This is a genomic window from Pseudomonas sp. VA159-2 (genome assembly GCF_024126635.1).
Taxonomy (GTDB): Bacteria; Pseudomonadota; Gammaproteobacteria; order Pseudomonadales; family Pseudomonadaceae; genus Aquipseudomonas; species Aquipseudomonas muyukensis.
Genome location: NZ_JAMYBV010000004.1, coordinates 229244 through 270424 on the forward strand (window position 1 = coordinate 229244; position 41181 = coordinate 270424).

A 41181-nucleotide genomic window follows, 5' to 3' on the forward strand; every position below is an offset into this window, starting at 1 on the left:
GGCCAGGCGCTCTTCCAGCCGGGCCGGCTCGAAACGCGCCAGCAAGTGCTTGAGCGCCGCCTCGACCCCGGCCATCACCGCCAGCTGGTGGGCGCGCAGGTCGTCGAAACTGTCGCGTACCGCCTGGTCCGGCGCCATGAATGCCTGGCTGGCGTGGCGCAACAGCAACAGCAGCGCCTCGTCGGCATTGGGGGCGAACTTCAGCGGGTTGTTCTGCACCGGGGCGATGCTGGTCTGCTGCATGCGGAACTCGCCCTTGAGGCTGCTGCGCGCGCGCAGCACATCGATCAGGCCCTCGACCATCAAGCGGTAACTGCGGCCGATGGTTTCCATCTGCGCAGCGGCATCGGCGGCGTCGATGCGCAGGTGCTCGATGCCGGCACCGCGCAGGAAGGCCTGGAGCAAGGCATCGCCAGCGGTAGCCTGGGCCGCTGCCACAGGGGCCGGCGCCACCGCCGCGAGCGGGGCCGCGACGGGCGCGGGCACGGCGTGCGGCTCTGGCGTCGGGGGCGGCGGCGTGGCCGGTGCTAGCTGGGGTACTGGTGCAGGGGTGTCGTCGAACAGCGCCCAGTCGGCGGGAATCACCCCTGGGGCAGCCGGCGCGGCGGCAGGCGGCGCGGGCGGCGGCGCCACAGGCGTTGGTGGGCGAAAATCGTGCTGCTGGGCCGGCACATGGTCCGGCTGGCTCACCGGCGCCACGCTGGCCGGGCCAAGAAAATCGAACAGGTCCGGCAGGGTATCGTGGCTCGACGCCCCTTGCAGGAAGGCCGCTGGCGCGCCGCCGATAGGTGCGCTGGGCGCCGCCACCTGGTTGGCCATCAGCGCCTCGAAGCTGTGGACCTCGGGCTGCCCGCCCAAGGGAATGGCCAGGCCGGCATCGATGCGCGCCTGGATTTCGTAATCGCCAATTCGAATAACTTCGCCGTCCATCAACGGTTCGCTGTTACCCCGGCGCAGGCGAATACCGGCGTGTACCAACTCCACGCCGTTGGTGCTGTTGTCGGTCAGGTAGTAACGGCCATCCTTGAACTGGATGACGCAATGTTTCGAAGATACAAGGCGCTCGGGATCGGGCAATACCCAATCATTATCCGTGGCTCTTCCCACCGTAATGGCACCGGTTTCCAGCAACTTCTCCGGACATTGCCCGGGGGTGATCTTGTGGTAACTGGTGATGGTCAGGCAAAGTGCCATCATGCCTCCTTGCATATATATGAAACACTTATCCATCCATTTGAGTGGATGCACAAGCCCGACCCAGCACACCGGCCAACCCCCTGTGAACACTGGGGTAACGCCGAGAAGCCTCATTCCGGAAGGTCGTATTAAACCCTATCGACAAGGCATTTTGATGGCACCTGACCAATGGACACGAAGGCTTGCCAACTGGTTCACAGTCGCCCCCTCGCGGCGCGTAGCTTACCTTGACAGCAATTTGGAAATAAACCATAAATGCGCAACTTGAGAGTGCCAAAGTGATATCACACTGATATCAACTTCGCATTCTTTGACAAGTTTGTGCGCCAGTTCACAGTTGCAACTTGGTGTATACCAAGCCCGTGCCAAGGGCCGATATGGAGATCGAATTCTGGTGAACTCGCCGCTGCTGCTCGCCGCTGTTTCCGCAGACTTCCCCTGTGGCGACGATCTCGAATACGACGCTGATTTCCTGCAACTGGAACGCGATGCCCAGGGCCGCCCCGAGCGCGTGATGGGCGACGCCGTGCAGCCGGCCGAACCGCCACAGTGGCGCGCCATCGAACAGTCCTGCAGCACCCTGTTGCAACGCAGCAAGGACCTGCGCATCACCCATTTCCTGGTCCAGGCCAACCTGGCCCTGCATGGCCTGCCGGGCCTGGCCGCCAGCCTCGAGCTGATTCGCGACCTGCTGGGCGAATACTGGCTGTACCTGCACCCGCAACTGGACGCCGCCGACGACAACGACCCCACCGTGCGGGTCAACGCCTTGGCCGGCCTCACCTGCGACACCAATATCGCCCTGCTGCGCGACGCCGTGCTGGTGCGCTCGCGTGCCTTCGGCCCGGTGACCCTGCGCGCCGCCCTGCATGCCGCCGGCGTGCAGCACTTCGCCAGCGAGCAGCTGAGCGCCGAGGAGCTGGGCGCCGCCCTGCGCGACGCCGACCCCGAGCAACTTGCGCAATGCCGCCAGGCCCTGCAACTGGCCCGCGAAGCGCTGGACAGCATCGAAAGCCGGGTCAACGACCAGGTCGGTTCGGCCAGCGGCGTCGACCTGTCCGCCCTGCGCCAGCCACTGCGCCAGGTCCAGCAGGTGCTGGCCGACTACAGCCCGGAAGGTGCCGCGGCCGCGCTGGAGGCCAGCGACGACGAGACGGCGCCGAGCCCCCACCACGACCCACAGCCCACGGCCAGCGCCCCTGCCGCGCGCCCCGGCGAAGTGAACAGCCGCGACGACGTGCTGCAGAGCCTGGACCGCCTGCTCCAGTACTACGCCCGCCACGAGCCCTCGAGCCCGCTGCCGGTGCTGCTGCGCCGGGCGAAGAACCTGGTCAACGCCGACTTCGCGACCATCGTCCGCGACCTGATCCCCGACGGGATGTCGCAATTCGAGAACCTGCGCGGCCCGGAACACGACTGACCTCGTCCCGGCCGCCTAAACACCGACGCCCGCAACAAGCAGAGCCGCCCTACCGGCGACCAGGAGGAACAACGTGGCGAAAGACAGCTCCCAGAAATTCATCGCGCGCAACCGTGCGCCGCGGGTACAGATCGAGTACGACGTCGAGCTGTACGGCGCCGAGAAGAAGGTCCAGCTGCCCTTCGTCATGGGCGTGCTCTCCGACCTCGCCGGCAAGCCCGCCGAGCCGCTGCCGGCAGTGGCCGAGCGCAAGTTCCTGGAAGTCGACGTCGACAACTTCGACTCGCGCCTGAAGGCCATGAAGCCACGCGTGGCGTTCAACGTGCCCAACGAGCTGACCGGTGAAGGCAACCTGAGCCTGGACATCACCTTCGAGAGCATGGACGACTTCAGCCCCGCCGCCGTGGCGCGCAAGGTCGACGCCTTGAACCAGCTGCTCGAGGCGCGTACCCAGCTGGCCAACCTGCTGACCTACATGGACGGCAAGACCGGCGCCGAGGACATCATCCTCAAGGCCATCAAGGACCCGGCCCTGCTCCAGGCCCTGGCCAGCGCGCCGAAACCCGCCGACACCGAGCCGAAGGCCTGAGGAGACCGACCATGAACGATCCGTTGCGCGACAGCCAGGCCCCACAGGCGGCCACCCAGGACCCGAGCGAGTTCGCAAGCCTCTTGCTGCAGGAGTTCAAGCCCAAGACCGAGCGGGCCAAGGAAGCCGTGGAGAGCGCCGTGCGCACCCTGGCCGAGCAGGCCCTGGCGCAGACCAACCTGGTGTCCAACGATGCCATCGGCTCGATCGAGCAGATCATCGCCGCCATCGACGCCAAGCTCACCGCCCAGGTCAACCAGATCATCCACCACGATGACTTCCAGCAGCTGGAAAGCGCCTGGCGTGGCCTGCACTACCTGGTCAACAACACCGAGAGCGACGAGCAGCTGAAGATTCGCGTGCTCAACATCTCCAAGACCGACCTGCACAAGACCCTGAAGAAGTTCAAGGGCACCGCCTGGGACCAGAGCCCGGTGTTCAAGAAGCTCTACGAAGAGGAATACGGCCAATTCGGCGGCGAGCCTTACGGCTGCCTGGTGGGCGATTACTACTTCGACCAGTCGCCACCGGATGTCGAGCTGCTGGGCGAGGTGTCCAAGGTCTGCGCCGCGATGCACGCGCCGTTCATTTCCGCCGCCTCGCCGACGGTGATGGGCATGGGCTCGTGGCAAGAGCTGTCCAACCCGCGCGACCTGACCAAGATCTTCACCACCCCGGAATACGCCGGCTGGCGCTCGCTGCGCGAATCGGAAGACTCGCGCTACATCGGCCTGACCATGCCGCGTTTCCTGGCACGCCTGCCCTACGGCGCCAAGACCGACCCGGTCGAGGCCTTCGCCTTCGAGGAAGACACCGACGGCGCCGACAGCAGCAAGTACACCTGGGCCAACGCCGCCTACGCCATGGCGGTGAACATCAACCGCTCGTTCAAGCACTACGGCTGGTGCTCGCGCATCCGCGGCGTGGAATCGGGCGGTGAAGTGCAGGGCCTGCCGGCACACACCTTCCCCACCGACGACGGTGGCGTGGACATGAAGTGCCCGACCGAGATCGCCATTTCCGACCGCCGCGAGGCGGAGCTGGCGAAAAACGGTTTCATGCCGTTGCTGCACAAGAAGAACACCGACTTCGCCGCCTTCATCGGCGCGCAGTCGCTGCAGAAGCCGGCCGAGTACGACGACCCGGACGCCACCGCCAACGCCAACCTGGCCGCGCGCCTGCCGTACCTGTTCGCCACCTGCCGCTTCGCCCATTACCTGAAGTGCATCGTTCGCGACAAGATCGGCTCGTTCAAGGAAAAGGACGAGATGCAGCGCTGGCTGCAGGACTGGATCCTCAACTACGTCGACGGCGACCCGGCGCACTCCACCGAGACCACCAAGGCCCAGCACCCGCTGGCGGCCGCCGAAGTGGTGGTCGAGGACGTCGAAGGCAACCCGGGTTACTACAACTCGCGCTTCTACCTGCGCCCGCACTACCAGCTCGAAGGGCTGACCGTGTCGCTGCGCCTGGTGTCGAAGCTGCCTTCGGCCAAGGGGGCCTGACAGCCCAGGGGCCGCTTTGCGGCCCTTTCGCGACACAAGGCCGCTCCTACACAGAGGGCCTGTGTCATGTGCTGAGTGAGAGACCGACGCAGCTTCTGTAGAGCGGCCTTGCGTCGCGAAAGGGCTGCGCAGCAGCCCCAACTGCACCAAACCGCCAACCTGACGCGAAATCCCGAGGACATCATGGCTGTAGATATTTTCATCAAGATCGGCGACATCAAGGGCGAGTCCCACGACAAGGCCCACAAGGACGAAATCGACGTGCTCAACTGGAGCTGGGGCATGTCGCAGTCCGGCAACATGCACCTGGGCAGCGGTGGCGGTTCGGGCAAGGTCAACATCCAGGACCTGTCGATCACCAAGTACATCGACAAGTCCAGCCCCAACCTGATGGCCCACTGCTCCAGCGGCAAGCACATCGACAAGGTCAAGCTGACCGTGCGCAAGGCCGGCGGTGAAAGCCAGGTCGAGTACCTGATCATCAACCTCGAAGAGGTGATCATCAGCTCGCTGAGCACCGGTGGCTCGGGCAGCGACGACCGCCTGACCGAGAACGTGACCCTGAACTTCGCCAAGGTCACCGTCGACTACCAGCCGCAGAAAGCCGACGGCACCAAGGAAGGCGGCCCGATCAAGTACGGCTGGAACATCCGCTCCAACGTCAAGATCTGATCGACCGCGCGCGCGCCGGCCCGCCCGGCGCGCACGCCCCTCCCACGCCTCACCCGCTCACGGTGAACCTCATGGCCAAGCCTTCTTTCATCAACCTGTGGAATGCCTACCCAAAGGTCTCTTCGCCTTGCGACGGCCCGTGGGACAACCAGTGCGCCATCCGCATGAGCATCGCGCTCAATGGCGAGATGGGCCTGAAGGTCAACAAGTCGACCTACACCGAACCCAAGTGCGCCCATGGCCATGCCCGTGGCGCCGAATCCCTGGCCAACTGGCTGGAGCGCCAGCTCGGCCGCCCGCAGCGCATCGGCGGCAGCGCCCAGGAGCGCGAGACGCTCAAGGCCAAGACCGGGATCATCTTCTACAAGGACTGCTTCGCCCGGGCCGGGCAAAGCCAGGAAAACCGCACGGGCGACCATATCGACCTGTGGAACCGCGGCCTGACCAAGGGCTTCTCCGACCAGAACTACCAGTCCAAGCAGGTCTGGTTCTGGGAGCTGACATGACCCGCGCGGCCCTGGCAGGTGCCCTGCTGCTGGCCCTGAGCGCCTGCGCCGATGCCGAGCTGCTGACCGCGGCCACCCTCGGCGGCCAGCCCGTGACCCTCGCCGAGCGTGCCGGCCAGTGCGTGCTCAGCCGTGGCGAGCAAAGCCTGGCGCTGGACATGCAGTGGCCGTGCAGCCTCAGCCCGGACCGCGCCGGCCAGGCCCGGGTCGAGCAGTTCAACGGCGTGCCGATCGTGCTGGTCACCCACGTGCAGCCGCACCCGACGCTCAAGGGCGAATGCCTGAAGACCTCGCGCGCCGTGCGCCTGACCCAGGCCGGCCTGGAGGCATCGACAGCGGCGCCGAGCGCCTCGTGCGACACCGGTTTCGAAGACCAGAAGCTGTTCACGGGGATGTTCCAGTGGTAGCCGAGATCGCCACCCGCGACCGCCTGCAGCCCTCGCTGCTGGACCGTCTGACCGACGACGACCCGGGCAACCCGCAGGAAGCCCCCGACAAACGCGTGCTCAGCCTGCACCAGCTCAAGGCCTCGGTACTGCGCGACCTGGCCTGGCTGCTCAACACCACCTCATTGCTCGACAGCGTCGATACCCTGAACTCCCAGGCCGGTGCCTCGGTGGTCAACTACGGCCTGCCGGCCCTGGCCGGCAACAGCGCCTCGAACATCGACCTGAGCGCCCTGGAGCGCATCATCCACCAGGCCATCGCCACCTACGAGCCACGCATCATCGCCCACACCCTCAAGGTGCGCGCCCAGGCCGCCCCCGGCGAGATGAACGCCAACGCCCTGAGCTTCGAGATCGAAGGCGACCTGTGGGCCCAGCCGGCGGCGCTGCCGCTACTGCTGCAGACCGACGTCGACCTGGAGTCCGGCCATGTCCGCGTGGCGCCCGCCGAGCGCCGGAGGCGTGCATGAACCCGCGCCTGCTCGAGCTGTACAACCAGGAACTGCAGCACATCCGCGAAGGTGCCGCCGAGTTCGCCAAGGAATACCCGAAGATCGCCGGGCGCCTGACGCTGTCGGGGATCGAGTGCGCCGACCCTTACGTCGAGCGCCTGCTCGAAGGCTTCGCCTACCTCACCGCGCGGGTGCAGCTGAAACTCGACGCCGAGTACCCGACCTTCACCCACAACCTGCTGGAAATCGCCTACCCGCACTACCTGGCGCCGACCCCGTCGATGACCGTGGTGCAGTTGCAGACCGACCCCGACGAGGGCTCGCTGGCTGCCGGTTTCCGCCTGCCGCGCGACAGCGTGCTGCGCGCCAACCTGGGGCGCAACTCGCAGACCCCCTGTGAGTTTCGCAGCACCCAGGACGTCACCCTGTGGCCCTTGCAGGTGGCCCGCGCCGAGTACTTCGGCAACCCCGGCGCCGTGCTCGGGCGCCTGGCCGCCAGCGTGCCCAAGGCCCGCGCCGGCCTGCGCCTGAGCCTGCGCAGCGGCGCCGAGATTCCGTTCGCCAGCCTGCCCTTGAGCCATCTGCCGCTGTACCTCAACGGCGCCGACGAAACCCCGTTCCGCCTCTACGAGCAACTGCTCGGCAGCGCCTGCGCGGTGTTCGTGCGCCAGCCCGGCGCCGACTGGATCGAGCGCATCCCGGTCGAGCACGCCTTGCAGGCCTGCGGCTTCGACGACCGCGAGGCGGCGCTGCCGGTGGTGCCCCAGGCGTTCCAGGGCTATCGCCTGTTGCAGGAGTATTTCGCCCTGCCGCAACGCTTCCTGTTCGTCGATTTCGCCGGCCTGGAGCGGGCGGTGCAACGCTGCAACGGCCAGGAACTGGAAATCATCGTGCTGTTCGAGCGTTTCGAGCAGAGCCTGCAGAGCAGCGTCGGCGCCGGCCAGTTCGTGCCGTTCTGCACCCCGGCGATCAACCTGTTCCCGCGCCGGGTCGACCGCATCCACCTGAGCGAGCGGGTGCACGAGCACCACGTGATCGCCGACCGTACCCGGCCTACCGATTTCGAGATTCACTCGTTGCAACGGGTCAGCGGCCACGGCACGGGCCCCGACCAGGAGTTCCTGCCGTTCTATGCCGTGCGCGACCCGTCGCGCTATGGCCGCGACCAGGCCTACTACATCGTCCGCCGCGAGCCACGGGTGCTGTCCAGCGAACAGCGGCGCAATGGCACGCGCTCCAGCTACATGGGCAGCGAGACCTTCGTCAGCCTGGTCGACGGCCAGCAGGCGCCCTACCGCCATGACCTGCGCCAGCTGGGCATCAGTGCCCTGTGCAGCAACCGCGACCTGCCGCTGTTCATGAACGTCGGCGACGGGCGCAGCGACTTCAGCCTGGCCGACAGCGCCCCGGTCGCCGCCGTGCGTTGCCTGGCCGGCCCCAGCCGGCCCAAGGCCAGCCATGCCCACGATAACCGTGCCTGGCGCCTGATCAGCCAGTTGTCGCTGAACTACCTGTCGCTGGCCGAACAGGGCCAGGGCGCCGCCGCCCTGCGCGAACTGCTGCGCCTGTACGGCGACCCGCAGGACAGCGCCCTGCTCCTGCAGATCGACGGCCTGCGCGAGGTCAGCAGCAAGCCCTGCACCCGGCGCCTGCCAATGCCCGGGCCGATCGTCTTCGGCCGTGGCCTGGAGATCACCCTGACCTTCGACGAGAACGCCTTCCGCGGCACCGGCGTGTTCCTGCTGGGCGCGGTGTTCGAGCGCTTCCTGACCCGCTACGTGTCGATCAACAGCTTCACCGAAACCGTGCTGCGCACCAGCGAACGAGGCGAGATCATGCGCTGGAACGCCAAGCCCGGACGCAGGCCGACCCTGTGAACACGCTACAGGCGATGCAAGCCGAGCCCTGGGCGTACGACTTCTTCCAGGCGCTGCGCCGCCTCGAGGCGGAAAACCCGGAGCTGCCACGCTTCGGCCACTCGCAGCGCCTGGCCGACGAGCCGGTGCGCCTGGGCCAACGCCTGGACTGCGGTTTCGCCCCGGCGACCCTGGCCTCGGTCACCGCCGTGGACGATCAGCCGGCGCGCCTGGAGCAGTTCTTCTTCGGCCTCGGCGGCCCCAACGGCCCGCTGCCGCTGCACCTGACCGAGTACATGCGCGAGCGCCAGCGCAACCATGCCGACCCCACCAGCAAGCGCTTTCTCGATATCTTCCACCACCGCCTGCTGAGCCTGTTCTACCGCGCCTGGGCCGAGGCCCGGCCGACGGTCAGCCACGACCGTCCGGGCGACGACTACTGGGCCGCGCGCCTGGCCGCCTTGAGCGGCCGTGGCCAGCCGGAGCTGCACGGCCAGGGGCCGCTGGCCGACACCGCCAAGCTGCACTGGTCCGGTCACCTGGCCGCGCAGACCCGCTACCCCGATGGCCTGTGCAGCATCCTGGCAGGCTACTTCGGCGTGCCGGTAAAGCTCGAGGAGTACGTCGGCCAGTGGCTCGAGCTGCCCGAGCGCAGCCAGCTCGGCGTGCGCGCCAACCGCCTGGGCGTGGACCTGTGCCTGGGCCGCTACGTCTGGGACCGCCAGCACAAGTTCCGCCTGTGCCTCGGCCCGCTGAGCCTCGACCAGTACCACGCCCTGCTGCCCGGCGGGCAGGCGTTCGTCGAGCTGGCGGCGTGGGTCGCCGAGTACCTGGGCCAGGAACTGGACTGGGACCTCAACCTCATCCTTGCGCAGGACCAAGTGCCCGCGCTGCAACTCAACGCTGGCCAACGCCTGGGGTTCGATACCTGGCTCGGCCGGCCATCGCACGATGCAGGCGACCTGAAGCTGGCCCGGTACTACGCCGACCAGCCGGTCGCCGCCCCCCTCACAAGGAGTCAGGACCATGGGTGAAATCAGCCGCGCCGCGCTGTTCGGCAAACTCAACAGCGTCGCCTACAAGGCCATCGAGGCGGCCACGGTGTTCTGCAAGCTGCGGGGCAACCCCTATGTCGAGCTGGTGCACTGGCTGCACCAGCTGCTGCAGCTGCAGGACAGCGACCTGCACCGCATCATCCGCCAGTTCAACGTCGAGCCGGCGCGCCTGGCCCGCGACCTGACCGACGCCCTGGACCGCCTGCCGCGCGGCTCGACCTCGATCACCGACCTGTCCTCGCAAGTGGAAGAAGCCGTCGAGCGCGGCTGGGTGTACGGCAGCCTGATGTTCGGCGAAAGCCAGGTACGCACCGGCTACCTGCTGGTCGGCATCCTCAAGACGCCGAGCCTGCGCAATGCGCTGCTGGGGCTGTCCGGCGAGTTCGCCAAGCTGAAGATCGAGGCCCTGAGCGAACGCTTCGACGAGTACGTGGGCGACTCGCCGGAGAACGACCTGGCGGCCAGCGACGGCTTCAGCGCTGCCGCGCCGGGCGAGGCCAGCGGCGCCGTGGCCCCGGCGGCGATGGGCAAGCAGGAGGCGCTCAAGCGCTTCACCGTCGACCTCACCGAGCAGGCCCGCAGCGGCAAGCTCGACCCCATCGTCGGCCGTGACGAGGAGATCCGCCAACTGGTCGACATCCTCATGCGCCGCCGCCAGAACAACCCGATCCTCACCGGCGAGGCCGGCGTCGGCAAGACCGCGGTGGTCGAAGGTTTCGCCCTGCGCATCGTCGCCGGCGACGTGCCACCGGCGCTCAAGGACGTCGAGCTGCGCAGCCTGGACGTCGGCCTGTTGCAGGCCGGCGCCAGCATGAAGGGCGAGTTCGAACAACGCCTGCGCCAGGTGATCGAGGACGTGCAGGCCTCGCCCAAGCCGATCATCCTGTTCATCGACGAGGCCCATACCCTGGTCGGCGCCGGGGGCGCCGCCGGCACCGGTGACGCCGCCAACCTGCTCAAGCCGGCCCTGGCCCGTGGCAGCCTGCGCACGGTGGCCGCGACCACCTGGGCCGAGTACAAGAAGCACATCGAGAAGGACCCGGCCCTGACCCGCCGCTTCCAGGTGGTGCAGGTGGACGAGCCGAGCGAAGCCAAGGCGCTGCTGATGATGCGCGGCGTGGCCTCGACCATGGAGAAACACCACCAGGTGCAGATCCTCGACGAGGCGCTGGAAGCCGCGGTGAAACTGTCGCACCGCTACATCCCGGCGCGCCAGCTGCCGGACAAGTCGGTGAGCCTGCTCGACACCGCCTGCGCCCGCGTGGCCATCAGCCTGCACGCGGTGCCGGCCGAGGTGGACGACAGCCGTCGGCGCATCGAGGCGCTGGACGTCGAATTGCAGATCATTGCCCGCGAGGCGGCCATCGGCGTCGACACCGCGCAGCGCCAGGCCCAGGCCGAGCGCCTGCTGGCCGAGGAGCGCGAGCGCCTGACAGCCCTGGAAAGCCGCTGGGCCGAAGAGAAAGGCCTGGTCGACCAATTGCTGGCCACCCGCGCGCAACTGCGCGAGCAGGTCGGCGTGGTCGACCAGGAAGTGCAGGTGCAAGGCAGCCATGAACTGCGCGAGAAACTCATCGACCTGCAACAACGCCTGAGCCAGCTGCAAGGCGAGAGCCCGCTGATCCTGCCGACCGTGGACTACCAGGCGGTGGCCTCGGTGGTCGCCGACTGGACCGGCATCCCGGTGGGGCGCATGGCGCGCAACGAGATCGAGACCGTGCTCAACCTCGACAGCCACCTGGCCAAGCGCATCATCGGCCAGGACCACGCGCTGAAGATGATCGCCAAGCGCATCCAGACCTCCCGCGCAGGCCTGGACAACCCGAACAAGCCGATCGGCGTGTTCATGCTCGCCGGCACCTCCGGGGTGGGCAAGACCGAGACCGCCCTGGCCCTGGCCGAGGCCATGTACGGCGGTGAGCAGAACCTGATCACCATCAACATGAGCGAGTTCCAGGAAGCCCACACCGTCTCCACCCTCAAGGGCGCTCCGCCCGGCTACGTCGGTTACGGCGAAGGCGGCGTGCTGACCGAGGCCGTGCGCCGCCGGCCGTACAGCGTGGTGCTGCTGGACGAGGTGGAAAAAGCCCACCCCGACGTGCACGAGATCTTCTTCCAGGTGTTCGACAAGGGCGTGATGGAAGACGGCGAGGGGCGCCAGATCGATTTTCGCAACACCCTGATCCTGCTCACCACCAATGCCGGCACCGAGCTGATCGCCAACACCTGCAAGGACCCGCAGGCGCGGCCCGACCCAGAGTCGGTGGCCAGCTCGCTGCGCCAGCCGCTGCTGGAGATTTTCCCGCCCGCCTTGCTTGGCCGCCTGGTGACCATCCCCTACTACCCGCTCAGCGACGCCATGCTCAAGGCCATCACCCGCCTGCAACTGGAGCGCATCCGCAAGCGCGTGGAAGGCACCCACAAGGTCGGCTTCGCCTACGATGACGGCGTGGTCGAGCTGATCGTCTCGCGCTGCACCGAGACCGAGAGCGGTGGCCGCATGATCGACGCTATCCTGACCAATGGCCTGCTGCCGGACATGAGCCGCGAGTTCCTGACCCGCCTGCTCGAGGGCAAGCCGCTGGCCAGCGTCAGCATCAGCCGTCGTGACAACGACTTGCACTATGACTTCGGCGCCGCCGACTGACAGGACCGATCATGCTGTTCAAGCAGTTCACGCGCCTGGCGCAGATCAACAGCCCCCTGGGGCCGGACAAGCTGATCCTTGCCGAAATGGGCGGCAGCGAGGAACTCGGCCGCCTGTTCGACTTCGAGCTGCAGCTGACCAGCGACGACCCGGCCATCGACCTCAACCAGTTGCTGGGCAAGCCGATGAGCCTGAGCGTGCAGCAGAGCGTCGGCAGCTCGCGCTACTTCCACGGCATCGTCGCCCGCTGCAGCCAGTCGGTGGACCAGGGCCAGTTCGCCGCCTACCGAGTCACCCTGCGCCCGTGGCTGTGGCTGCTGACCCGCACCAGCGACTGCCGGATCTTCCAGCACCAGAGCGCGCCACAGATCATCAAGCAGGTGTTCCGCGACCTGGGCTTCTCGGACTTCGAGGACGCCCTGAGCCGCAACTACCGCGAGCGCGAATACTGCGTGCAGTACCGCGAGACCAGCTTCGACTTCGTCAGCCGGCTGATGGAGGAAGAAGGCATCTACTACTTCTTCCGCCATGAGCAGGAGCGCCACGTGCTGGTGCTCGCCGACGCCTATGGCGCGCACCAGAAAGTGCCCGGCTACGAGACCGTGCCCTACTACCCGCCGGACGGCCAGCACCGCGAGCGCGACCATATCAACGACTGGCACCTGGCCCAGGAGGTCCAGCCCGGCTCGCTGGAGCTCAACGACTACGACTTCCAGCGCCCCAGCGCGCGCATCGACGTGCGTTCGGCGATGCCGCGCCCGCACCAGGCCGGCGACTACCCGTTGTACGACTACCCCGGCGCCTACGAGCAGACCCAGGACGGCGAGCACTACGCCCGCACCCGCCTGGAGTCGCTGCAGAGCCTGCACGAGCGCGTCGAGCTGCGCGGCAACGCCCGCGGCCTGGGCAGTGGCCACCTGTTCAGCCTGAGCAACTTCAGCCGCCAGGACCAGAACCGCGAGTACCTGATCGTCGCCGCCCGCTACTACGTGCACCAGGAGCGCCTGGAGAGCGGCGGCGGCAGCGGTGCGGCGCAGTTCGAGAGCAACCTCAGCTGCATCGACGCCCAGCAAAGCTACCGCCCGGTGGGCAGCACCCTGCGGCCGATCGTCAAGGGCCCGCAGACGGCCGTGGTGGTCGGCCCTTCTGGCGAGGAGATCTGGACCGACCAGTACGGCCGGGTCAAGGTGCACTTCCACTGGGATCGCCACGACCAGTCCAACGAGAACAGCTCGTGCTGGATCCGCGTGTCGCAAGCCACGGCGGGCAAGAACTGGGGCTCGATCCAGGTACCGCGCATCGGCCAGGAGGTGATCGTCAGTTTTCTCGAAGGCGACCCCGACCGGCCGATCATCACCGGGCGGGTCTACAACGCCGAGCAGACGGTGCCCTACGACCTGCCCGGCAGCGCCACGCAAAGCGGCATGAAGAGCCGCTCGAGCAAGGGCGGCAGCCCGGCCAACTTCAATGAAATCCGCATGGAGGACAAGAAGGGCGCCGAGCAGTTGTACGTGCATGCCGAACGCAACATGGACACGGTGGTGGAGCAGAACCAGACGTTGTCGGTAGGCATCAGCCGGGTCAAGACCGTGGGCATGATCGAGACCGTGACCATCGGCCAGGACCGCCTGCGCTCGGTGCGCCAGCGCGACATCCTGCTGGTCGGTGGCGACAAGCGCGACAGCGTGCACGGCAACTACGTGATGGATGCCGGCGACCAGATCCGCCTGGTCTGTGGCGACAGCGTGATCGAGCTGAAGTCGGACGGCACCATCAATATCAGCTGCACCCAGTTCAATATCCATGCAACGGCGGACGGGATCATCAACACCGATGGCAAGCTCGACCTGAACCTGGGCGGCGGCCCGCAGGCCAAGGCCTCGGGCCAGGGCGACAAGGGCGAGATCGACGGACGAGTGAAGCAGGTGTTCAAGCAGTAGCGGCGAGGGCCTCGTCGCGGAACAAGTCCGCTCCCACGCGCCGCGATGGGGCCAGAACCGACAAGCCTCGCTTGCAGGTAACAGTGTTTTACCAATCACCCAGGTTTTCCACCGCGCGGCTTTGCCTATCCTAGGCCGGTCACCCCGTCTGCGATGGACCCATGAAAGCCGCCTTCCTCAGCCGTTACGCCTGCCTGGCCCTGTGCCTGCTGTTCACCCTCGCCAGCCTGCCCTTGCTCGCCCAGCACAGCTGGCTTTGGCCCGTCACCCTGGCCTGCGCCCTGCTCAGCCTGGTCGGCCTCAACGACCTGCGCCAAGCCCAGCACGCCGTGCGCCGCAACTATCCGATCCTGGGCAACATCCGCTACCTGATCGAAACCATCCGCCCGGAGATCCGCCAGTACCTGATCGAGGGCGACGACGACAAGCTGCCGTTCTCCCGCGCCCAGCGCTCGCTGGTCTATGCCCGGGCCAAGAACGAAAGCGCCGAGAAAGCCTTCGGCACGCTCAACGACGCCTACAAGCCCGGCTTCGAGTTCATCAGCCATTCGATGCTGCCGGTGCAGATGCCCGACCCGGCGTCGTTTCGCATCCGCATCGGCGGGCCGCAGTGCAGCCAGCCGTACTCGGCGTCGATCTTCAATATCTCGGCAATGAGCTTCGGCGCCCTCAGCGCCAACGCCATCGCCGCGCTGAACAAGGGCGCGCACCTTGGACGTTTCGCCCACGACACCGGCGAAGGCAGCATCAGCCCCTATCACCGCGAGCACGGCGGCGACCTGATCTGGGAAATCGGCAGTGGCTACTTCGGCTGCCGCACCGAGGATGGTCGCTTCGACCCCGAGCGCTTCGCCAACCAGGCCCGCGACGCTCAGGTGAAGATGATCGAGATCAAGCTCAGCCAGGGCGCCAAGCCGGGCCATGGCGGCATCCTGCCGGGGCACAAGGTCAGTGCCGAGATTGCCGCGACCCGCGGTGTACGTGAAGGCGAGGACTGTATCTCGCCAGCGGCGCACAGCGCCTTCCGCACGCCGTTGGAGTTGCTGCAGTTCGTCGCCCGCTTGCGTGAGCTGTCTGGCGGCAAACCGGTGGGTTTCAAGTTCTGCCTGGGCCACCCGTGGGAGTTCATGGGCATCGCCAAGGCCATGCTGGCCACCGGCATCACCCCGGACTTCATCGTCGTCGATGGCAAGGAAGGCGGCACCGGCGCGGCGCCCCGGGAGTTCTCCGACAACATCGGAGTGCCGCTGCGCGAGGGCTTGATGTTCGTGCACAACACCCTGGTCGGGTTGAACCTGCGCGAGCGCGTGCGCATTGGCGCGGCGGGCAAGCTGGTCAGCGCCTTCGACATCGCCAGCGTGCTGGCCATCGGCGCCGACTGGGTCAACTCGGCGCGCGGTTTCATGTTCGCCATAGGCTGTATCCAGTCGCAAAGCTGCCACACCAACAAGTGCCCGACCGGGGTGGCCACCCAAGACCCGCTGCGCCAGCGCGCGCTGGTAGTGCCGGAAAAGGCCGAGCGGGTCGCCAGCTTCCACCGCAATACCCTGCATGCCCTGGCCGAGATGCTCGCCGCCGCGGGCCTGGACCACCCCGCCGAACTCAAGCCCAAGCACCTGGCGCGGCGCATCAGCCCCAGCGAGATCAGCCTGTTCTCGCAGTTGCACACCTTCCTCAAACCGGGGGAATTGCTCAGCGGCGCGATCGACAGCGAGTTCTACGCGCGGATGTGGCGGATGGCACGCAGCGACAGCTTTGCGCCAGAGACGGGCGAAGTGGCGCAGGCAGCGCTCGCCCCGCGCCGCAAAGAAACAGCCCCGGCATAGGCCGGGGCTGCGGGTGACGCGGGATCAGGATCAGAAGATGCTGATCGGGTACTCGACGAATACGCGGACTTCGTTGCCGTCGTCCATGTAGAAGTCGGCGACGTTGCGCGAGGTACGCAGGAAGGAGCTACGCAGCTTGACCGACAGGTCCTTGGCTGGGCCTTCCTGTACGACGTAACGCAGCTGGTTGAAGATTTCGCGCTCTTTACCTTCACCATTGCCGTGGGTGTTGATGTTATCACCACGCACGTAGGCGACCTTGTAGGTCAGCCCTGGCACGCCGAAGGCGCCGAAGTCCAGGCCGTAGCCAATCTGCCAGGAGCGCTCGTCTTCTGCGTTGAAGTCGGACCAGTAGGAGTTGGCCAGGTAGATGGTCGAGCCACCGTCGCCGAAACCACCATCACGCTGGTAACCGCCGTAGTTGTAACCGGTATCGCCAGTGCTGCGCTGGTGTGCGATGGTCACCGAATGAGGACCGTACGCATAGGTAGCCGCCAGGCTCCAGATGGTGTTGTCCTGGTCACCCTCACGCATGCCCCATTTTTCGATGAACTTCTTGTCGAGCTTGGACTTGTAGCCATTGAAGTCCAAGGTCAGGGACTGGTCCGCCGCGATCGGGTAGACGTAGTTCATGCCCAGGTAGTGCTTCTTCATCACGTCTTCGTTGTCGGCGGTATACAGCGACGCGGTGAAGTTGTCGGTGAACTTGTAGCTACCGCCCAATACGTTGATTGCCTTCAGACGACCGCTGTCATGGCCTTGGGCGCTCTTCTGCACTTCGCTGGTGAAGCGACCGGCATTCAGCTCCAGGCCCTTGATCTCTTTGGAGGTGATCGAAGTACCGCTGAAGCTTTCTGGCAGCAGACGCGAATCGTCGTATTGCAGTACCGGCAGGGTCGGCATCTGGTCACCGTACTTGAGCACGGTGTTGGAGACACGGAACTTGACCGCCGCGCCAGCGCGAGACAGGTCATTGGCCGCGTCGCTACGCTTGCGCTCATTGACGGTGTTTTCGCGCTTGAAGAAATCGATGCCACCGCCGCCGTTGCGGCCCTTGCCGCCATCCAGGCGCACGGCGTAAAGCGCGAAGGCGTCAACGCCTACACCTACGGTGCCTTGGGTGAAGCCGGAGGAGAAGTTGCCAATGAAGGCCTGGCCCCACTGAGACTGGTCGTTGCTGTCGTGCTTCTTGTCACGATTGATGAATGCATTGCGCAGCAGGACGTTGGCGTGGCTGTCTTCGATGAAGCCCTTGCTTTCGGCCTGCTCATTGGCCTGTGCCTGGGTCGCGGCGATCATCGCCAGGGCGACCAGGCTGATCCTGGTTTTCAACATGTTTGTTTTCCTTATTAAGTATTCAAAAACGCTCTGCATTAGAACGCCAGGAACCAACGCCCCTTCGTAGGTTCGACGCTATGCGGATCCAAGCCGGAAGGCCCGTCGATGGTCTGCAACGGGCCTTGCAGCCGCATGGCCAAGTCATGGCCAGCAGGCGTAGACGCCGAATCCTAGCCTTGCCTGCTTATACATGTCAAAAAATCGTGAAATGCAGGTTGATATAACCAAAAACCAGGTCGGCGCTGGTGCATTTCCATGCATATCTGCCGTGGGTCAGCGCAAATTTGTCTCTTTTGTGCAAAGCCGGCGACAAACGCACAACTGTCATATGGATCGCGCGACGTTGACCCCTTCGCTGGCAAGGCCGGCGCCTACAAAAAGCATGCATCACGGCGTAGGAGCCGGACTTGCAGGCGAATAGGCGAATTCGCAAAAGCCACCCGAACGAATGTTACAAACTGATACATATGTAAAGACAAGCCTTTACGAATAGGCGAGCAATAGCAAATAGCAAGCATTACCATTCGCGCCCAATTTCTCACTAGCCAACCCGGACGCCCGTAATGCTTGCCCCTTGCCGCCTTTCGCCCCTGACCCTGGGCCTGTCGCTGCTGTGCAGCGCCGGCCTGGCCACCGCCGCCACCACGACCCTGCCGGAAACCGCGGTCACCGCCGACAGCACCCGCGAGGAAGACAACCCACGCGTGCGCGAAGTGACCACCGCGACCCGTACCTCGACCCCGGCACGCTACGTGCCCCAGGCCATCGACTCGGTGAAGACGCGCAACGTGCTGGACTACGGCAGCAGCAACCTGGGCAAGGCGCTCGAGGGCATCCCCAACGTCAGCAGCAGCGCCGACACCCGCTTCGACAGCCTGCGCATCCGCGGCTTCGACGCCAGCAACGACTTCTACCTGGACGGCGTGCGCGACGACAGCCAGTACACCCGTGATCTGCACAACATCGAACGGGTCGAGGTACTCAAGGGCCCGGCGGCGGTGCTGTATGGCCGTGGCAGCCAGGGCGGCATCGTCAACCGGGTGAGCAAGGCGCCGGAACACGGCCGCCGCTCGACCGTCGAGGCCCAGGGCGGCAGCCAGGACCTGCGCAGCCTGTACGCCGACCTCAGCGCCGACCCCAGCGACACCCTGAGCCTGCGCCTGAACCTGGGCAACGAGGACAAGAACAGCTTCCGTGACGGCATCGACGGCAACCACCGCCAGTTGTTCGCGCCGTCCATGAGCTGGCAGCTGAACCCCGACCTGAACTGGCTGGTGCAATACGAGTACAGCCGCTACAACCGCACCCCGGACCGTGGCATCCCAGGCAACCCGTTGACCGGGCGCCCGGCCGACGTCAGCCGCAAGACCACCTACGGCGACACCCAGCGCGACTACATCGACGACCGCGCGCAATCGCTGCGCTCGCGCCTGAACTACGACCTCAACGACCAGTGGCAGCTGCGCCACACCTTCAGCCTGTTCAAGCTGGAGAGCGATTTCGACAATACCTACCTCACCGGCTACACCCCGTCGACCGGCATGGTCGGGCGCCAGCGCTGGTTGCAGGACCTGAGCACGCGCAATGTGTACAACACCGTCGAACTCGAAGGCCATGTGCAGACCTACGGCCTGGAGCACACGTTGCTGGTGGGCCTGGAAGTGGGCGAGCAACGTCGCCACTCACGCCTCGACCAGGGTGTCGGTGTGCCCGGCGTGCCGATCGGTGGCTCCAGCGCGGCCAATCGGCACAACGGGGCGATGAAGCTGTTCAGCAACAACGTCACCGACGTCGACAGCACTGGCCTGTACCTGCAAGACCAGATCCGCCTGAACGATGAATGGCAAGTGCTGCTGGGCGGGCGTTTCGACCGCTTCGAGGTGCAGACCACCAACAAGATGCGCGGCATTGCCGAGACCCAAAAGGACAACAGTTTCAGCCCGCGCGTGGGGGTGGTCTACACGCCGTGGCGCGAGCACTCCTTCTATGCCTCCTGGAGCAAGAGCTATTCCCCGGTCGGTGGCGGCCTGATCGGCATCACCCCCGGCGCTGCCGGCAATGCCAACCAGACCGACCCGGAGCTCACCCGCCAGAAGGAAATCGGGATCAAGAGCGAGTGGTTCGACGAGCGCCTGAGCACCACCCTCGCCGCCTACGAGCTGGAGCTGTACAACCGCCGTACCCGCGACCCGCAGAACCCCGAAATCATTCTGCTGAGTGGCCTGCAACGTTCGCGCGGCATCGAGCTGACCGCCACCGGCAATGTGGTTGGCAACTGGTACGTACGAGGCGGTATCGGCCTGCAGGATGCCACCATCGTCAAGGACAACAGCGGTCAGGAAGGCAACCGCATCAACGACGTGGCCAAGCGTAACGCCAGCCTGTTCGTGACTTGGAAACCGGAGCTGGGTTGGTATGCCGAGACCGGCCTGACCCTGGTCGGCGACCGCTACGCCGACAACGCCAACACCATCGTGCTGCCCGGCTATGGTCGCTGGGATGCCCTGGCGGGCTACCGCACCCATGACTGGGATGTGCGCGCGGCGCTGAGCAATATCACCGACAAGACCTACTACAGCTCGGCCACCAGTGGCTCGCAGATCCAGTTCGGCGACCCGCGCAGCCTGGTGGTCACGGGCAGCTACACCTTCTGACCCGCCCAACCGAACCTGTAGGAGCGGCCTTGCGTCGCGATGGGGCGCGCAGCGGCCCCAGGTTCCAGCTACGCCGCATCGATCGCCGGGGCCGCTTCGCGGCCCTTTCGCGACACAAGGCCGCTCCTACAGTGCACTCATCCGCGGCTCGCGTATACCTTCCGACCCGCCCAACCGAACCTGTAGGAGCGGCCTTGCGTCGCGATGGGGCGCGCAGCGGCCCCAGGTTTCAGCTACGCCGCGTCGATCGCCGGGGCCGCTTCGCGGCCCTTTCGCGACACAAGGCCGCTCCTACAGTGCACTCATCCGCGGCTCGCGGGTGGTCACAGGGACGCGGGCCTCAGCCGACCAACGAAAACGCCACCGCTTGCGCGGTGGCGTTTTTTATTGCAACGGGATCCTTCCCGGTCAGTGCCAGACCGCCAGCAGAGCTTCGAGCTCGGCGTCGCTGATCAAGCCTTGAGGGTATCGCCCGTCCAGCAGGCGTCGTGGGTCGGTCGTCCTGACCCGATTGCTTCCATGGTGTTTCAACCACTGCGCCAACATCCTGAGCGACTGATGATTCACTGCCAGTGGGCGCAAAGCCGACTCACTCGCTGCATTCATTTCAACACGCACTCCCTGGGGCCGTGAGCGGCTAACTTAACTAAGGTTTGTTACAAAAAGGTGCGGCTCTCCTCTCCCTGAAACACACGAAAAAGCCAATACAAAAGCTATGCCATTAACCCCGGCCAGCGTGCATCACCCACAAAAAAGCCCGTCGACGGACGGGCTCTTTGCCACCAGGCAGATCAGCGCTTGAACGGTGCCGGTTGCTGCTGGGTGAGGCAGTGGATATTGCCGCCGCCCAGCAGCAATTCGCGCCCTGGGATCATCACCACTTCGTGGTCCGGGAACACCTTGGCCAGGATCGCTCTGGCCTGGGCATCGGCCGGGTCGTCGAAGCTCGGGGCGATGATGCCGCCGTTGACGATCAGGAAGTTCACATAGGAACCGGCCAGGCGCACCGACGGGTCACGCGCCTGGCTGCCGAGCACCTGGTCGACGCCGGCGCATTCTTCGGCCGTGGCGAACAGCGGGCCGGGGATCGGCATCTTGTGCACCACGAATTCCCGGCCCTTGGCATCGCGGCTGTTTTTCAACACCTCGTAGGCGGCGTGGCACCGTGCATAGTTGGGGTCCTGGGGATCATCGGTCCAGGCCAGTAACACTTCGCCGGGGCTTACGTAACAGCAGAAGTTGTCGACGTGGCCGTCGGTCTCGTCGTTGTACAGGCCGTCCGGCAGCCAGACGATGGTCTGCACCGACAGGTGCTCGCGCAGGATCTCCTCGATCTGCTCGCGGTTAAGGTGCGGGTTGCGATTGCGGTTGAGCAGGCACTCCTCGGTGGTGATCAGGGTGCCTTCGCCGTCGACATGGATCGAACCGCCCTCGAGCACGAAACCTTCGGTGTGGTAGCGCTGCACGCGCTCCATCTCCATGACCTTGGCCGCCAGCTCTTCATCGCGGTTCCACGGTGCATACAGGCCGCCGTCGAAGCCACCCCAGGCGTTGAAGCCCCAGTCCACGCCGCGCACTTCACCCTGGTCGTTGATCACGAAGGTCGGGCCGGTGTCGCGCACCCAGGCGTCATCGTTGCTGATCTCGACCACACGGATGTTGGGCAGCTCGAGCTGGCGCCGGGCGTTCTCGTACTGGCCGGCGGAAACCGCCACGGTCACCGGCTCGAAGCGGGCGATAGCCTTGGCCAGGGTGACATGCGCGGCCTGCGCAGGCTTGCCGCCCAGGCGCCAGTTGTCCGGGCGCTCTGGCCAGACCATCCACACCTGGGTCTGCGGTGCCCACTCGGCGGGCATGTGGAAACCATCGGCACGGGGGGTCGAGTTGAGGGTCTTCATGGGTAACCTCTGCGAAGGCCCGGGGCCAGGGGCGCCAGGTCGGTGAGCGGATAAGGTGCAGGCCCGCCAGTATAGGTGGCAGGCTATTGGTCCGATATTACAACCGATAAATATCGACTTTAAAGCGCTTTGTGTAAAATATTTCGCCACGATAACGCCTTCATGACCGATAACAATCGATCATGAAGGCTGGCAAAAGGTCAAAGCCCTTCGGCGAGGATCCGCTCCACACTATCGACGAAGTAGTCCACGCTGGCCCGCGTGGTGCACATCGGTGGCTTGATCTTGAGAATGTTCAGGTAGTCGCCGGTCGGCTGCATGAAGATCCCCAGATCGCGCAGGCGATCGCACAAGCGCATGGTTTCCTCGGTGGCAGGCTCCAGGGTCTGGCGGTCACGCACCAGTTCCAGCCCCAGGTAGAACCCCGAGCCATGGGCCGCGCCGGCCAGCGGATAGTTATCGACCAATGCCTGCAGCCGCGCCTTGAAATGGCGCCCCACTTCCCGGGCGTTGTCCCACAGGCCTTCGTCACGCATCACATCGAGCACCGCGATACCGATACGGCAACTGACCGGGCTGCCGCCGGCGGACGAGAAGAAATAGCCCTCGGCCTCCAGTGCCTCGGCGATCTCCCGACGGGTGATCACCGCGCCCAGTGGCTGGCCGTTGCCCATGCCCTTGGCCATGGTGATGATGTCGGGCACCACGCCTTGCTCCTCGAAGCCCCAGAAGTACTCGCCCAGGCGTCCGTAACCGACCTGCACCTCGTCGGCGATGCACACGCCGCCGCGCTGGCGTACCTGGGCATAGGCCTGGCGCAGGTAGCCCGGCGGCAGCGAGATGCCCCCGGCGTTGCCGTAGACCGGCTCGCAGATGATGCCGGCCAACTGGCGTCCGCGGGCATCGAGGTCGGCAAGCTTGGCCTCGACATCGCGCAGGTAGTCGGGGCCGCTGTCGGCTCCGCGGAAGCGGCCACGGAAGGTGTTTGGCGCCTCCACCGGGTGCACCCAGTCCGGGCGGGTCTCCAGGGCCTGTGGGTTGTCGGCGATGGAGGTGGAAATCGCATCGGTGGCCACCGACCAGCCATGGTAGGCCTCCAGCACGCTGAGCAGGTCGCGCCCGCCGCTGTAGGCCCAGGCCAGGCGGATCGCCAGGTCGTTGGCCTCGGTGCCGCTGTTGACCAGGAACACCCGGTCGAAGCCCGGTGGCGCCAGCGCCAGCAGGCGCTCGGCAAACTCGGCGATGGCCGCGTAGTGAAACCGCGAGTTGGTGTTGAGCAGCGACCACTGCCGGGCCGATTCGGCGACCATGCGCGGATGGCCGTGGCCCAGCACCGCGACGTTGTTGAGCATGTCCAGGTACGAGCGGCCCTGCATGTCGATCAGGTAGTTGCGCCAACCGCGCTCGATGTGCGGCGGCTGGGCGTAATAATGCTTCTGCGAGCGGGCAAAGCTGGCATCGCGACGGGCCAGCAGGGCCTGGGGGTCGGCCAAGGGTTCGGCGTCGCACGCAAAGCCCAGCAGCACCCGTGGCGACGGGCATAGCGCCAGCCAGGCGGCGGCACGCGATGGCGTGGCGAAGAACGGCGGCTGCAGATCCGCCACCCGGCACAGCTGCACACTGAGCAAACCACAGGTGGCGCCTAGCGCCTGGCCCTTCGCCAACGCCTGGCCATCGGCCGGCGCCTGCTCCAGGCCATTGAGCCACAGGCTCCAGTGCGCCGTGCGCAGGCAGCCACGGCCTTCGCCGCTGCGCTGCCAGGTTCCGGCCTCGGGGGCCTGCAAGGCGGTGCCGGGCGGCAGGTTGAGCTCAACCCCCAGGGCACAGGTGGCCGGCTCCTCGGGCCGGTCGATATGGGTTTGCGACAACCGGTACTGGCCGTGCAGGCTACAGGCCGGGCCGGGCTGGGCCGCGAGCAGGCGCTGGTCGAAGCCAGGTTGCTCCCAGTTGCCGGCCTCGCAATGCGCGCTGAGCACGCCGAGGTCGACCTGGGTTACCGCGTGCCCGGCCAGGCTCGGCAGCAACCGGGCACAACCGGTGAAATCCACGGCATCTGGGCCACGCCCTGCCGCCTGCAATATCGCCGCCTCCATCAACTCGGCAGGCACCGCGCAGGCGGTATCGAGGATTTCCCACTCGTGGTCGATGTTGTCGCGGATGTACTGGTTGCCGGGGTCGATCGCCAATTGCTGCTCGCTGCTCAGCACCAGTACCGCGGCGCGGTTCAGGACCAGCGGCCACAATGCCCGCAGTTCGGCGTCCTGTAGCGGGTTGAGCGCCTGGTAGGCGCTGACCGCCGGGAGGATGCGCAGCGGATCGCCTTCGGCGTGGTGCAACAAGGCCGCGCAGGTCACCGACAGCTCGGCAACGCGCCAGGTGCGCAGCAGATCGCCGAAATCGATGACACCTCGCACCTGCCACTGGCGCTGCTCATCACGAAGCCAGACCACGTTGTCATCGGTGATGTCCAGGTGCACGGCCTGGATCGGCAGCTTATCGATCAACGGCTGCAAACGTTCACCGGCCTCACGTGCAACCTGCTCGATCCGGATACGGCGCTGGCCATCCCGCACCGCCGACAGCAAATGGCCGATCAACGCCTGGGCATGGCGCGGATCCCATTGCAGCGTGCGCTCAAGGCCCGGGTGGTCGAAGCCGGCCAACGCCAGGTCGACCTTGGCGCACAGCGCGCCCAGCTCGGCGATCACCCGCGCCGGCAAGTGCTTCAAACGCGTCAGCGGCTCGCCGTCGAGGTACTCCAGCAGCCGCACCCGCAATGCCTGCCCCTCGATGTCCAGCGCCAGCAGCCCCTCGCCATTGCTGGCCGGGCGCACGGCCGGGACCGGCAAGCCCTGCCCGCGCAGATACTCCAGCGCGGCATGCTGGGCCTCCAGCTCCACCTGGGCGTAGCTGCCATGGCAGGCCTTGAGCACGAAACGCGCTTGCCCGCAGTCGACCCGCAGGTTCAGGTCCTGCTGGCTGCCCAGGGCCCGCAGGCTGCCCTGCAGATCGTAGTGCGCCCGCAACAAGGCATGGGCCTGGGCCTCGCCAAGCAGGGGGGCCGGTAGGCTGGAGCGCTGGAGCAGGGTAGAGAGGGACATGCAGGAAGCCTCGTTTTTTTCCTGTATATCGCCATCAGTCAGGCCGCTTGGCAAGCTGCCAGCGCACAATCAGCGCGTCACTCGCGCGGCACGGCCCAATACCTGGCTTGCCCTGGCAACGCCATGGACAGGCGCAAGGCCCCATGGCATCAACACGAAGCGCTGATCGACTGCCTGAAGTAGCGCATAATTGCGCCAGACTTTTTCTGGCGCGACGACCGCGATGATTCCAAGACCCACGCCTCCACGCCGCCCCCGCTGGCGCAGCCTGGCCTTGCTGGCGCTGTGCCTGGCGCCGCTGCTGTGGCCGCTGCACCACCTGGCGCAGCGATACTACCAGGACGAACTGGCCTCGCAGAACCGCCAGACCCTCGACCTCTACGTGGCCAACCTGCTCGGCACCCTGCACCGCTACGAGACCCTGCCGCAGATCCTCGGCGACCTGCCGGCGCTGCGTGGCGTGCTGGCCGACCCGTTGCGCCTGGAATCGGTGACCAACGCCAACCGCCTGCTCAAGGACATCGCCCACCAAACCGGCGCCGAGGTGATGTACCTGATGGACGTCAGCGGCAATACCCTGGCGGCCTCCAACTGGGACAAGCAGGACAGCTTCGTCGGCCGCAACTTCTCGTTCCGCCCGTACTTCATCGAAGCCATGGAAGGCCGCCTGGGGCGCTTCTTCGGCCAGGGCACCACCTCGGCCAAGCGCGGCTACTTCTTCGCCGCCGCCGTGCACGACCGTGAGCGGGTCATCGGCGTGCTGGTGGTCAAGGTCGACCTCGACCACACCGAAACCCTGTGGGGCCGCACCCCGGAGCAATTGCTGCTGACCGACCAGAACGGCGTGGTGGTGCTCACCTCGCGCCCGGACTGGCGCTTTCGCGCCACCCGCGCGCTGAGCGATGCCGAGCGCCAGGCGATCATCGCCATCCAGCCCTACCCGACCCAGGCCCCGCAACCGCTGAGCCTGAACCCTGACGCCTGGCTGATCCAGACCCGCAACATCCAGGAGACCGGCTGGCAGGTGAGCATCCTCGCCCCGCGCCAGCTGGTGGACCGCTCGGTGCAGACCGTCATGGCCATCGGCGCCGGCGCGCTGCTGGTGACCATGCTGCTGGCCGGCCTGGTGATGCAGCGCCGACGCCACTACATCGACCGCATCGACTTCGAAGCCCGCGCCCGCCAGGAGCTGGAAAACCGCGTGATCGAACGCACCGCCGACCTGGAGGGCCTCAACACCCGGCTCAAGAGCGCCGTGCTGGAGCGGGAGAATGCCCAGCAGGAGCTGGTGCGCGCCCAGGACGAACTGGTCCAGGCCGGCAAGCTGTCGGTGCTGGGCACCATGTCGGCGAGCATCAGCCACGAGCTCAACCAGCCGCTGGCGGCGATCCGCAGCTACGCCGAGAACGCCGAGATTCTCCTCGACCACCAACGCACCGACGATGTGCGCGGCAACCTCAAGCTGATTGGCGAACTGACCGGGCGCATGGCCTCGATCATCACCCACCTGCGCGCCTTCGCCCGCCGCGACCAGCACGCCCCGGAAAGCGTGGCCCTGCAACCGGCACTGGACGACGCCCTGGCACTGCTGGCCAAGCGGCGCCGGGCCATGGCCGTGGAGCTGGTGCGCGACCTGCCCGAGGCCACCCTGTGGGTGCAGGCCGGCGAAACGCGGCTGCGCCAGGTACTGGGCAACCTGCTGGCCAATGCCCTCGACGCCCTTACCGAAAAAGCCAACCCGCGCAAGCTGTGGCTGAGTGCCGAACGCCAGGATGACTGCGTCTACCTGTACATTCGCGACAATGGGCCAGGTTTCAGTCGCCAGGCCCTGGAGCATGCCAAGGAGCCGTTCTTCACCACCAAGACCCGCACCCAGGGCCTGGGGTTGGGGCTGGCCATCTGCGAAAGCCTGATGCACGCGCTGGGCGGCGAGCTGCTGCTGGGCAACCACCCGGAAGGCGGCGCCCTGCTGACCCTGCGCATGCGCGTGGCCAAGCCCGGCGCCAACCTGCAATCCTCGGAGGACACCTCGGCATGACCGAGACACTGATCGACAGCCGCGCCCAGGTGATCCTGGTCGACGATGACCCCCACCTGCGCCAGGCACTGAGCCAGACCCTCGACCTGGCCGGGCTCAAGGTAGTGGCGCTGGCCGATGCCCAGGGCCTGGCCGCGCGCATCGAGCAGGACTGGCCGGGGGTGGTGGTCAGCGATATCCGCATGCCCGGTATCGATGGCCTGCAACTGCTCGAGCAACTGCATGGCCGCGACAACGAACTGCCGGTGCTGCTGATCACCGGCCACGGCGATGTGCCGCTGGCGGTGCAGGCGATGCGCGCCGGGGCCTATGATTTTCTTGAGAAACCCTTCGCCAGCGACGCTCTGCTCGACAGCGTCCGCCGGGCCCTGGCCCTGCGCCGCCTGGTGCTGGACAACCGCAGCCTGCGCCTGGCCCTGAGCGACCGCCAGCAACTGGCCACGCGCCTGGTCGGCCAGTCGCCGGGCATGCAGCGCCTGCGCGAGCAGATCGGCGCCCTGGCCGCCACCCGTGCCGATGTGCTGATTCTCGGCGAGACCGGCGCCGGCAAGGAGGTGGTGGCCCGCGCCCTGCACGACCTGTCGAGCCGCCGGGACGGGCCGTTCGTGGCGATCAACGCCGGCGCCCTGGCCGAGTCGGTGGTCGAGAGCGAGCTGTTCGGCCATGAGCCGGGGGCGTTCACCGGCGCGCAGAAGCGCCGCATCGGCAAGTTCGAGTTCGCCAACGGCGGCACGCTGTTCCTCGACGAGATCGAGAGCATGAGCCTCGACGTGCAGGTCAAGCTGCTGCGCCTGTTGCAGGAGCGGGTGGTCGAGCGCCTCGGCGGCAACCAGCTGATCCCGCTGGATATCCGCATCATCGCCGCGACCAAGGAAGACCTGCGCCAGGCCGCCGACCAGGGGCGCTTCCGCGCCGACCTGTACTACCGCCTGAACGTTGCGCCATTGCGCATCCCGGCGCTGCGCGAACGCGGCGACGACATCCTGGTGCTGTTCCAGCACTTCGCCGACGCCGCCAGCACGCGCCACGGCCTGCCAGCACACAGCCTGCAACCGGCGCAACGCGCGCTGTTGCTGCGCCACGACTGGCCGGGCAACGTGCGCGAACTGCAGAACGCCGCCGAGCGCTTCGCCCTGGGGCTGGAGCTGGCCCTCGACGGCCAGCTGCCGAGCGCCACCGCTGGCACTGCGCTGCCCATGCCCAGCGGCAACCTCAGCGAGCAGGTCGAGCAGTTCGAACGCGCGCTGATCGCCGCTGAGCTGAACCAGCCGCACAACTCCATGCGCAGCCTCGCCGAAGCCCTCGGCATACCGCGCAAGACCTTGCACGACAAGCTGCGCAAGCATGGCCTGAGCTTCGAAGGCGGCAGCGGCGGGCACGACGACCAGGAGGACAACCGTCAATGAGTAGCGATAGCCAGTACCTGCAAGCCGTGCTGCACGGCGATATCCCACTGACCCGCGAGATGGGCATGCAGGTGCTCGACTGGCACGGCCACTGCCTGCGCCTGCAACTGCCGCTGGCGCCCAACGTCAACCACAAGAGCACCATGTTCGGCGGCAGCCTGTATTGCGCCGCGGTGCTGGTGGGGTGGGGCTGGCTGCACCTGCGCTTGCGCGAACTGGGCATCGATGACGGGCATATCGTCATCCAGGAGGGGCAGATCAGTTATCCGCTGCCGGTCACCGGTACGGCGGTGGCACAGTGCCCGGCGCCGGACCAGAAGACCTGGGAGCGGTTCCTGACCATGTACCAGCGTCGCGGGCGGGCGCGGCTGACGCTGGAGACAGTGGTGAGCAACGAGGGGTACGACGAGCCTGCCGTGAAATTCACTGGCCAGTACGTTTTGCATCGCTGAAGGCTTGGGGGCGCTTCGCACCCCTTTCCGACCGGTCCGACGCCTCGGCAAGGCCGCTCCTACAGGGAAACGTGACCCCCTGTAGGAGCGGCCTTGTGTCGCGATGGGCTGCAAAGCAGCCCCGGCTATCTCAAGCTCGGATCGCGTCTGCCAGCTCGACCAACGCCTGCCGCCAGCCGGCAGCCTTGGGCAACGCCAGGAAAAACGGATTGAGCAACGACTCCCGCGCCGGATACCGGAACGACGATCCATCCAGCCCGATCACCTCGCCCCCGGCCCCTTCCAGCACGCCCTGGGCAGCCGCCGTATCCCACTGCGAAGTCGGCGCCAACCGCGGATAACAGTCGGCACTGCCTTCGGCCAGCAGGCAGAACTTCAGCGAACTGCCGATATTGGCCAACTCCAGCTCACCCACCGCACCACTCAATCCGGCCAGCAGGGTCTCCTGCTGCGCGCTGGTATGCCGGCGGCTGGCGACGACGGTAAACTTCGTCCCCTGCGCCGGCGCGTTGCGTACCTGGATCGGCTGCGCGGCGCCATCACGCTCCACACGCCAAGCCCCCAGGGCGCGGCCGCCGTAGTAACAGCGGCCATTGGTCGGCATGGCCACCACGCCAAACACCACTTCGCCGCGCTCGATCAGCGCGATGTTGACGGTGAATTCCTCGCTGCCGGCGATGAACTCCTTGGTACCGTCCAGCGGATCGACCAGCCACCAGCGTTGCCAGCTTTCACGGGTCGCCAGCGGGATGTCGCAGTCTTCTTCGGACAGCACAGGGATCTCGGGCGCCAACGCCAGCAGTCCATCGGCAATCACCCGGTGCGCCGCCAGGTCGGCGGCGGTCACCGGCGAGTCGTCGGCCTTGTTGCTCACCGCCACGTCGGCGCGCCAGAACGGCAGGATCGCCTCGCCCGCGCGCAAGGCAAGTTGCACCACGCCCTGCATCAATTGCCGGTCGCTCATACGCTCAGCGCCCCACGCTGGATCAGCAGGTCACGGGCCAGGTACAGCGCGGCCAGCGCCCGGCCCTCGGTGAACTGCGGGTGCATGGCCAGGGCCGACAGTTCGCGCAGGTTGACCTTGTCGACCCGCATCGGCTCGGGCTCGTCGCCCTCCAGGCGCTCTTCGTACAGGTCGGTGGCCAGCACCACCTGGATCTTCTGGCTCATGTAGCCGGGCGACAGCGACAGTTCGGTCAGGTGCTCCAGCTGGCGCGCGCCAAACCCGGCCTCTTCCTTGAGCTCGCGGTCGGCGGCGGCCAGCACGTCTTCGCCCGGCTCGATCAGGCCCTTGGGCAGGGACAGCTCGTATTCGTCGGTGCCGCCGCAGTACTCCTCGACCAGTACCGCATGCTCGGCGTCGAGCATGGCCACGACCATCACCGCGCCGTAGCCATTGCCACGCCCGACCAGGCGCTCGTAGGTGCGCTCGGCGCCGTTGGCGAAGCGCAACTGCACGGCTTCGACACGGAACAGGCGGCTGCTGGCGACAATCTCGCGATTGAGGACGGTGGGTTTCTGGCGCATGGGGCGGCTCCTTGGCGTGAACGGGTTACTATACCGTGGCTTGCCGACTGATCGAGAGTTTCCCATGCCCGTTCTTCCCTGGTCTGCCATCGATACCGTCCTGCTGGACATGGACGGCACCCTGCTCGACCTGCACTACGACAACCGCTTCTGGCTGGAGCACCTGCCCCAGCGCTATGCCGAGCTGCATGGCGTGAGCCGGGCCATGGCCGAAATGGAGCTGCAACCGCTGTTCGAGCGCCACGCCGGCACGCTCAACTGGTACTGCCTGGATTTCTGGAGCCGCGAGCTGCGCCTGCCGATTCGCGCACTCAAGCAGGAGATCGCCGAGTTGATCGCGCTCAAGCCCGACGCCGACACCTTCTTGGCCGCCGTTCGTCAGGCAGGCAAGCGCGTGGTGATGATCACCAATGCGCACCGCGACTCGCTGTCGCTGAAACTGGAGCGGGTGGAGTTGGCGCCGTATTTCGAACGGCTGATCAGCTCCCATGACTACGGCTACCCAAAGGAGAGCCCGCAGTTCTGGGACGCGTTGCAGGCGGACATCGGCTTCGACCCGGCGCGCAGCCTGTTCATCGACGACACCCTGGCGATCCTGCGCAGTGCCCGGCAGTTTGGCGTCGGGCATCTGCTGGCGGTGCGCCAGCCGGATAGCCGGGCGGAACCTCGTGACACCCAGGAGTTTGCGGCGCTGGAGAATTATCGGGATTTGTTGACGGGGCTGTAGGCCCTATCGCGGGGCAGGCCCGCGCCCACGAGTGCCTCGGCGTGGGAGCGGGCTTGCCCCGCGCTGACGTCAGTCGGGAATACGCAATACCTGCCCCGGATAGATCTTATTTGGGTCCTTCAGCATGGGCTTGTTCGCCTCGAAGATCTTGTTGTACTTGTTGGCGTCGCCATAGACCCGCTTGGAAATCGCACTGAGGGTGTCGCCCTTCTCGACCTCGACGAACCGCGCCGCCTGAGCCACCGGCCCGGTAACGGTGATCTGGTCGTCCACCGAGGCCACGCCGGCGATGTTGCCCGCGGCCAGGATGATTTTCTCCTTCTCTTCCTGGCTGCTCACCTCCCCCTTGAGGATCACCTTGTCGCCCTCTACAGTGGCGGAGATGTTCGGGTTGCCCAGGCCAACGTCCTGGACGTGCTTCTTCAACTGCTCCTCGGCCTTGGCATTACCTGGTGTCAGCAGGTCGATCAACTTCTCGCCGGCTTCCTTCACGAAACTGAACAGGCTCATGTGGCGCTCCTTGATGATGAATCCATGGAAGCAGCAGTCTAGGCCAGGATCGCCCAACCCGCCGCCCTGCGGCTGATCGACGCGCTCTATCACGGGATAGACGCTAGCGATTAGACGCCCTCGGCCCAGAGGCCTAGGCTGGTGGGGTCAAACTGCCAGCCGGTATTCACCCCGATGAACAGCAAGCCACCGGTCTGCGCGGCGTCCACGCCCCTCGCCCTGCCCGCCGCCAGCAACACCTACGACTACGCCCAACTGTCCGACGCGAGTCGCGACAGCACCCCGCTGGCCGAGGAAGTCGCCCTGGCCATCGTCTACAACGGCCTCAACCAGGCGGTGATGCTGGTCAGCCCCACCGACCTGGAAGACTTCGCCGTGGGCTTCAGCGTCGGCAGCGGCATCGTCGCCAGCACCGATGAAATCTACGACGTGAAGCTCTCCGGCAGCGGCTCGGCGTTGTACGCCGACCTGGAGATCTCCAGCCGCGCGTTCTGGAACCTCAAGGACCAGCGTCGCCAGCTGGCCGGCACCAGCGGCTGCGGCCTGTGCGGTGTCGAAGCCCTGGAGCAGGCGCTGCCCGAACTCAACGTGCTGCCCGGGGCGCCGCTGCCGCCAGCACACTGGCTCAAGGACCTGCGCCAGCGCATCGATGCCTTCCAGCCCCTCGGCCAGCATTGCGGCGCGGTGCACGCGGCGCTGTTCATGGACCGCGACGGCCAGCTGCTGCTGGGCCGCGAGGACATCGGCCGGCACAACGCCCTGGACAAGCTGATCGGCGCCCTGCTGCGCCAGCGCATCGACAGCGAAGGTGGGCTGGCCATCGTCACCAGCCGCTGCAGCCTGGAGCTGATCCAGAAAGTCCTGCGCGCCGGCATCCAGACCCTGGTCAGCCTCTCGGCCCCCACCGGCCTTGCCCTGCAATGGGCGCGCAAGCACAACCTCAACCTCATCCACCTGCCCAAACACAGCGCACCGCGGGTCTTCAGCCCAGCGGCGGAGTAGCAACAGCCGTGACCTCGTACGAAAAACTGCCCGACAACGCCCCCGCCGCCTCCCCCCGCTACCAACCCTACCCCGGCCCCGCCGGCGGCTGGGGCGCACTGCGCAGCGTGGCCAAGGCCTGGGTCGGCAGCGACAATGCCCTGAAGAACATCCGCGCCCTGCTCAAGACCAACCAGAACGGCGGCTTCGACTGCCCCGGCTGCGCCTGGGGCGACTCGCCCGAGAGCGGCATGGTCAAGTTCTGCGAAAACGGCGCCAAGGCGGTCAACTGGGAAGCCACCAAGCGCCGCGTCGACGCGGCGTTCTTCGCCCGCTACAGCGTCAGCGCGCTGCTCACGCAGAGCGACTACTGGCTCGAGTACCAGGGCCGGCTGACCGAGCCGATGGTCTACGACCCGCTCAGCGACCGCTACCAGCCGATCGAATGGGACGCGGCCTTCGCCCTGATCGCCCGTCACCTGAACGACCTGACCAGCCCCGACCAGGCCGAGTTCTACACCTCGGGCCGGGCCAGCAACGAGGCGGCCTACCTCTACCAGCTGTTCGTGCGCGCCTACGGCACCAACAACTTCCCGGACTGCTCGAACATGTGCCACGAGGCCAGCGGCGTGGCCTTGGGCCAGAGCGTCGGCGTGGGCAAGGGCACCGTCACCTACGATGACTTCGAACACGCCGATGCGATCTTCGTCTGGGGCCAGAACCCCGGCACCAACCACCCGCGCATGCTCGACCCGCTGCGCGACGCGGTGAAGCGCGGCGCCCAGGTGGTCTGCGTCAACCCGCTCAAGGAACGCGGCCTGGAGCGCTTCCAGCACCCGCAGAACCCGCTGGAGATGCTGACCAACAGCGACCGCCCGACCAACACGGCCTTCTTCCGCCCGGCCCTGGGTGGCGACATGGCGCTGCTGCGCGGCATGGCCAAGTTCCTCCTGCAGTGGGAACGCGAAGCACAGGCCAAGGGCGAGCCGGCGATCTTCGACCATGCCTTCATCGCCGAACATGGCCATGGCGTGGCGCAGTACCTGGCGGTGGTCGACGCCACGTCCTGGGAGCAGATCCAGGCGCAATCGGGCCTGACCCTGGCCGACATCGAGCTGTCGGCGCGCATGTACTGCAAGGGCAAGCGGGTGATCATGTGCTGGGCCATGGGCATCACCCAGCACCGCCATTCGGTGCCGACCATCCAGGAAATCGTCAACCTCATGCTGCTGCGCGGCAACCTCGGCGTGGCGGGTGCCGGCCTGTGCCCGGTACGGGGCCACAGCAACGTGCAAGGCGACCGCACCATGGGCATCAACGAGCGCCCACCGGTGGCGCTGCTCGATGCCTTGGAACAGCGCTTCGGCTTTGCCGTGCCCCGCCACAACGGCCACAACACGGTCGAGGCGATCCACGCCATGCTCGAAGGCCGGTCCAAGGTGTTCATCGGCCTGGGCGGCAACTTCGCCCAGGCCACCCCGGACACCGAGCGCACCGCCCAGGCCTTGCGCAACTGCGAGCTGACCGTGCACATCAGCACCAAGCTCAACCGCAGCCACCTGGTGCACGGCAAGCAGGCACTGATCCTGCCGTGCCTGGGCCGCACCGATATCGACCTGCAGGGCGAAGGGCCGCAGGCGGTGACGGTGGAAGACTCGTTCAGCATGGTCCATGCCTCCAACGGCCAGCTCAAGCCGCTGTCCCGGCAGATGCGCTCGGAGCCTGCGGTGGTCGCCGGTATCGCCGCCGCCACCCTGGGCAAGCAGCCGGTGGACTGGCATTGGCTGGTGGCCGACTACGACCGCATCCGCGAGCTGATCGCCGACACCATCCCAGGTTTCGCCGACTTCAATCAGCGCCTGCGCCTGCCCGGTGGTTTCTACCTGGGCAACAGCGCCGGCAGCCGCCAGTGGAAGACCGCCAGCGGCCGCGCCAACTTCAAGGCCAACCTGCTGCCCGACAGCCTGCTCGACGAACGCGTGCGCGCCAGCGGCCAGGTGCCGGACCTGATCCTGCAGTCGATGCGCTCCCACGACCAGTACAACACCACCATCTACGGCATGGACGACCGCTACCGCGGCGTGCGTGGCCAGCGCGACGTGCTGTTCGTCAACGAGGCCGACATCGTGCGCCTGGGCTTCCAGCCGGGGCAGAAGGTCGACATCGTCTCGCTGTGGGGGGATGCCCATGTGCGCCGGGTGCATGGCTTCACCTTGCTGGCGTTCGATATTCCGGCGGGGCAGGCAGCGGCCTACTACCCGGAGGTGAACCCGCTGGTGCCGCTGGAGAGCATCGGCGATGGCAGCCACACGCCGACCTCGAAGTTCATCGCCATCAAGCTGGAGCGGGCGCGGGACGACGGGCGGATTGTCTGATCCGTGCTCCAGACGCACGGCCCTGTAGGAGCGGCCTTGTGTCGCGATGGGGCGCGCAGCGGCCCCGGCCATCTACGCGGCGCAGCTGAAATAGGCGGCGCAGCCGAAACTAAGTGACGCAGCCGAAACTACGCGGCGCAGCTGAAATCTAGGGCCGCTGCGCGCCCCATCGCGACACAAGGCCGCTCCTACAAGGGCCCGCCAAGCCACGCTGAACGCCACCCACAAAAAAGCCCTGGTCCGCATCGGCTCAGGGCTTTGTCATAAATACCTCTGACCGCCGAAAATCGAGAAAGTTTCATACATAATTCAATAAGTTAGAGAATTGTGTACAACTCGTGCTACTCGTCGGATTTCCATTGCAAGCCCATTCGCCGAGCCTCACATTCCGCCTCGTCATCCCCTTGAGGCTCTCTTGATGAAGAAGTACTCCTCGATTCTGTTGTTGTCTTTCAGCTTGCTCAGCGGCGTTGCCATGGCAGGCGGCACCACCGAGGCCGGCATTGGCGGCGCATTGGGTGGGGTACTGGGCTCCGTGGTGGGCAACTCCATCGGTGGTAGCACCGGCGGCGCCATTGGTGCCGGCCTGGGCGGCGCAGCCGGCGGGGCCCTGGGCGCGGACAAGCGCCAGCGTGGCGAAGCCGCCATCGGTGGCGCCCTGGGTGCGGCCGGCGGCAACGTGGTCGGTCGCTCCATGGGCGGCACCACCGGTAGCTATATCGGTGCCGCGGCTGGCGGTGGCGCCGGTGGCGCACTGGGTAACTACATGGGCAACAAGGCCGACGAAGACGAGCGCCATGAACGCCGCTACCGTCGCGGCTACGACGACCGCCGCTACTATGACCGTGGCCACCACTACGGGCACCGCAAGCACAAGCGCCACTGGCGCGACTGATCGCCAGCCTTACGCCTGGTACCTAAGGCCCTGCCCTCACCGGCGGGGCCTTTTCGTTGCTGCCTGCGCCAGGGGATTAAGGGCCACCCCGATATGGAGGCTACTAGCCACTAGTTATCATCCGCCCTTCAAACCATGCACAGGACGCAGGGAATGCGCGTGATCGTCACCGATCCGATCTGTTCGGCCCAGGCCAGGGATACCTGACCGATGCCTGGCCGCCGCCCGCCCCTGCTCAGCGAAGCCGGTTTTGCGAACATTCGCCAGCGGGTCGAGCAAGCCACCGGCGTGCACCTGGCCGATGACCGCCGCACCGGCGTGGCCGCCCGCCTGCACCAGCGGCTCAAGGCCCTGCGGCTGACGCAGTTCGAGCAGTACCTGGCAGTGCTCGACAGCCCCGCAGGCCCAGGCGAGCTCGAGCACCTGCTGCGCCTGCTGGTTGCCCGCGACAGTTACTTCTTCCGTGAACATCGCCACTTCGAATGCCTGGCCCACTGGCTGGCCACGCTGGAACATCCGCCGCGCCTGTGGAGCGCCGCCTGTGCCAGCGGCGAAGAGGCCTGGAGCCTGGCCATGGTCGCCGCGCAAAGCTCGCGGCTGCCGGGCTGGCAGGTGCTGGCCAGCGACTTCGACCCTCAGTTGCTGGCACGCGCCGCCACCGGCATCTACGACATCGCCCAGGCCCGCTACTTCCCCGAAGGCTGGCTGGCCCGCCATTGTCTGTGCGGGGTCGGCGAGACGGCGGGGCGCCTGCGCATCGCGTCTTCGCTGCGCGAGCGCGTGCGCTTCGAGGCGATCAACCTGATCCGCACCCTGCCGGCTGACCTTGGCAGCTTCGATGCCATCCTGTTGCGCAACCTGCTGGCGAACCTGGCGCCGCCGTACAAGGCCAAGCTGCTGCCGCGCCTGCTGGAGCACCTGCGCCCGGGCGGGCTGCTGATCATCAGCCATAGCGAGAGCATCCACGGGCTGGACCTGCCGCTGCGGCCACTGCTGCCGTCGGTGTTCGAGCGCCTATGATCAGAGGTACTGCCGCGCCGCCCGGCAGACAAGGACTGATCGCGCACCCGCGCGGCAGTGCGCTTTGGGATCGCGCCAGCCTGCCGCCCCCCTTCCCTTGCGAAACAGGCCTTTATCCATGCCCTGCCGAATCCTCCTTGCCGATCAATCGCCACTCTTTCGCGCCGGGCTGCGTGCCCTGCTCGAGCAGAAGAAAGACTTCGTCGTGGTGGGCGATACCGGCGATGCCATGGCCGCCGTGAGCCTGGCCGAAAAGCTCAAGCCCGACATCGTGGTGCTCGACATGAGTGGCGAACTGGACAGCCAGCAGGCCTTGCAGGAACTGTTCATCCGTGTGCCCGGCAGCCGGGTCCTGATGTTCTCGGCGCGTTCGGAGCTGGACCACGTGATGAACTGCCTGCAACTGGGCGCCCACGGTTTCCTGTTGAAGAACGCGCCGGTGGTCGAGCTCGAACAGGCCCTGCAGACCTTGCGTGGCGGTGGCCAGTACCTGTGCTCGGCAGTACTGCCGATGGTCATAGGCCAGGCCCTCAAGCACAGCCGCAAGCGCACCAACGCCCAGGCCCCGGCTCAGCCGTTGACCACCCGCCAGCTGGAGATCCTGCGCCTGATCGCCCGCGGCGAGACCACCCGTTCCATCGCCGACGGCCTGGGCCTGAGCATCAAGACCGTCGAGGCCCACCGCTCGCAGATCATGCACCGCCTGCAGATCCACGATGTGCCCGGGCTGGTGTTGTTCGCCGTGCGCGAAGGGATCATCCGCCTCAACGATTGAGCGACAGCCCGGCGAGGGTCAGTTGCAAGGCCTCGGGCAGCACTGCCGGCCGCCCCGAGGCACGCTCGATGAACACCTGCACCAGGATGCCCGCCGCGCAGGCCTCGGCCTCGCCGGGGCGGAACAGCGCCAGGCGGAACTCCACCGTGCTGCCCGCCAGGCGCGTCACCCCCAGGCCCACCTCGAGCACGTCCGGGAAGCCCGGCAAGGCGAAGAAGTCGGCCGCCGAGCTGACCACGAAAGCGGCCAGCTCGCCGTCGCGCAGGTCCAGCTCGGCCTGCTCGACGAGGAAGGCCTGGATGGCGGTTTCGAAGAAACCGTGCACGGTGGAGCCGGCAAGATGGCCGTTGAGGTCGTTGTCCTGCGGGCGGGTGAGGATGGGGTGGAAGTGGGAAAAGGCGTCGCGTTGCGGCGATTCGGTCATGGCAACATCCTGGGCTGTCTTCGACATGTCGTGGCAGCTTCCCACACTGCGCCGCAAACGCCTATCACCCTGTAGGCGCCGGCGTTGCCGGCGCCTTCGCCGCCCAGGTCATCCTCAGGCTCAGATATCCGCCACCTTCTGCCATACCTTCGGCCGGAAGAACAACGTCTCGCCCCGCGCCAGCCCGGTCAGGCTGTCGTGGTCCTTGACCACTTCGGCCTCGATCAGCTCGCTCTGCCCTTCCACCTTCAGGGTCACCCGGGTGGTCGCGCCCAGCGGGCGGATATCACGCACTTCGGCGGCATGGTGCCCCTCGGTTTCATGGCGCGACAGCGACACCTCGTGCGGGCGGAACAGCACATGCTGCCCCTCGGCCAGCGCCAGGCGGTTGGAGTCGCCGAGGAAGTGGTAGACGAAGTCATTGGCCGGCTGCTCGTACACCTCGCCCGGCGAGCCGATCTGCTCGATCACGCCCTTGTTCATCACCACGATGCGGTCGGCGACTTCCATGGCTTCTTCCTGGTCGTGGGTGACGAACACCGAGGTCAGATTGATGTCCTCGTGCAGACGCGCCAGCCAGCGACGCAGCTCCTTGCGCACCTTGGCATCCAGCGCGCCGAACGGTTCGTCGAGCAGCAGCACCTTGGGCTCCACCGCCAGTGCGCGGGCCAGGGCGATACGCTGGCGCTGGCCGCCGGACAATTGCTCGGGGTAGCGGTCGGACAGCCAGTCGAGCTGGACCATGTTCAGCAGCTCATGGACCTTGTCGGCGATCTTGCTTTCGCTCGGGCGCTCGCCCTTGGGCTTCATGCGCAGGCCGAAGGCGACGTTGTCGAACACGCTCATGTGGCGGAACAGCGCATAGTGCTGGAACACGAAACCGACGTTGCGATCGCGCACGTCGTGGCCGGAGACATCCTCGCCATGGAACACGATGCTGCCGTTATCCGGGGTCTCGAGCCCGGCGATGATCCGCAGCAGGGTGGTCTTGCCGCAGCCGGACGGGCCGAGCAAGGCCACCAGTTCGCCGCTGTGGATATCCAGGTTGATGTTGTCCAGGGCCTGGAAGCTGTTGAAGCGCTTGCTGACGTTACGTACTTCGATCGACATGAATCATTCCTCCGCGGCGCTGTGGCGCAGGCGGTTAATACGGTTCTCGCTCCACTGCTTGAGCAGCAGGATGAAGAGCGCCAGGATCAGCAACAGGCTGGCCACGCTGAAGGCCGCGACATGGTTGTACTCGTTGTAGAGGATCTCCACGTGCAGCGGCAAGGTGTTGGTGACGCCGCGAATGTGCCCGGACACCACCGACACCGCGCCGAACTCGCCCATGGCCCGGGCGGTGCACAGCACCACGCCGTAGATCAGGCCCCACTTGATGTTCGGCAGGGTCACGTGCCAGAACATCTGCCAGCCGTTGGCGCCGAGCAGGCGCGCGGCTTCCTCCTCCTGGGTGCCCTGCTCCTGCATCAGCGGGATCAGTTCACGGGCCACGAACGGCACGGTAACGAAGATGGTCGCCAGGACGATGCCCGGCAGGGCGAAGACGATCTGGATGTCGTGGTCCTGCAACCACGGGCCGAACAGGCCCTGGGCGCCGAACATCAGCACGTAGACCAGGCCGGCGATCACCGGCGACACCGAGAACGGCAGGTCGATCAGGGTCACCAGCAGGCTCTTGCCGCGGAAGCTGTACTTGCTCACGCACCAGGCGGCGGATACCCCGAACACCAGGTTCAGCGGCACCGAGATGGCCACCGCCAGCAAGGTCAGCTTCAGCGCAGAGAGCGCGTCGGGCTCGAAGATCGCCTCGAAGAAGGTGCCGAAGCCGTTCTTCAGCGCCTGCGACACCACGATCACCAGCGGCAGCGCCAGGAACAGCGCGAAGACGATCCAGCCCAGGGTGATCAGCACACGGCGCGAGGTGGCGCTGCCACGCCGGGCGGCGTTGGCGGCGGCGGTCGCGCCAAGGGAAGACGAAGACATTACCGGGCCTCCTTCAAGGGGTTTCGATGCGCCGCTGCAACAGGTTGATCAGCAGCAGCAGGATGAAGGAAACCACCAGCATCAGCACGCCGATGGCGGTGGCGCCGGTGTAGTCGTACTGGTCGAGCTTGACCATGATCAGCAGCGGCAGGATCTCGGTCTTCATCGGCATGTTGCCGGCGATGAAGATCACCGAGCCGTACTCGCCGACACCCCGGGCGAAGGCCAGGGCGAAGCCGGTGAGCCAGGCGGGCAGCAAGGCCGGGGCGAGGATGTGGCGGAACACCTGCAACGGTTTCGCGCCCAGGCAGGCGGCGGCTTCCTCGACTTCCCGCGGGATGTCCGCCAGCACCGGCTGCACCGTGCGCACCACGAACGGCAGGGTGACGAAGGTCAGCGCCAGGGTGATGCCCAGCGGCGTGTAGGCGATCTTGAAACCCAGGTCGGTGGCGAACTGGCCGACCCAGCCCGACGGGGCATACAGGGCGGTCAAGGCAATACCGGCGACGGCGGTGGGCAGGGCGAACGGCAGGTCGATCATGGCGTCGATGACCTTGCGCCCGGGGAAGGTATAGCGCACCAGCACCCAGGCCAGCAGGGTGCCGATCACACCGTTGATGATGGCGGCGAACAGGGCGGTGCCGAAACTCAGTTGCAACGCGGCGATGACCCGCGGCGCGCTGACGATGTTCCAGAACTGCCCCCAGGTGAGCTGCGAGGCATGAATGAACATGGCCGCCAGCGGTATCAGCACGATCAGGCTGAGATACACCAAGGTGTAGCCCAGTGTCAGCCCGAAGCCGGGTATGACGGGGGAAATGCGACGTGACATAAAGGTCCCTGGTTGAACGCACGAAGCCCGGGAGCGCTCCCGGGCCGGTGCAGGCTTCTGAATCCTGGGGCTGCTGCGCAGCCCTTTCGCGACACAAGGCCGCTCCTACAAGAATCCACGATCCCCTGTAG

General features: G+C 66.4%; 34 protein-coding genes (1 of these 34 running past the window's edge). 22 read left to right on the plus strand and 12 right to left on the minus strand.

All coding sequences use genetic code 11. The features are described from left to right. Positions 1 to 1194: the 5' portion of a type VI secretion system-associated FHA domain protein TagH gene (tagH, locus tag NJG22_RS06185; protein ID WP_253093238.1), read on the minus strand. The gene continues 177 nt to the left of window position 1, outside the view; 1194 of the gene's 1371 nt are visible here — the first part of the coding sequence; the start codon lies at positions 1192 to 1194; its stop codon lies beyond the left edge, outside the window. Between the two features lie 397 nt (positions 1195 to 1591). Between tagH and tssA the strand changes: the two genes are divergently transcribed. From tssA to NJG22_RS06245, 12 genes are all read left to right on the plus strand, one after another. Then, complete coding sequence (gene tssA / locus NJG22_RS06190) at positions 1592 to 2617, plus strand: type VI secretion system protein TssA (protein ID WP_253093239.1); 1026 nt, start codon at positions 1592 to 1594, stop codon at positions 2615 to 2617. Positions 2618 to 2690: 73 nt separating this feature from the next. Then, positions 2691 to 3206, plus strand: a complete 516-nt coding sequence (tssB, locus tag NJG22_RS06195; protein WP_217851092.1) for a type VI secretion system contractile sheath small subunit — start codon at positions 2691 to 2693, stop codon at positions 3204 to 3206. Between the two features lie 11 nt (positions 3207 to 3217). Beyond that, positions 3218 to 4711 (plus strand): type VI secretion system contractile sheath large subunit, encoded by a 1494-nt coding sequence (tssC, locus tag NJG22_RS06200; RefSeq protein ID WP_253093240.1) that lies wholly within the window; start codon positions 3218 to 3220, stop codon positions 4709 to 4711. 183 nt (positions 4712 to 4894) lie between these two features. Beyond that, entirely contained in the window at positions 4895 to 5383 is a 489-nt protein-coding gene (locus tag NJG22_RS06205; protein WP_023632508.1) for a type VI secretion system tube protein Hcp, read from the plus strand. A 71-nt stretch (positions 5384 to 5454) separates the two neighbouring features. Next, complete coding sequence (locus NJG22_RS06210) at positions 5455 to 5889, plus strand: type VI secretion system amidase effector protein Tae4 (protein WP_134693243.1); 435 nt, start codon at positions 5455 to 5457, stop codon at positions 5887 to 5889. Beyond that, the gene (locus NJG22_RS06215; protein ID WP_253093241.1) at positions 5886 to 6296 is read left to right on the plus strand and encodes a hypothetical protein; all 411 of its coding nucleotides are present in this window, start codon (positions 5886 to 5888) and stop codon (positions 6294 to 6296) included. Before NJG22_RS06210 ends, NJG22_RS06215 begins: the two co-directional genes overlap by 4 nt. Continuing rightward, positions 6290 to 6805, plus strand: a complete 516-nt coding sequence (gene tssE, locus NJG22_RS06220; protein ID WP_253093242.1) for a type VI secretion system baseplate subunit TssE — start codon at positions 6290 to 6292, stop codon at positions 6803 to 6805. Before NJG22_RS06215 ends, tssE begins: the two co-directional genes overlap by 7 nt. Beyond that, positions 6802 to 8664, plus strand: coding sequence for a type VI secretion system baseplate subunit TssF (tssF, locus tag NJG22_RS06225; RefSeq protein WP_253093243.1), 1863 nt, complete (start codon positions 6802 to 6804; stop codon positions 8662 to 8664). The genes tssE and tssF overlap by 4 nt, the downstream gene beginning before the upstream one ends. After that, positions 8628 to 9677: a type VI secretion system baseplate subunit TssG gene (tssG, locus tag NJG22_RS06230; RefSeq protein ID WP_253093271.1), complete on the plus strand. Its 1050-nt coding sequence runs from the start codon at positions 8628 to 8630 to the stop codon at positions 9675 to 9677. Before tssF ends, tssG begins: the two co-directional genes overlap by 37 nt. Continuing rightward, a complete protein-coding gene (gene tssH / locus NJG22_RS06235) occupies positions 9670 to 12345 on the plus strand; it encodes a type VI secretion system ATPase TssH (protein ID WP_253093244.1) in 2676 nt (891 codons plus the stop codon). The genes tssG and tssH overlap by 8 nt, the downstream gene beginning before the upstream one ends. An 11-nt stretch (positions 12346 to 12356) precedes the next feature. Further along, entirely contained in the window at positions 12357 to 14285 is a 1929-nt protein-coding gene (locus tag NJG22_RS06240; RefSeq protein WP_253093245.1) for a type VI secretion system tip protein VgrG, read from the plus strand. Between the two features lie 161 nt (positions 14286 to 14446). Continuing rightward, the gene (locus NJG22_RS06245; RefSeq protein ID WP_253093246.1) at positions 14447 to 16111 is read left to right on the plus strand and encodes an FMN-binding glutamate synthase family protein; all 1665 of its coding nucleotides are present in this window, start codon (positions 14447 to 14449) and stop codon (positions 16109 to 16111) included. A 30-nt stretch (positions 16112 to 16141) separates the two neighbouring features. Here NJG22_RS06245 and NJG22_RS06250 read toward each other — a convergent pair whose 3' ends face one another. Continuing rightward, positions 16142 to 17446, minus strand: coding sequence for an OprD family porin (locus NJG22_RS06250; protein ID WP_253093247.1), 1305 nt, complete (start codon positions 17444 to 17446; stop codon positions 16142 to 16144). A 566-nt stretch (positions 17447 to 18012) separates the two neighbouring features. Between NJG22_RS06250 and NJG22_RS06255 the strand changes: the two genes are divergently transcribed. Continuing rightward, positions 18013 to 20103 (plus strand): TonB-dependent siderophore receptor, encoded by a 2091-nt coding sequence (locus NJG22_RS06255; protein WP_253093248.1) that lies wholly within the window; start codon positions 18013 to 18015, stop codon positions 20101 to 20103. Between the two features lie 408 nt (positions 20104 to 20511). Here NJG22_RS06255 and NJG22_RS06260 read toward each other — a convergent pair whose 3' ends face one another. From NJG22_RS06260 to NJG22_RS06270, 3 genes are all read right to left on the minus strand, one after another. Beyond that, positions 20512 to 20709 (minus strand): hypothetical protein, encoded by a 198-nt coding sequence (locus NJG22_RS06260; RefSeq protein WP_253093249.1) that lies wholly within the window; start codon positions 20707 to 20709, stop codon positions 20512 to 20514. A gap of 185 nt (positions 20710 to 20894) precedes the next feature. Next, positions 20895 to 22001 carry an agmatine deiminase gene (gene aguA / locus NJG22_RS06265; RefSeq protein ID WP_253093250.1) on the minus strand — a complete coding sequence of 369 codons (1107 nt, stop codon included), beginning with the start codon at positions 21999 to 22001 and terminating at the stop codon, positions 20895 to 20897. Positions 22002 to 22201: 200 nt separating this feature from the next. Next, complete coding sequence (locus NJG22_RS06270) at positions 22202 to 25102, minus strand: aminotransferase (RefSeq protein ID WP_253093251.1); 2901 nt, start codon at positions 25100 to 25102, stop codon at positions 22202 to 22204. A gap of 223 nt (positions 25103 to 25325) precedes the next feature. Between NJG22_RS06270 and NJG22_RS06275 the strand changes: the two genes are divergently transcribed. Genes NJG22_RS06275 through NJG22_RS06285 form a run of 3 tightly spaced genes read left to right on the plus strand, consistent with a single transcriptional unit; the run spans position 25326 to position 28998 of the window. Then, entirely contained in the window at positions 25326 to 27140 is a 1815-nt protein-coding gene (locus NJG22_RS06275; RefSeq protein ID WP_253093252.1) for an ATP-binding protein, read from the plus strand. Then, positions 27137 to 28546 (plus strand): sigma-54 dependent transcriptional regulator, encoded by a 1410-nt coding sequence (locus NJG22_RS06280; protein ID WP_253093253.1) that lies wholly within the window; start codon positions 27137 to 27139, stop codon positions 28544 to 28546. The genes NJG22_RS06275 and NJG22_RS06280 overlap by 4 nt, the downstream gene beginning before the upstream one ends. Further along, positions 28543 to 28998: a YiiD C-terminal domain-containing protein gene (locus tag NJG22_RS06285; RefSeq protein ID WP_253093254.1), complete on the plus strand. Its 456-nt coding sequence runs from the start codon at positions 28543 to 28545 to the stop codon at positions 28996 to 28998. The genes NJG22_RS06280 and NJG22_RS06285 overlap by 4 nt, the downstream gene beginning before the upstream one ends. Before the next feature lie 130 nt (positions 28999 to 29128). Here the strand turns inward: NJG22_RS06285 and cysQ are convergent, their stop codons facing one another. Next, complete coding sequence (cysQ, locus tag NJG22_RS06290) at positions 29129 to 29962, minus strand: 3'(2'),5'-bisphosphate nucleotidase CysQ (protein ID WP_253093255.1); 834 nt, start codon at positions 29960 to 29962, stop codon at positions 29129 to 29131. Then, positions 29959 to 30525 carry an ADP compounds hydrolase NudE gene (nudE, locus tag NJG22_RS06295; protein WP_253093256.1) on the minus strand — a complete coding sequence of 189 codons (567 nt, stop codon included), beginning with the start codon at positions 30523 to 30525 and terminating at the stop codon, positions 29959 to 29961. The genes cysQ and nudE overlap by 4 nt, the downstream gene beginning before the upstream one ends. 64 nt (positions 30526 to 30589) lie before the next feature. On the opposite strand from nudE, the gene yrfG reads away from it, so the two are divergent. Then, a complete protein-coding gene (yrfG, locus tag NJG22_RS06300) occupies positions 30590 to 31252 on the plus strand; it encodes a GMP/IMP nucleotidase (RefSeq protein WP_253093257.1) in 663 nt (220 codons plus the stop codon). A gap of 69 nt (positions 31253 to 31321) precedes the next feature. Here the strand turns inward: yrfG and lysM are convergent, their stop codons facing one another. Then, positions 31322 to 31762 (minus strand): peptidoglycan-binding protein LysM, encoded by a 441-nt coding sequence (lysM, locus tag NJG22_RS06305; RefSeq protein WP_253093258.1) that lies wholly within the window; start codon positions 31760 to 31762, stop codon positions 31322 to 31324. A 174-nt stretch (positions 31763 to 31936) separates the two neighbouring features. On the opposite strand from lysM, the gene fdhD reads away from it, so the two are divergent. The 5 genes from fdhD to NJG22_RS06330 all read left to right on the plus strand — a co-directional run bounded on the left by fdhD (position 31937) and on the right by NJG22_RS06330 (position 37808). Further along, complete coding sequence (fdhD, locus tag NJG22_RS06310) at positions 31937 to 32764, plus strand: formate dehydrogenase accessory sulfurtransferase FdhD (RefSeq protein ID WP_217851150.1); 828 nt, start codon at positions 31937 to 31939, stop codon at positions 32762 to 32764. A gap of 8 nt (positions 32765 to 32772) precedes the next feature. Continuing rightward, complete coding sequence (locus NJG22_RS06315) at positions 32773 to 35118, plus strand: FdhF/YdeP family oxidoreductase (protein WP_253093259.1); 2346 nt, start codon at positions 32773 to 32775, stop codon at positions 35116 to 35118. A 418-nt stretch (positions 35119 to 35536) separates the two neighbouring features. Next, positions 35537 to 36013, plus strand: coding sequence for a YMGG-like glycine zipper-containing protein (locus NJG22_RS06320; RefSeq protein WP_253093260.1), 477 nt, complete (start codon positions 35537 to 35539; stop codon positions 36011 to 36013). A 210-nt stretch (positions 36014 to 36223) separates the two neighbouring features. Further along, entirely contained in the window at positions 36224 to 37033 is an 810-nt protein-coding gene (locus tag NJG22_RS06325; RefSeq protein ID WP_253093261.1) for a CheR family methyltransferase, read from the plus strand. A 118-nt stretch (positions 37034 to 37151) separates the two neighbouring features. After that, positions 37152 to 37808 (plus strand): response regulator transcription factor, encoded by a 657-nt coding sequence (locus tag NJG22_RS06330; protein WP_253093262.1) that lies wholly within the window; start codon positions 37152 to 37154, stop codon positions 37806 to 37808. Here NJG22_RS06330 and NJG22_RS06335 read toward each other — a convergent pair. The 4 genes from NJG22_RS06335 to cysT all read right to left on the minus strand — a co-directional run bounded on the left by NJG22_RS06335 (position 37798) and on the right by cysT (position 41050). Then, the gene (locus tag NJG22_RS06335) at positions 37798 to 38232 is read right to left on the minus strand and encodes a thioesterase family protein (protein WP_253093263.1); all 435 of its coding nucleotides are present in this window, start codon (positions 38230 to 38232) and stop codon (positions 37798 to 37800) included. The genes NJG22_RS06330 and NJG22_RS06335 overlap by 11 nt on opposite strands. 120 nt (positions 38233 to 38352) lie before the next feature. Beyond that, positions 38353 to 39342: a sulfate ABC transporter ATP-binding protein gene (locus tag NJG22_RS06340; protein WP_253093264.1), complete on the minus strand. Its 990-nt coding sequence runs from the start codon at positions 39340 to 39342 to the stop codon at positions 38353 to 38355. A 3-nt stretch (positions 39343 to 39345) separates the two neighbouring features. Then, entirely contained in the window at positions 39346 to 40218 is an 873-nt protein-coding gene (gene cysW, locus NJG22_RS06345) for a sulfate ABC transporter permease subunit CysW (RefSeq protein WP_253093265.1), read from the minus strand. A 13-nt stretch (positions 40219 to 40231) separates the two neighbouring features. Next, positions 40232 to 41050 carry a sulfate ABC transporter permease subunit CysT gene (gene cysT, locus NJG22_RS06350; RefSeq protein WP_253093266.1) on the minus strand — a complete coding sequence of 273 codons (819 nt, stop codon included), beginning with the start codon at positions 41048 to 41050 and terminating at the stop codon, positions 40232 to 40234. Positions 41051 to 41181 lie beyond the last annotated feature (131 nt).

Bases quoted from the DNA above. Each gene is read 5' to 3' on its own strand.
- tssC (WP_253093240.1), top strand. From the start codon at position 3,218: ATGAACGATCCGTTGCGCGACAGCCAGGCCCCACAGGCGGCCACCCAG.
- NJG22_RS06205 (WP_023632508.1), top strand. From the start codon at position 4,895: ATGGCTGTAGATATTTTCATCAAGATCGGCGACATCAAGGGCGAGTCC.
- NJG22_RS06210 (WP_134693243.1), top strand. From the start codon at position 5,455: ATGGCCAAGCCTTCTTTCATCAACCTGTGGAATGCCTACCCAAAGGTC.
- NJG22_RS06215 (WP_253093241.1), top strand. From the start codon at position 5,886: ATGACCCGCGCGGCCCTGGCAGGTGCCCTGCTGCTGGCCCTGAGCGCC.
- tssF (WP_253093243.1), top strand. From the start codon at position 6,802: ATGAACCCGCGCCTGCTCGAGCTGTACAACCAGGAACTGCAGCACATC.
- tssH (WP_253093244.1), top strand. From the start codon at position 9,670: ATGGGTGAAATCAGCCGCGCCGCGCTGTTCGGCAAACTCAACAGCGTC.
- NJG22_RS06240 (WP_253093245.1), top strand. From the start codon at position 12,357: ATGCTGTTCAAGCAGTTCACGCGCCTGGCGCAGATCAACAGCCCCCTG.
- NJG22_RS06245 (WP_253093246.1), top strand. From the start codon at position 14,447: ATGAAAGCCGCCTTCCTCAGCCGTTACGCCTGCCTGGCCCTGTGCCTG.
- NJG22_RS06250 (WP_253093247.1), bottom strand. From the start codon at position 17,446: ATGTTGAAAACCAGGATCAGCCTGGTCGCCCTGGCGATGATCGCCGCG.
- NJG22_RS06255 (WP_253093248.1), top strand. From the start codon at position 18,013: ATGCTTGCCCCTTGCCGCCTTTCGCCCCTGACCCTGGGCCTGTCGCTG.
- NJG22_RS06260 (WP_253093249.1), bottom strand. From the start codon at position 20,709: ATGAATGCAGCGAGTGAGTCGGCTTTGCGCCCACTGGCAGTGAATCAT.
- aguA (WP_253093250.1), bottom strand. From the start codon at position 22,001: ATGAAGACCCTCAACTCGACCCCCCGTGCCGATGGTTTCCACATGCCC.
- NJG22_RS06270 (WP_253093251.1), bottom strand. From the start codon at position 25,102: ATGTCCCTCTCTACCCTGCTCCAGCGCTCCAGCCTACCGGCCCCCCTG.
- NJG22_RS06275 (WP_253093252.1), top strand. From the start codon at position 25,326: ATGATTCCAAGACCCACGCCTCCACGCCGCCCCCGCTGGCGCAGCCTG.
- NJG22_RS06280 (WP_253093253.1), top strand. From the start codon at position 27,137: ATGACCGAGACACTGATCGACAGCCGCGCCCAGGTGATCCTGGTCGAC.
- NJG22_RS06285 (WP_253093254.1), top strand. From the start codon at position 28,543: ATGAGTAGCGATAGCCAGTACCTGCAAGCCGTGCTGCACGGCGATATC.
- cysQ (WP_253093255.1), bottom strand. From the start codon at position 29,962: ATGAGCGACCGGCAATTGATGCAGGGCGTGGTGCAACTTGCCTTGCGC.
- nudE (WP_253093256.1), bottom strand. From the start codon at position 30,525: ATGCGCCAGAAACCCACCGTCCTCAATCGCGAGATTGTCGCCAGCAGC.
- yrfG (WP_253093257.1), top strand. From the start codon at position 30,590: ATGCCCGTTCTTCCCTGGTCTGCCATCGATACCGTCCTGCTGGACATG.
- lysM (WP_253093258.1), bottom strand. From the start codon at position 31,762: ATGAGCCTGTTCAGTTTCGTGAAGGAAGCCGGCGAGAAGTTGATCGAC.
- fdhD (WP_217851150.1), top strand. From the start codon at position 31,937: ATGAACAGCAAGCCACCGGTCTGCGCGGCGTCCACGCCCCTCGCCCTG.
- NJG22_RS06320 (WP_253093260.1), top strand. From the start codon at position 35,537: ATGAAGAAGTACTCCTCGATTCTGTTGTTGTCTTTCAGCTTGCTCAGC.
- NJG22_RS06325 (WP_253093261.1), top strand. From the start codon at position 36,224: ATGCCTGGCCGCCGCCCGCCCCTGCTCAGCGAAGCCGGTTTTGCGAAC.
- NJG22_RS06330 (WP_253093262.1), top strand. From the start codon at position 37,152: ATGCCCTGCCGAATCCTCCTTGCCGATCAATCGCCACTCTTTCGCGCC.
- NJG22_RS06335 (WP_253093263.1), bottom strand. From the start codon at position 38,232: ATGACCGAATCGCCGCAACGCGACGCCTTTTCCCACTTCCACCCCATC.
- NJG22_RS06340 (WP_253093264.1), bottom strand. From the start codon at position 39,342: ATGTCGATCGAAGTACGTAACGTCAGCAAGCGCTTCAACAGCTTCCAG.
- cysW (WP_253093265.1), bottom strand. From the start codon at position 40,218: ATGTCTTCGTCTTCCCTTGGCGCGACCGCCGCCGCCAACGCCGCCCGG.
- cysT (WP_253093266.1), bottom strand. From the start codon at position 41,050: ATGTCACGTCGCATTTCCCCCGTCATACCCGGCTTCGGGCTGACACTG.